This is a genomic window from Ruminococcoides bili (assembly GCF_040093295.1).
Classification (GTDB): domain Bacteria; phylum Bacillota; class Clostridia; order Oscillospirales; family Acutalibacteraceae; genus Ruminococcoides; species Ruminococcoides intestinale_A.
In genome coordinates, this window is record NZ_JBBNJY010000014.1 from 1 (window position 1) to 48,955 (window position 48,955).

Genomic DNA, 48,955 nt, shown 5'->3' on the forward strand with positions numbered 1-48,955 from the left:
ATTTATAAACTTACAATAGTAAATAGTTATTATAAAAAGTCTTGCAAATAGAAGATAATTGTAAGTTATCCTTTATTCATTATTTTCAGGTAAGGTCAATAATACATTTCTGTTAACAAAATACGCTACACATCTTACATTCAACTGGTGTATGTCTATGTAGTACTTAATCTCATTCTAAGAAAAAAGTATTAAGCCTTAACTAAATCTATATTTCGGGTATGTAATATAAAAACATTTATAATTACCCTTTATGGTATTAATTATAACATAATTTGACAAATATTTAAATAACTTTTACGCAAATCAGTTATAAAATTTCACATAGTGTTTTTATGCATTTTGTATAATACAATTTTGTTTATTGCTCAATAAATAAAATTTTTAGGCAAAATAAATATAGATATTTGAATAGACTTTCTTTATTTTCTATTGCATAATAATTTTATTAAATATAAGGAGCTATATGCGATGGAAATAAAAAATGTACAAGCAAATAATCTAACAACTGATTATCTAAACTTTTGCCTTTCAAGAAAAAATCTTGATCAGAAAACGATAAAATCATACACTATTGATTTAAGGCAGTATTTTGAATTCACTATGGAATCTGCTATTGAATGGACAAACAAAAAATCCATTGAGCAATATATAAATTTACTGCACTGTAAGTACAAACCTAAGAGTGTTAAGCGTAAAATTGCTTCGCTAAAAGCATTTTTTCACTATCTTGAAATTGAGGAACTTATTGATATTAACCCTTTTCATAAGATACAAATCAAGTATAAAGAACCCTTTATTCTCCCAAAAACTATTCCCATAAATAATATTGAGCAAATTATTAGGTTTGCTTATCTACAACTTACCAAAGCGAAAACTGAGTATGCTAAAAAAGTTGCTCTGCGGAATGCACTCATACTTGAGTTACTGTTTGCCACCGGAATGAGGATTTCAGAATTATGCACACTCACGACTGAACAAATTGATTTTAATGATTACATAATCAAAATTTACGGAAAGGGCTCAAAAGAACGCCTGATTCAAATCTGCAATCAAAATGTTCAGGAGTTGCTCAAAAAGTATAATCAATCATTTAAATTTGAAATAGCAAACAACAAATTTTTCTTTATAAACAGGCTTGGCAACCGTCTATCTGAACAATCTGTTCGTAATATGATTACCAACTATGCAATCGGTGCAGAAGTGCCGCTGCACATTACTCCGCATATGTTTCGTCACTCTTTTGCAACTCTACTGCTTGAAGAAGATGTTGACATACGCTATATTCAACAAATGCTGGGTCACAGCTCCATTACCACAACGCAGATTTACACGCATACGAGTATCAACAAACAGAAGAATATTCTGTCTTCCAAACATCCGAGGAATAAACTTGAAATTGGGATATAATAAAAGCCTTGCGGGATTTTTTAACTCACAAGGCAATCAGAATACTTTATTCACTTTTATCAAAATCATTTTCTATTACATCGGAAATGAGATTTGAAAAATCGACGGCATTTTTTGAAGTAATCACAGGTTTTCCTGTTCTTTCCTCGATATCTTTTCGTGCATTTCCGGCGACTTCACCACCCTCTTTTGCTACTTTTCTGTTGTCAGCAAAAGTTTGTGGATTTTTCTCTTTAGAAATTTCTGTTGTAGTTGCTTCAGCCAACATATTGAGAACCAGCTCAAGTGTACTCATATTATCTCTCAGGTTTTCCTTTTTCAATCCTTTGAGATTTTTATACTGGCGGGTTGTCATTCCTGACCATGCTTTTGTGATTTCATCAGTCAGAATTGCATATTCTACACCCTGCTTTACACCACGAGAATCCCATTCATCAGTAAGCTCTTTTCTTACCTGTATAGCCTGAAGTCTTTGATTTATCCACTCTCTGCTATATCCTTTTTTCAGGTATGTTTCAAGAGCTCGCTCTATGGTAAGTTCAGGGTCTATGGTTTCATCAATTCTCTCTCGACCAACTTCTGCAAGCCACATTTTAAAAGGTTCAGCTTTTGGCGACGGGATTGACTGTATTATTCTCAAAAGCTGCTCTGTATTTGCAACATCGGTTTTGTAATTCTTACCATCCTTAGGAGATGACATTTTCAGTTGTACGATATTTTCGTACAACTGGTTTGCTCCTTCAGCTTTAAGCTTTCGCTTAAGATCGCTCCAGTAACGACGAGGTTCATTACTGTCAGTCAGAACTGAAATTACATCCACAATAGAAAAATACCATTCTTCCTCTGACTCATTCCACGCAGTACGTATCTTTTTATCTTCAAAAATTTGTATTTTATTTTCTTCACTCATATATATTCACCCACTTCTAAGCTAAAAATATTATAGCAGACTGAATTTGTAAATTCAATCAATTAGGCTTTATAGAGATAAGAATTGTTCATAATTAAGGTCGAATATAATCTCTAATTCATAACCTCGTGATACTTTCACTTCTCTTATGAGCTGACAGGCTATCATTTTCTTCTGCTCCATTGTTGAATTGTCAAATTCGTCTGCCCAAGTTCTGAATTGTGAATAATAAAAATCAAGCCTGCCCATCGCATTTTGCTGATTGGCAAGCTTGTACTTTATATCACTTAATTCAATTTCTTTTTTATGTAGTAAATCGTTTGTATTATCAATAGACGTTGACAGCATATCGGGTGTGAAACGGCTTTCACCGAGGAGTGATCGTCCTATTTCGGCAGATAATTCCACTACCTGTCTTTTAAGCTTTTCAATTTCTTTTTCAAGCTTTGTCTGTTTTCTCCTATACTCCGATATTTCGGATTTGTAGCGTTTTTCAAGTGCTATATCTTTTGGCGTTGATTTGATTTTGGCGAGATAATCTCTCAATGTTGCAAGTACAGCACCGTCAATTCTGTGTGCTACATAAGCCGACTGTCCGTCACATGCACCTCTTTTCATCGCTTTATTGGTACATATATACCTCTGTCTGCGAACTCTGTACTGACTGCCGTCTGCCCTGTCGTATCGGTCGATATAGCTTGTTGATACCATCTTCTGACCACAGTGGGCACAGTATATATTTCCCGACAGCAATGTACTGCCTTTTGTTGTTCTTGCTATCTGTTGCTTTTCCTCATTCTTTGATGAGCGTTGTTTCAGTTTAAACTGTGCTTGGTCAAAGATATTTTCATCAATGATATGCAGTCTTTCGATATACGGTGATTTAACACCGCCTGACACAAGATAATCGCAGTACAGCCTGTTCTTTAGAATACGATTAACCGTATTACATTGAAACTTGCTGTTATTATGGGTTCTGATTCCGTGACTGTTCAGATAATCAGCCATTCGATATGAGCCGTAACCCTCTTTAACTGTCATCTCAAATATCTTCTTGACTATCGGAGCTTCATCATCGTCAACGACTATGTCCATAAGCTCTTTTCCCTTTTTGTTGATTTCACCGCTTTTTATAAGTTTGTAACCGAATGGTGCAACACCTCCGGTAAATTTGCCGTCTAACGTCATTTGGTTAAGGCGAGTTTTAACACGTGCTGACGTTTTCTGACTCTCACCGTTGGCTTGCCAAAATCGTATGTAATTCATAAGCTTATCCACATGATTATCCATACGCTGTTCGCCCTCATTAACGCTCCACACCTCTATGCCGTGTTTGATGAACCATTCGACGACAAACGGGGTTTCGTCATCAATTCTGCCTATTCTGTCAAACATAAAGACAAGGAGTACATCAAATTCTTTCTTTTCTGCGGCGGCTTTCAAATCCTGAATAGCATCTCGATTGCGTGCCGAAACCTTGAATCCCGACACGCCCTTTTCCTGAAATTCTTTCAGAATTGTCCAGCCATTGTGCTCTGCGAATTCTCTGCACGAGGTTTTCTGCATTGGAATATCATCTTTATCAACCTGACCTTTGGTTGATACTCTGTACAAGCAATATACTCTTTTCATTTTATCACCCTTTCGTACGATTTTTGCAAACCAACAATACTACATAATTCCTATAATATCCAGCGAAATCCAAAAAATAAATTGAAATAAATTCAGCATCCAATCTGAGTTTTCATTCTGTTCTCAAATGTATCCAAAAGATTTTCAAGAACATTTCTTTCGACCTGTAAATTTCTGTTTTTGGAAAAGCAGATAGTAACCTTGCAGTCGTTTATAACAGATTCTATTCTGTGTTCTGAATCAATGTTATTTTCATTTATATAGTTTTCGTTCAAATTATCACCTGTTCCTTATTTTTTGTTTTTCTTATTTTTATAATCTTTCATCTGCTCATCAGCTTTTGCCGCTGCATTGCACAGGCACATAACGCAAACGCCGATAAAAGCACCGACAAAAAGACCAATCATAAATCCTAACATTTTAACACCTTCTTTCAGTAATTTTCTTCTAAATACCCCGACAGCAGAAAACAAAAAATCTTCTGCTGTCGGGATAAAATCAATCGTTTTGGATAGTTCTAATTTTCACGCTATCCTATTGTCGCTATTTATCCTCGATGCCCTGCGACAAGGAACACATCAGACGGCATTGCATTATAGCCTCATTGGAATTTCACCACCGTGGGGATCTCCCACAGCCGCCATCTTTGGTTGCGACGGTTCTATCACGCTCGACTTTTGACTTAACGGAAGTATCATTATCCCATCTGCCTGTCATCGCCGTCATTGAATTTGCCTTTCAATGTCTGAATCTTGAAGTTCTGTATAGAAGTTCGCTCATGTGGCTTGTCCGTTCCGAACAGAAGAAGGAAAGTATCTGATGTGCTGATATTAAATTTTCAAAGAGCAACGCCTGTTCTCTGAAAAAAGAAAACAGGCAAAAGAGAAATAATCCCTTTCACCTGTTTCCTCACTTAAAAGCTAAAACACACCCCTAATTTATAATTTTTTTAAAATATTTTTGATTTTTTCTACTGCACGATACACCGATCTTTGCACACATGGATAAGTACAGCCTTCTTCAAGTGCTATTTCGTCAAAAGTTTTTTCTTCAAAATAATACTTGTTCAGTCTGCGTTTCTGCACCTCGGGTAATTTGCTTATTGCCATATGCAAATTTTCTGTAATCTGAACATTTTCAAAGTATTCTTCTAACGACCATTCCCTTGAATCTTTCTTTTTATGCAAAGTATGTTCATATACTTCGGAGTGTTCCAAATGTCTGTCGTACTCATTCATTTGGGAAATATCTTCAAGTTCAAATATATTGAAAGTTTCAAATACGCTCTTTGAAACTTCAACCATTTGAATGCGGTTATTAACATCAACGAAATAAACATAGTATCTTCCTTTTTCTGAGCATAAAGTATAAGGATTATACTTGTCTTTTCTTCTCTTAGGACGTTTGTCCATTAATTTTTCCTCCAATCAATCTGAATCTTTTAGTAATTCAGGTTGTTTGGAGGACCTCTGTTTCTATATTTCATCATGCCCTTCCATTTTCATGTAAAAGGGCATAAAAATACCGACAAGTATAGAAAGCTATTACTTGTCGGTATTCTATCACACGCTATTAAATGTCTTTATTCTTCTTGCTATCACAAAATTCATTAATTATATAGTTATTAACATAAAACTTGCCTTTGACCCCTATTTCTTTTCTTATATTACGGAAGCACTTCTCAGTTTTCACTCGTATATTATCATAAGCAGTTACAGAATTTGAACATTTATATTCCGAACAAGTGCAAGCACTGCGGTAAATTCCTTTTTATTCGTGGTGGCAAATATTTCAGCTACTGTGATAATCCGTTAAAGGACGAGCCTGACAAGACCTGTCGAGATGTCGGCTCAAGACGGCACTATGACGACAAGTGCAAAAACGATCCCATCTGGCAAACTTACAACAGGGCATACAAAGCACACTATGCAAGGTATATGAAAAAGAAAATGACCATTTCCGAATTTGAGAAATGGTCACGGTTTGCGTCAAGTTTGAGGGATAAGGCGGTTGCAGGAAAGGTTGATTTTGCACAGTATTATGCCGATATACGGAAATAGCTTTTCTTTGTTTACTGCTATGCAGATTTTAGATATGTATAATCAGGTATTATATAATTATAAAAATATTACAAACGTTTGAAACAAGAATTTGATAACACAAAAACAAATATACTACTTATCAATATAAAAATATATGGACATATTATGTCCATGGTGCTGCTTGGAATATCAGATGAAAGCATATTAATAAACTTAAGAAAGTCAATATTGGCAGTCATGCAAAATATTTCGTAACACACACTGATAATAAAAGGAATTGCTATATTTTTTAAAATTATAGATATTGAAAAACTAATACTAAAAAAAGCAAATGCCTGAACAAAAAATATAAAAATATAATTGAAATAATTAAAATTTAGTATTATACAATATAAACCAAGCAATACACATATATGCAAGAAATAAAAAACAAACACAAGAAAAAGTTCAACTATAAGACTTTTTTTATAAACAAGCAATAGTTCTCTGATCCTGCCCTCTACATACTCTCTGAAACCAAATAAAGTCCACCATACAGCAAAAAATGGGCAAAAAATTTGTAACATTATGTATGTTGAAAAATAACATTGTTCGGGTGAATATCCTTTAGCAAAATCCAAATATGTTAAAAAAGGAAGTACAAGAAATAAAAAAACAACAGGTACAATATAGAGAATTCCCATTCCTTTAAGTGTTAATTGTATTAATGAAAGGCGGTTTATATATCTTTTAAGGCACATAAATATCCATCCTCTATATCAGCGTTAATACTCACTCCCTGCTCAATAAAATTACTTGAGAGAACGATTATATAATTTTTATTATCCTTACTGATTCTGTCTTTAACATAATAATTTCCCTCTAAATTATTTTCATATTCTTCGTCTAAAAGAAAAACTTTTTCATTTCCGATAGAAGTAATATCGCTGCAAGTTCCCTGAACAACATTTCTTCCCTCATTAATTATAACAATCTCATCACATATTGATTTTACGTCCGAAACAATGTGAGTAGAAATAATAATAGTTTTATCATTTTTTATTTTCCTTAAAAGAGATTTAAATCTTACTCTCTCCTCAGGATCAAGACCTGCAGTCGGTTCATCAAACAAAACAATTTCAGGATTTCCCATTATAGCTTGGGCTATTCCCAATCGTCGAACCATACCTCCTGACAGCGAACCCACTTTGTTTTTAATTTTATCACTTAGGTTGACCAAATCAATGCAATATCTGATTTCATTGTCTTGATTTGACTTAGGTATTTTCTTTAATGTGGCAAAATATCTCATAGTTTCATATACAGTCAATGACTTCATAGCACCAAACTGCTGAGGCAAATATCCTATATTTTCACAATCGCACTCAATGCTTCCCTTTTCGGGAGAAAGCAAACCGCATATACATCTCATCATAGTAGTTTTGCCGGAACCGTTTGGCCCAAGCAAGCCATAAATACCGTGCTTAAATTCGCAGGAAAAATCATTTAAAGCTTTTGTTTTCTTAAAAGACTTGGTGCAGTTCTTCAAAATCAGCACAATTATACCTTCTTCCTTGTTAATTATCATTTATACTTTCGGAGTCAACCACGGCTTTTTCTACATATTTAGAATAGCCCATATCTCTTTGAGCAAGAAGTATTTCAGCAACTTGCTTCTTTGTTTCCTCATCAGTTGCTTTATTAATAAAAACTGTATCATCTCCTAAAAATATTCCATCATAAATACAATTAGAAGAAAGCATTTCATTTATCTGAATAATAGTATATTCTTTGAGATTTAATTTATTGCTGCTATTGTTATCCAACTCATTAATGTATTTCTGAATTTCGTCTATATATTCTTCATCTATTTCGCTCAATCCCCACCCCTTTACAGTAATTGCATAAATCTTATAAATATCAGACGAATTTGATTTATAAAATCCACTAAAAAGCGTAGGATAGCTTGTAACCCCGACAAAACAATTTTTCTCATTCTTTACCTCATCAAGATTTGAATAAAACTGCCTTGCTGAATCAACTCGAATATTAAATTCTGTTTTGGATTTTATCTCAATCGGATTATATGTGGTATAATCACCCGTAATTTTGTAAAATCCGGGAATAGGGTAATATGCAAAAAAGCCGGGCAGAGAACACGCCTGATAATTACTGTATAATATAGGTGAATAACCGCTGTACTTTATGTTTATAAGCTGCAGGTTTCCGTTCCCTATTACAGTAACATAATCTCCTTCACGATTATATTTTAAAGCATTTCCTTCAATATCAGTTATCTTTAAAACATTGTATCCATGGTACAATGTAAAATTGTAATACTCTAAACCTGTATCAGATAAAGTCATTGATACTTCGGCGTCTAATTGTCTGTAAATGCTTAAATCCATATCGTATGATGTAACTTCAAAATCCGGATCTTGGTTCTTTTGCTCATTTTCAGTATAAAACAAATAATCTGACATTGAAATACTGTCAAGCTGAGCTCCCTTTTCAATATGGCTTCCGCCATAAAAGTAGCCAACCAGATTAAATGTTGAAATTAATAGTGTTAATGACAGTAAAACAGCTTTTAATGCGGTTTTCTTTATTTGACAAAGTTTGAAAAACAAAAATGACAGTAGAGAAATCCAGAAAATAATTAAATTCCATCTATAAATTTCAGCATACATACCGTAATCATGGTTTATGTACCACTCTAAATCATTTGGCAGAATATATGCAAGAAAATATTTTGCTTCCCAAAAATTAATTTTGGTAACCTGGCTTAACCCCCCCGGAATAAAGTCAGATGTACTTGACACAAGGAAAATTATAAGCGCCATAAGAGCATATGAAACAATCCTTTTCGTCTTTTGAGCAAAAAAAACGCCAAGTAAAATCGGGATTATTCCACCCAGAAAAACATATAAAAATAAAACTGAAAATATATGATACAAATAACTGTAGTCATTCATTCCGGATGACAAAAATATAACAAAATTAAATACAAATGCGCTAAAGAATTCTAAGGCCGGAATAAACAACAAAACTGTTACAGTACTTGTTAAAATCCTAGTCTTACCATTTTTGTGTGAATACAATGCTTCATCTATATAACAACGCTTATATAGGTAAAAGAATTCATATGATGTAAAACATAATATTACAAATGATAGTAAGCATAATTTTATAGAATTCTTTAAATATATTAATACATCACTATTGAGTGAAAAGCTATAACAACTATATACAAGATTCCCCAAAAAACATACTAACAGTATGATAACCGGAATAAATATTATTTTAGTTTTAAAAAACAATTTTAAATTTTGTTTTATCATTTTTACTCACCCTATTTCTTGTAAGTACGGGTCTTACAAGGAAATAATAAATACTAAATTAGATTGCTGTAATTTTACCTGTGGCTGAACAATTCTTACCGCCCCACCACCATGAATTCATTTTACCTCTCCATGATGCTTTGGAATTATTTATGACGGTGTATACACCTGATGATGCATTATATCCCGGTTCAGCAAAAACATGTTGTGCCTGTACCCAACCTTCTCCGGGAATTGAATATTCAAGATAAAGATTAACACCGTCATCAGAACTGGTAGAATTACTTAAATTACTAATTGTACCTTTTTTATACAGTCCTAATGAAGTTGAAATTGCTTCGGTTTTATCTTTAGTTAGCGTCCATGTGGTACTAGCTGCAGAAGCACTAATAGTAAAAACCGAAGAAAACATCAATATCGCCATTAAGAAGGTTACGAATTTAAACATTTTTCTTGATTTTGAATTTGTCATATAAACCTCCTAAAAATGATTTAAAAATAATACGAAAATAATACGAATCACTTTAAACCCGTAACAGGTTATAAAACCTTTTAAAGTGAAAAAAAGCTTAAATAATATTTTAAAATTTATTAAAATAGTTTTATAGTTTTATTTTCGCAGATTTTGCAAAAGTTGCACTTTTCTAACTATGAGGAGTACTGTACTTGTGAAAATACTAAAACTCAGCGAAACACATATATTATAGACTCCTATTACTATTAAAAAAGTTGAGAATAAAGATATAGCAATAGAAGTAACGCATGATACTATTTTATAAATTGTTCTCTCTTTGCCATTTAATAGTTTGTTTTCTGTATCTAAAGGTGATAAAAAGCAAAGAATTAATACGCATACAAGTTCAGAAAAAAACAATGAGTAATAAATTGAAAGATAATTAATTATCAAAATCCATTTTATTATACATAACATCAAAACAATTGTTATAATAGAAATAATATAACATCTTGTTGGCGTTTTAGCATGGTAGCCGCCTGCAAACTTACGAATAACTATAAAAGACAAGTAAAACACTAAACTTTCAACTAATAAATTAAAGCACAATCCTAAAGCAATAATAGTAATAATATGGAATGCTGATGCTAAAATAATATATACAGCATATTCATATAAATCAAAATTATCTTTTTGTCCTTCATCTTTGCATAAAAAGCAAGCAAATTTATCAGAAATTAACTTTATCATTTGAACTTCTTAAATTTCTCTAAATTCTTCGGTACTTTCGGCTGATAAATTACATAACATCCTGAAGAATTTGCATTCGATTTTAACGCAACAAACAATACTTTTTTGATTCCGTTTTTCATCTTGTTTGATAATCTTTTTTCGTTTTTCATTGTAATCAACCTCCTTATTATAAATTAAATTTATCAAAAAAATGCTTGTAAATGTTGAATTTTACAAAAATGGTAATAAATTCGACAAAAAATGCACTTTTAATCTATTATAGCCCTTCATCTTACAACTATATAAAAACTTTTAAATATTACAATCATATAAAAATATTATCTTTTTTTAAATTTATTAACAATATTGCCGATGATTGATAGTATTTTATTAGTTGATATTAATGTATGTAGACTACAAAAATAGGAATTTGTATAGCACAACATAGAAAAGAAATAAAAATGAAGAAAAATGCTTTAGCCAAAAAAACATGTTTTTCAAATTATCACATATCAAATATTGAAAATGGTTACTCTGTACCAAGTATCGAAACATTTGCGAAAATTTGCAATGCATTAAATATCACACCTGACTATCTCTTATTAAGTAGTTTAAAAAAGTAATAACATTCCTAAAAATATTGTTGATAAACAAATTTTTGCAATGATAAATCATTGAGCCTGATATCAAAAATAATATATAGAGTTTTAACTGAACAGGAATAAAACAGATGACAAATTCTTTTTTTTGAGTTATAATCCTAATTAAGGAGGTATAGCTCTATGAATGTACTGATATGTGATGATGATTTGAAAATCGTTCAGCAAATCAAAAATTTTCTCCTTAAATTATCAAAACAGTCAACCTATAATTTTGATATTACCTGCTTTTCAAATGGGGATTCTATATTGGATAAACAAATTAAAACTGATTTTGCGTTTATTGATATAGAAATGCCCGGTGTTAACGGACTCACAGTTACAAAACATCTCCAAAAAATAAATCCTAATATTATTATTTTTATAGTTACTTCTTTTCAAGGATACCTAGATGATGCAATGGATCTCAATGTTTTTAGGTTTTTGTCTAAACCCATTGACGAAAATAGATTTTTTAGGAGCATGAAGATTGCTTTAAATCTGTATAAACAAAGCACAGAAAAAATTATCTTAGACTATTTTGATGAATATCACAATATATTTACAATTGACATCTTGTATTTAACTATAGAAAATCGCAAAACTAAACTAGTTACAAAAACGCAAGAGTTCATTTCAAATAAAAAGTTTGATTATTGGAAAAAGCAGTTATCCAAATACGAGTATTTTGCCCAATCACACTATAGTTACATAGTTAATTTAAAGAATGTAACAGACTTTAATAAAAATGAAATCACATTATCATTTAATTCTAAAAAAGCAACAGTACCTATATCCCGTAGTTTCTATGTATCATTCAAAAAAGCCTTTTATGAATATATGGGAGGGACAACATGATTTCTAATATCTGTTACGCTGTAGTCTTTCTGATTGAGTCACTCATATCTTTTTATTATTTTGATTTTAAATTTAAACGAAAAATTGCTAAAAAATTCATATTTTTATTTGCACTAGGAAATTTTATTATTTTATACATACTTCATTTTTGTGAAATCCCCATTATAAATCTTTTGGGATTCTTTTTCTGTAATTTTCTAATTTCTATATTATGTTATAATACAAAATTAAAATCCGCTTTATTTAATAACCTAATTCTTTTATTTCTTATGATCGTCACTGAATTAATAGTATTTTATTTTTCTTCAATCATTTTCAGGATAGATTTATTGGAAAGCTATAATGATGATTTTGTATTAATTATTCAAGCTACAATTTGTAAATTGCTTTATTTCTTATCAATACATTTAATTATAAAAATATCACAAAAAGAAAGCATGGAAACGAATTCTAAATTTGCTCTTATTCTTTGCATTCTACCAATCGCTTCTATTATTTTAATGTACACTACTGTATATCTTTGTATTATCTATTCAGTAAATGATAATTTTAAATTATCTTTAGTTATAGGAAACTTACTTCTATTGTTTTCAAATATTATTGTTTTCTATATAAACGAACTAACAATAAAAGTTAATCATAAATACACACAAATACTTTTAGATAAGCAGCAAGAAAAGGATACGATAGATTACTATAAGCTGTTAAGCGAACAGAATGAAAATTCAAAAGTGTTGATTCACGACATAACTAAGCACTTAAATACAATTAAGCAGTTGTCGGAAGATAAAGATTCAAATATAGCTCAATATATTTCTGAAATTGTTAATGATTTTAGTATTATGAATCCAATTGACTACTGTAATAACCCTACAGTCAATTTAATTACTCATAGGTATTATGAGATATGCAAGAAAAATAACATCAACTTTACAATCAGTATAAAAAACGCAAATATTGATTTTATTAAAGAACATGATATAACTGCCTTACTTGACAACCTTTTAGAAAATGCGGTTGAGTCAGCGTTAATGACAAATGAAAAATTTATTGATTTTTCTATTAGTACAAGAAATTCCAATTTTGTAATCATTAAAATTTCAAATTCTTGCAATAAAAAACCTAAATACATTGATGGAACTCTCGTATCTTCTAAAAGCACATCCGGTATGCACGGAATCGGAACCAGAAGTATTAAACGAGTAGTTGAAAAATACAATGGAAATTTAGAAATGAAATTTGATAGCAATACAAATACATTCACTTCTACTATTGGAATAAACTCTAATATACAAAATAGCAATCAAACATAATCTCTTATATTTACATATATTATTATTCGTTATTTACTTATTGAAACAGTGTTACCGCCCTTGTTCACGGTAACACTGTTCAGTTACGATTTATCTAGGCTTTTTCGAGTTTTATAATAATCATGTAAGTGCTTAAGTATCGCTCTTTAGAAATAAATTATATTTTCTTAGACTTATATAATCTATCTGCATTGATACTATTGTCTGTTTCAACAATTATTTATGTAATTTTGATGTTAAAAATCAAATTATAGTATCAGGAAAAGGAATATCTAATGAAATGTTTTAAAAATCGCTATAACAATTTATCATATATAATTTTCACAATACTATCTTTGTTTTCAATAAGTCTGATTTTTAACAATAATGTATGGTTTGATGAAGCTTATACACTGTCGCTAATTCAGCACAATTATTCCGAAGTAATTGAAATATTAAAATCGGATATGCATCCTCCTCTATACTTTATATCTCTGAAATTCTTCTGTGAGATTTTCGGTTATTCGATTTTAATAACTAAAATTTTTTCGGTACTCGGTTACATTGCAACGCTTTTGCTTGGCTGTACCGTGGTTAAGAAGCATTTCGGTTCGGATACATCAATGGTATATATGCTTACTATAGGGGCAATTCCTATGTCGCTTTATTTCAGCGTTCAGCAGAGATCGTATCAATGGTCCATATTTTTTGTTACACTTTGCTTTACGGAAGCTTTGCTGTTTCTTGAAAATCACGGGACGCGGCATTGCGTTATATTTGTTATCACCGCTTTGTTTGCCGCGTACAACCACATTTACGCTTTGCTTGCGGTCGGCGTGATTTTCATTTTCGTGAATATCTATGCTTTTGTAAAAGACGGAAAGCTGATAAAAGCAATCATAATATCTGATATAGCTATGACGGTGGGATATTCTCCGTGGATTATCCCGCTGTTATATCAAACCGAGGCGGCTGCCGGTAGCTTTTGGCTAAAAGGAGTAGAACCGCTTTCGGTGGTTGTGTTTGCATCGGGAATTGTTATTTCGATGCTGATACTCGCCAAAAAGGAAAACCGCAGGTTATCTGTAATATTTGCGATAACCTGCGTATTAAGCGTTCAGGCGATAGGTCTGCTTGTGACAATTTTCATTCGCCCCTTTTACATAGCGAGGTACAGCGTTGTTATATCGGGAATTTTCGCGCTGCTTGTCGCTTTCGGCACACAACATATAAAAGAAAAAGTTAAAAATATTATTTGCGTATTGCTTTGCGCACTTAACGTAGCCTGTCTTATCGGCACGGGAATATTTGAATACAACCCGTCAATGAATAATTTTTTCAACCGCTTTGATGAAATAGCTTCTTCAACAGATACATTTTTATATTGCGACAGCTCATTCGGAATTTTGTCATATTATTATCCCGAAAACACGCATATCTGCACCTACAGTGAGCCTTGGTTTGTGGCATTTGATAATATAGAATGCATAAATAAAAACGAACTTTCCAATAAAATTCCGCCCAACGATACCGTTTGGTTTGTAAAGAATGAATTAACTAAAACACCCGAATATATACAAAGTAATTTTGATTTAGAGTTGGTTGATTCATTCAAATGTGATTTTAATACCTTTAATGTGTATTTGGCTAAAAAATAATATGTATTATATGTTCTTACCATCATACTTTTATAATGTTTTATTTTTTATTCTATATAGCAAACTGCTCTTACCACCCTGTTCACGATAACGCTGTTCGGTTTCGATTAATCCGGCTTTTTTCAAATCTTTAATAGCTCTGCGGACGGTAGCAGGCGACAGCTTTATGTCGCCTGCTATTGTTTTTACAGAGGGGAAGCATTCACCGTTTTTATCGGCTCGGTCCTGGAGATAGGTATATACGGCAACGGCTCGGTGAGGCAAGTCCATTTGATACAGAAAAGTTAATCTACTCATTGCTGTTATCCCCCTGTGGTGGTCGCTCGGTTCTGACGACTACTTTTCCCTGCTTATTTTTGTTCTGTTCAACGCTTGAATTTTTGGGTTCTTCTGTTGGCTCATATTTCTGTTCAGAATCGATAGTATTTCCACTGTCGGCTTGTTCCGCATTTGGCGAGGTTTTAAGATTTTCATTTTTCTTCTTTTTTTCACCGCTTGCTTCATCAAAATCCGAATCAGTAACAGTCTGTTCAAGATAGTGAGGGCAGTAAGTTTGAATTATGTTATTGAACAGTTCGGAACGGTTGGCATAGTGGATTTCACGGTTACCATTTTCCGCTACTTCATACTTTTCTTCAAATTCTATACCCCATTTAAAAAACAATTTAAGTTTTACTTTCATCGGATAAAATCCTGTTTTCATAACAACAAATGTGCCTTTCGGAAGTGACTTCAACTCATCGGGGGTCATCAAAGGTCTTTCTATCATCTGCAAGGATTGCGACGGATCGTTTTTGCTCCTGCTTACAGAACCACTCATAACAGTTTTTGAACCGAGTGCTTTTGATAGGACTTCCGCACTTGTGCTGTTTGGAGCAAAACCGCCGAAGATGGTCAGCTGTGAACAGTCCATGTGAGCCGAATTTCTCGGCACGTGGACGGGTAGCAATATAGTCGGCATATGCTCTTCTTCCCGAAATTTCATAGGCATAGTCCTCCATAACACGGGAAATAAAATCGGAAGCCGAGCCTACATTCTGCTTTTCAAGGTAATCGGAATACTCAAACATATCCTTGCTGTCGGGAAAATCCTTTATGATTTTTTCAATTAAATTTTTCTGCTTTGCTGTAGCAGGAGCAAACTTTTTAGTGTCGTCTATCTTTTCCACTCCCTCACGAGTGGCAATATATTTTGCATAACCGCCTGCACTGACTTTTCGATTCGGCTTGAGATATTTAAACTTTGTAACTAACTTTGCCACAAATAATTATCCTTTCTGCCAATCGTATGCGTCATCAAAGGAAAATGAACCGTTAAGCCGCTTGACTTCCTTGACGCACTCGCCACGAAGTTTTGTAAGAGTCATCTTGTCTATGTCCTGTGACGAGGCAATAATATTCATTGTCATTGCAAGTTCAACAGCTAATTTAAAAATCAGCCTGCTCATTCGGTTGTCGCTTTCCGCAACAATTGATTTCAAAGTTGAAGTAACTACATTTGGAAGATACTGACTGTTATCGTTTGAGGAAAGGTAACCCACATAAAAAATGATTGCCTTTTCAATAAACTCGCTTCGGCTGGAACAGTTATCTTCCTTGTATATATTCTGAACCATGTCAAGCGTGGATTCCTTTATCCATAGTGCAAACTTCCGCTTTACTTCTTTTCTGTTATCCGTTTCATTCAAGTGTAAAACCTCCTTTTTGTTACAACCCATAGTTGCAACTCCTTGAATTTTGGCATTTTATTCGGCAATTCGGGCAGTTAAACCCACAAGTACAACCCCAAGGCTGAAAATTAACCCCTATGGATTTTTGAGACTGAAAAATGCGAAAAACTGCATAGCAGTCGGCGTTGCCGTCTGCCGTAAACCGACACGAGGGAGCGACTGCAACCCCGTGTCTTTCTCCTGCTTATTTTTCAGCCCTTGAAATACCGCCCGATTTACCATATCATCGATTTTTCACACCTTGCCACAAACCGCCCGATTTCGGCTTTTATTCGATTTCGGATACTTTTCCGACTTTTCCTTTAAAAGCCGACACGAGGCGAATGTGGCGAGAATACCGATGTTATTCTGCTTTTATTGATTTACCGTTTATCACTTCAAAATTACACTCGGTATACGACAGTCCGTACTCCTTAACCTCACGGTTCAAAACATCAAACATAGCCTGTTCAATACTGCGAGGGGATAACTTGACTTCATCACTCAAAGTGTCATAGCAGATCCATTCCTCGCTGTCGGGTGTGTCCTTTACAAGAATATCAAAGCCGAGGAGCATTTTATCGGGTGTGGGAAATACAACAGCGTTGATTTTTACACAGCCGACTGTGAGTGAAGCAAACAGAGTGTCGTGCTTGTCTTTTGAATTTTCGGAAAGTAATTTCTTAACCTCGTTCACAGACAAATACATTTTGAAAATATATTTATCGCCGAGATGCTTTTTCAATTTCTTTCTCTCGTTCATAAACTCATGCCACCTATTCCCATATCTTCATCTTCATCAGGTGAATCAAACAGATTGTTCTGTTCAAGGTTATCGTAGAATTTCTCTGCACTGTCATTTACGGCTTCGTTTAAAACATTTAAGTCAAAACCGCAGTCCTTGTACCCCTGCAATACAATATCATAATAGCTTGCGCTGGGCAATCCGAAATTCTGCTTAAGATTCATAATGTAAACCATCGCTGTCGTTTCCGATCCATTACTCATCCGAACAGGCAAGTCATGCTTGAAGTAGTGGGAGGGATAACCCTCGTAGCGGTCAAGCAGTTTTTCATCTCTCGGCTGAAGTTCCCACAGTGCAACGGCAACGGACTTACCGACGCAAGGTGCGATTGTTGCATAGGAGCAGTGAGGCATACCCTTGAATTGTAATTCGTAATTTTCGACTACACCCTTTCCGACAAGCTTTGCTGTCGGACAACGGTATTTCATCTGTTTAAGATTGAGATTACTGCCATAGGCAATGTATAATTTTTTACTCATAATAGATTTCTCTCCTTACATACTCATAACAAAACCCGAATCCTCATTCTGCTCAGTTGCAGTTTCAGATTCGGGTTCGTTGATATTTATATTTTCGTTTGTATTCTGAACTGTATCGTTCAACTGTGCGGCTCGCTGTTGCGCAAGTCTTTCCTTTTGCTTTTCAGCCTGAGCAGGGTCTTTCCACGCAATGTTGCCATCAAGATTTTTCAGCAGATGATGACGAGCTGTCTTGAACTCGTCACCTATCAAACCTAATCTCAAAAGCCAAGTTCTGAAAGTGTACTTTTCATTATCCGATACAGTTTTAGCGTGTCTTGCAGACTTCTGAATTAAAGCCTGATGACTGATTGCAAGGCACAGCTGAATCGCTGACTTTACTTCTCCTGCGTGTAAAGTGGAATTGAATAGACGAAATTCAATCGTACCCTTGTAGAACACGCTGTGAAGATTCAGTGCGTGGTAGCGAGTATCATCATAATGTCTGTAACTGTAATCCTCGCCGTCATACCACATTGATTTTATTTGCTCCATAGACATAGGAGGGCGGTTATTGATTTCATCAAGAAAGCGTGTGTCCATCTTTTGACAGTAATGTTCCCTTGACACATTCACTTTTAATGCCTTGTAGAGCAAATCCTCTTTAGCCGCCATAATGTTTACAATATTGCGAAGTGTTTTCGGGGTATGCGGAGCCGCATTAATATGGCAATGCAAACCACAGCTTGAGTTGACTCTCGCTCCTGCGCCACGAAGCTTTCTGACAAGCTCCTGTATAGTTTCTATATCGTCATAGTTGCAAATCGGAGTGACAAATTCAACCGAGTACAGAGAGCTTGCATTCTGTCCCGAACGGTTTTCACATCTAACGCTTGCGTCACGCATAATCTTCCACATCCTGCCATCATTATCACGAACAGAATAAGCATCATAACAACCGCCGACATGAGTTGCATCTGTATGAAAATAACCGGCAATCACTTTCGCCGCCGTACTGCGAGTGATGCCGGTCATTTCTATTTCTATGCCAAAATTTTGCGACCTCAAGTCTTTTCCTCACTTTCAATCTTTGGTTTTTTAGGCTTTGGTGGTTTCACCTGTGAACCTTTCATATCAATGAACTCCCTGACATTTGCAGGGACATATTTTGCGTACAGAGCGTCCACAGATTTTTCAAGTTCTTCCTTGAAATCCAAATCACGCTGTGACATATACAACTTGATTGCAGACAACTTTTCATCGTCATACATAATGCTGATACTTGATTTTTTCAATTCAATCACTCCTCACTTTTTGTTTTTATCAATATATTTGATGTTTGGAATCTTCAGCCACTTAGTCCAACCTCGACCGTTAAGCTCTGTTTTGACAACTCCGTAGGCTGTGCCTTGTGCTTCAATGACTTCACCGTTGCCGATGTACACTCCGATATGTCCGTCCATCCAGACAGCAAGTCCAGGTGTATCGGGCATATTAGAAATCGGTCCGCTTTCTGTAACATTGTTCCAAATAGAATTTGCACCGCAATCCGTAAACCCGTTTGAACCTGCTACAATTTCTCCGCTGTCAGAGTTGTACCAAGCGTAGGATTTTATCAAGCCTATGCAGTCGCATACTCTCTTGCCGAGCCACTTTTCAGCGACCTGTCGCATTTCACCGCCTGCCTCGTTATTTCCGGGAAACAACGACGCCTGTTGGTCGAGATACTGCTTTGTACAGACCTGACCGTAACCGCCGTAAACATAACCCCAGCCGTTTTTGTATGCGTTCTCGCACCACTTGACAAGGTCAAGATTATTTTTCGTGATCTTATCGGTAAAGCCTGCGGTGCTGATTTCCGCACCCTTGATTGACTGCATCATCTTTTTAAACTCGTCATACTTTATCTCCGTTCCTAATTTCTGATTGACGGTTTTTATCAAATCCTCATCAGACTGATTCTTCTTGAAACAGGATACAAAGTTTTTTACAAAGTCCTCATCCTCTGATTTATCGGACAGAGAAAACAGATAGATAACCTCTGCCTGTGCGTTATAGTCGGACAGCTTTTTGCTTTTGAGTTGATTTTCAACCTCTGTCATTGTGTCGTTGATAAGCTGTAGATTTTCCATCTGCTCTGCTGAAATGTTTTCTTGTATGGACTGATAGAGCTTGTCGGTATCAATATCCATACTTCCGTTGAAAACGGAAACAACAGCAACAATCGGCATAACCACAATTATGATTATGCCGATTACTATACCGCCTATTGTTTTTATTACTTTTTTATCTGTTAGCAGAGCAACTGCTATTTTCTTCAGTGCCGCACCTATGGTTGCACTCACAAAATCACCTCCGTATAAAAGCCAGCTAACTCATAATCATAAAAACTAATGAGCAACTGGCTTGGTACCATATTCAATTGAAATCAAAATACAATAAAACATTAAATTTCCCGTTAATATTCAGCTCATCTTTTCACAACGAATAATTTGATTAGCTGGAATATAAGCATCATCTCTGATATAGATAAAACATTCTCTACAAGGTTCAAAAGCTCGATCAACAGCATTTATTAGCATCCATTTTTTAATAACATTTTGCTCATATTCAGTATATGGCAGACTGTTTCTATTTAACTCTCCAAAAGTAAATTTGTGTATTTGTTCTGCTGTTGCATAAAACACCACTTTATAGGGTTTACTTTTTGCTTTCCAATACGCATCCAATTTTTGAGCTTCATCGGACAGATCAATCAAAGTTCTAATAAACTCTGGGCGCTTATGAATATCAGTTCCATAGCTTTCAATGTAATCATTATACATAAATCCATCAACACAAAAATCATAGAATACACGGTGTGCAACTGATTTTAATTTTTCATCAAACGATGATTTGATTCTACAATTGCAGTAATAATCAAAATCAATATTATATATAGTATTGCCAATGCTCATAGTGCGTTTCTCAATATTAAAAGATATACCACATTCTTGTAGTAAACAAGATAATTTTGTGTTGTGGCTAAGTACATATTGCAAATTCCTAACGCCAAAGGTGTTTATTTCACAACAATCATCAAGACTTCCAGTAACATGAAAAGCCACAAAACGAACTTGATTAATATCAATATTTTCAATATGATGTTTATTTCTTTCCCAAAATAGTTCAATATCATTATTACAATTGACATAGAACTCCATAATTAAGTCTTCGCTACAAAAACCAAGTTCATCAAGTAAAAATTCAAACGCTTTGTTAGATGTTGTAATATCATAATAAATGCACATAATTCCTCCTACTATTTTATCATCCTTTTACTAACTATAATTCAATCATAAAATACCAAAATGGTTTTTCGGTTACAAAAAATTTCGTGTATTCTATTTTATATTCTTTTATGAAATAAAACCCATTTGGATATTTAGTAGTTCTTTCTTTTGCTGATCTACCACTAACCATATAATGAGTATTCTTTTTTATGACTGCACCATCATACATTGGAAGTTCTACACGAGTACCGCGTATTGGAATATTTGGATAGGTCTGCAAATCAGTTAAAAAAATAAAAAATGCACCATCAATCATATTTTCATTATTACCATATAATTGTGTGCTTAATGTATATATATCAATATATGAATCAATGTTACCATTGTCAGAAGCACTGTCTGTGATTTTTTTATTTTTTAACTCAATTAAAACAGTTTTTGTCTCAGTTTCATTTTTATATGTAACTGAGATATCAATCTTATCATTTTGACCTTGAATCGGATAGTTTTTTTCAAGCATAACAGTAAAAGACTCGTTAGTACTATTAGTATTTAGCTCAAGTAATCTATCTAAAATGCTTGAGAAATGGAGTTGAAAAGATGCTTCTGTTCCAAATTCATAATATCCCTCTATAAGTCTATTTACATATATCTGCATAGATTGTTGTATTGCCTGCCTTATTCTCTCTATAGGATCAATATGATTTAATTCGAATATTTTCATTATATCACTCTTTCGTAATTCCTAATATTTAATTAAATTATATCAGGCAATTCTTTGCTTGTCTACAAAAAATCATCTTCCACCAGCACCGCCAAAAATCTCAGCTTTGTATTCGGGAGCCTGAACAAGAAGTAGATACCTTTCATTTCCACAACGGTAAAGACAAGTGCCTCGCTCTGCAAACTTTATTAAGTCATACTCGTTTGGTTCTACCATTAGGGCATCTTCAAAGTCTTTTGGATTGATATTTCCGGGGAAGAACAGGAAGTGATGAGTAGGAATTGAGAACAAGGGCTTTGTGTATTCCTTAACGCTCGGGATCAGAAAGTCATCGATATTTTGCGAAGCAAGTATAACGGCTGAGTCCTTCTTGCGGACACGCTTCATTGCGTTGCGGATATATTCAATCGCCGTTAGATTGGACAAAAATAAATAAAGCTCGTCTATTGATGCAACGGTATCTCCCTCTCCGAGAAGTTTGTTGCTCATATAAGAGAGAATATTAAAAAGCATTGCGTCTGCGTAATATCATTATTGTCAGAAAATATTTCTTTTACAACCGAGGGAAAATTTCGCCCCTCGGCATCTTGATTTATGCGGTTTTAATCTCTTTATGCCATACATTAAGCTGTTCCTTGCGCTCAACGGTGAAGTAAATCACAATATCATTTCCGCATTCTGTTGAATGCCATTTTGCCTTTTCGTGCACCTCAATTCTGCTGATGAATGCTCTGAGAATTTCAAGCGTCAGTTCCTGAATGTCAATGTACTTCTTTGCATTTTCAATAAAGTCCTGAATCAACTGCTCTCGCTTTTCGTTCTCATCAAGAAAGGCGTTCATCTCATTAAGCTTAGTTTTCAGTTCTGACTGCTCGGTTTCATATCCTGATGACAATGATTCGTAGCGTTCAACAGAAATTCGTCCGAGCACTCGGTCTTCGTACAGACAACGGATGATACTTTCAAGCTCTGCTATTCTTTGTTCTGCCGCTTCTTTTTCCCTCAGATAAGTTTTCATTTCACGCTCGGCTTCGGCTCTTGCATTACGGCTTGCTATTTCATAAAATTCTTCGGGATTCTCACGTACATATGCCGTTACCTCTCTCAGTTTTTGAAGTATCACAGCGTGTAAATCCTGTTCGCTGATTCTGTGTGCCGTACAGTGATTATTACCGTATCGCTGATAGGTTTTGCAAAGGTAGTTGTTTTCTTTAGGATACTTAAGCACTCGGCGAAGATACATTCTGCTTTTGCAATCGGCACAATAAACTAACCCGGCAAACACATCTGTCTTACCTGATTTATTCGGTTTTCTTCTTCCTGCAAACCACTTCTGCACCATTTCAAAGGTGGATTTATCAATGATAGCCTCGTGGGTATTTTCAAATATTAGCCAATCCTTGCGGTCGTTGTGAATTTGCTTTTTCAGCTTATTTGATTTGGTGGTGGTTTTGTAGTTCGCCGTTGTGCCGATATATACCTCGTTTACAAGCATTCCTCTAAGTGTAACATCACTCCACAGATAGGGATTATTCAGCTTCAAGCCATTTTCTTTTCTGCCGTATTTGTAGTAGGCATATGCGCTTGGCGACATAATTTTATCTCTTTCAAGAGTCATTGCAATCGTACGGGTTCCCACTCCGTTGACATACATATCAAAGATTCGTTTTACCACGGGAGCAGTGTCGGGATCGGGTACTAACCTGTTATCTTCGGATTTCATATATCCGTAAGGAAGCTTAGAGCCTATCCTTTCACCACGCTCTGCCTTTGCTCTTTGGACTGCCCTGATTTTTTTGGATGTGTCAGCAGCAAAGAAATCATTGAAGTAATTACGGATTCCGATAAATTCATTACAGCCTTTTTCGGAATCAACACCGTCATTTACGGCAATATATCTCACATCGTTCTGAGGGAATATAATTTCAATATATGTACCGGTTTTAAGGTAATCTCTGCCGAGTCGGGAAAGGTCTTTTGTGATAACAGTTCCAATTTCTCCTTTTTCCATATCGGCAATCATACGCTTGAAGTCAGGGCGTTCAAAGGATACTCCGCTGTAACCGTCATCAATATAGAACCGACAGTTGCCAAAGCCGTTATCGGCGGCATATTTTTCGAGCATACTTTTTTGATTTTTAATGCTGTTTGATTCACCCTCTAACTCGTCCTCCTGAGAAAGACGGCAGTAGAGTGCGGTAATCTTTTGTTGGTTTGATTTCATAATTTTTTCATCCTTTCCGAGCCGTTCAGGCTCTGTTGAATCAAACCGAATAGGATTGCAAGTCAACAATACTCCTACTCGGTTTGAATGTCCAGTAAAATATTTATCCCGTTTTTCGTTCAAGTAAATTTTTAATTTTTTCATCGGCACTTGGGTTGTCACCGTTCTCGGTTCCGATAGGAAATACCGATGTGACTAAAAATGTCTTTTTGCCGATTTTAACCTTATCGCTTTCGTACAGATGACGGCGGTTAAACGCAATATCGTTTCTTGTGATTGGTGTTATTCTATTTTCAGTTTCGTTCATGGCAATCCTTTCTTTACATCTTCATACCAAATCCGCCTTGTGGATTTTCTTGTATGTTCTTTCTCTCTTTACGAGGTTTTTTCATTGTAGTGCAGTCCTCTACAGGGTGGTTGCTGTCTAAAATATTTGTGAGATTTGCGACCAGATATGCAATATCATTTCCGTTATTGCTGTAATAGCTGTCGGTATCAAAGCCAGGAAAAACAGTATCCTCACATGATGATTCAGTTTCTCCTCCGCCTGACTGATACTGTATGAATACTTCTCGCTCGTACTCCCAACCTGTTGTGATGCATTCTTTGCTGCATCGTTTATCTGACTGACATAATTGTTCGTCATATCCTGAAACTCCGCCTTGAAGGTCTGTGTCATCGCATTGGAATTGTCGATAGACTTCTGCAAGGAATTCATCTGGCGGTTGAGGTATATTCGTATTTCCTCTTTCGTAGTTAGTTCTGAAACTCCGTCCAGTATTGATTTCAGCATATCTATCTGTGCAGTCTGAGTTGAAATTAACGCTTTCCAATTCTGCTCCGTAACCGCTACGCAAGGTTCTGCTTTTGATGCGATTTGCATTTGCTTCCTGGCTTGTTCCTTTAATTCCTGCGGTGATTTCTTCCCGTATTCTGAATTCATTTTCCATACTCTCCTTAAGATATTTTTCTTCGTGTAATTTATTATCCCTGCACTTCATTCCATTTGGTGTAGTGTAGGTAATGCTTTTTCTTTCTGCCGTCCACTTAACTTCGTAGCCTTCATTCTCCATCAGGCTTATGAAGTGTTCCTTTGAGGCTGCATATTTCATAGTTTCATCAATAGCTATTGCAAGCTGAAGTTTCCAGCTTTGACCTTTGTCTGCTGAACGATATTCTCTTGCCGACATCTGTTTAACTTTTTGTGGCTTAGGCATTACAACTGATAAGCCGTATGCTCTGCATAGCTTGTCCGAGTAATCTCTCAACCGTTGTATTTCATTTTTGTCGGGATGATATTTCAATCCTGTTTCAGCACTGACTGAATTTACAATGAAGTGTGAATGTATGTGCTCCCTGTCAATATGAGTAGCAACTAAAACTTCATAGCCTTTGAACTGCTCTTGTGCAAACTTCAAAGCAATCTCGTGAGCAGTTTCGGGTGTTATAGGTTCATCAGGATGGAATGACTGGAACAGATGATAGTACATTCTGCCATCTGTTTTTCTGTATTGAATTTTAGTATTCATCATTTCATTGAATGCTGAATTAGGAACACAATTAACTCCGCTTACAAGTTTTCTACCATTGTACAAGGTTTTCTTATCCTGCTTGCAGTAGGTAAGGATTGAGGCTAACCCTTGCCGTGACTGCATTCGTTTGCTTGCGATAAATTTTACTGTTGCTATTATGACCACCTCTTCCTGTCAAGCAAATCGGTAAGTAGTTTATTCATCTCTGCATACTGATTTGTAATCTCAGCAAGATTAAAGCAATTGACTTTCCCCATATTGCAAAGTGTTGCAATTTGATTTATGTTTTTTCCTATAGCCTTTTGCTGACGGATAATTTCATCAAGTCCGTTAATAACAAAGATTTGTTTTCCAAGGCAAACCTTTGTTACATACTCAGTAAGAGAAAGATTTGCCTTATCTGCTTTATGGTGAATCTTCTGTAAATCGGATTCCGATATTCTTATGCTCATTTTTCTGTCTTTCATTTAGGTTTCCTCCTTTGCCAATAAAGTGGGTTCGGGCTTCTGCCCGTATATTGCATTCGGCAGGTCAGCGACCAGCCGAATGCGTTGCTTGCCACAGCTTCAAAGCTGTGAAAATGTGAACCCCAACTTTACGCTGAATTCATAATCCGTTATATAGAATTACTTTCGCTCACAAACCGCCCAAATTTTGATTTTTGCTTGAAGTCGGGTACTTTATCCGTTTTCTCTTGAAAGTCGGACAAACCGCCAAATTCTGCTCAACATCTGCATTAAGGACGATAAGGACGATAAAAACGATAAATCAAACGGCTATATTTTCATCGTACTTATCGTACCTAACGTACTCGCTATCTGAATTATCAATCTCAAAATCATATTTGATTTCAACCTTTCTGATGTTATTTTCCTTATACGATTTGAAATAAACGTGATTATCATTCAAGTCATACTTCCACTTGTTCATCATCCTTTTCAGAATACGAGCAGAAAGATTTTTGCCTGAATAAGCATTATATCGTTCAAGAAATTCCGCATTGCTTCCGTTGAAATATTTTTCTGCTTTCATCATCTCAATGAGCAAGTTCATTTCATCAGGCAAAAGCATATTCGGATTCTCTGCGCTGTCTGCAGTCATTTTCCAAGTGCAATCCTCTTTTGAAAATGCAAGCTCAATTTCTCTGTCCTCAATATCTCTTCCCGTGCAAAATAAAGTTGCGTTGCCCTGCGTGCGATTGCTTTTTTTCAAAACAAATAGAGCATCGGCACAGCCAGCTATACCATTTGTACCTGAAATCTCATTGATTGGGTCAGAGTCGCCTTGCTTTCTTAAATGATGAACCAGAAGAATAGCAATTTTCAACTCATCAGCAAGTTTTTTGAGTTTCTGTACCTCAAGATAATCATTTGAATAGCTCGAGTCATTTTTTGCAGAACGGATAAGTTGAAACGTGTCAATGATTATCAAGACAGTATCCATATGCTCATCAACAAAAGTTTGAATCTGTTCTTCCAACCTTTCATCAAGTTTTGAACAATCCGTAACAAAATGAACATCACTCGGCACTTCATCGGTTATCGCTGTCAGCCTGTCCTGCAATCTGCTTTCATCATCTTCAAGTGACAGATACAGAGTTGTACCGCTGTCGGTATGCAGATTCCATACATCTTTGCCTTTTGCAATCCGAACGCACCAGTCAAGAACAAGCCACGACTTACCTACCTTTGGTGAGCCGGCTATAATCGAAAGACCGCTTGCAAGAAGTGAATTGATTATAAACTTCTTTCTCGGCAAATCTTTTTCAACAAGACTTGCACCGTCGATTGAATCAAATCTTGCCTTACTGCTCAACTCCAAATTTAAATTCTTAATCATTTTTCTCCTTTCCCTGTTACTCATACCTCATATGATTTCAAAATATTTTAGCTTTGGTATGGTTATTCAGTTGTAATCCAAAAGCTGTTGGAATTTTTTCACCAGTGTGATACAATAATCTCATACTTTTCAAGAAAAATATATGACAAAATGAATTGAAGTGATTTTTATAATTTTCACTTCAGGACAGAGGTGTATATGGCAAAGCACGAAGGTTTATTATTAAAAATTGATTCCAAAGGAAATATTTCCGGCTATATGCAGGAAAATAACAATAAGATTCCAATTGAAAATACTACTATCAAAAATGAGTTGATTAGTTTCTCAGAAGAAGATTTTGAAGAGTATTCTGAACTGCAAAATGAAATAAGAAAAGTTTACAGAACATATCCTGATGAAAGTGAAGAAAGATTTGCACTGATTAAAAAGTTAACTGCAAAAGCAGAAAAGGCATTGGCGGAATATAGAACTTTTTACGGTCTTTTGAACAGACTTATGATTGAGGATTTTTTAGGAGAGAACGACGGAACTGAACATTATCTGCGTGAATATGCAAGCTATCTTGACCAGATAAAAACCGTGCAGTTTTTTGTTTTGCACTTTTTCAGCGATTTATCAAATCAAATAGAAATTGATGTTAACGAAGATTTCAATTACAACAGCGTACAGATTTCCACCGTATTTTATTTTGAGGATAACAAATCCAGACAGATGTACCATATCCGTAACCTGACAGAGTATTATTTTCTGCTGTTACATTTATTTGTTGAGAACGGATACCGCCTCTGCCGCTGTCAGCTTTGTGGCAGATACTTTGTGCCAAAGACAAAAAAGAAAACCCTGTACTGCGACAGAGTTCTGAATAATGGTAAAACTTGCAAGGAATTTGCGCCGAAATTAAAGCACCGAATCTTGGCAAACAGAAATGAGGTGCTGAAAACTTTTGACACACAGCGAGGCAAAATGTATAAGCGTTATGAAAGAACACTGAACACACCTGATACTGTGGAAAAGCCTTTGAGTTTTGAGGAATATTATGATTGGCTTGAAAAATCGAGAACAGCAAGGGACAATTATCTTGAGGATAAAATTCCCAAGGAGGAAGCATTGAACATAATTTGTATTGAGTAAAATTTGTAAAAAGTAATCGGATAGGCAATCAATGGGAAAAATTAACTGCCTATCCGTTTTCTTAATTATTTACTACATCAATGATAATCCTTGCACCCAGTCGAAATCCGTTCAGAAATATTTCTCGTTCGCTGATTTCAGAAATTTCACGATTACAATCCTTGTATTTTTCAAAGGTTTCTTTCTGCGCCTCAGTCAGGGCTGCCGCAAGCTTTTCTTCATTCCTGTTGAGCAGTTTCAATAGCTCCTTGACCTCATCATCAAGCTTTGCACATTTTTCGTGAGGGAATAAGTTTCCGTAATATAAATCTTCAAGTATATCCATATCTTATGCCACCTTTCGTAGAACAAACATATCCCACATAACTTTGCATAAGTCCTGATATACTTACATTTATTACTTTAATTAAGTTTGAAATTTATTTTTATTATTACTTTACAAAAAGCAATACAAGAAGTATAATAAATATCACAATTTAGTAATATTAAATGCATAAAATCAAAAAATCTCAAATAATTTCCAGTTAAAATATATAATAGGAATAGGAGCATACAAATGAAATACAAAATCTTATCAGCAATAATATCCATCGTACTTATGATTTTGCTTGTAGGCTGTCAGCAGAACAATACAATTATTAAGCCTGATATAGAAACAAAAACTGTGACGGAAAACAGCGAAGGTGATTATATAACTTTTTCACTTGATATTCCTTCAAACTGGAAATTATACGCTCAGAATTATACATCTATTGCTTGTTTTAGTCCTGATGCAAACAAAACAAATGCCAGCGAAAATATTTCTCCCTACAAATTAAGTATAGATAACTATATCATTCCATCACTAATGCCAATAGATGACAAATATAAACAAGCTTATAAAGATTTATTTAGTGGCAAATATGATGGTATTAAAGATTTAATTTGCGATAACATTGAATATATAAATATAGGGAAGGTAATAGACAGTTTCCCGGACGTTACTTTTGAAACTCCTGAAAGCATTATGGATTACTTTAATATACTTGTTGACGGTATAAGTACACCGGATGTTACAATGCCAGAGTCATGGAATGATAAAAAATGGGCAACTGATTTTACTTTCAGTGAATATAACGGTAAGAACGGAAAGATTATTGCGGTAGAATATTCCTATGTAATTATAGATAAAACCTACAAAGCTATTAATTGCTACCGTGATGACGACTTTTCCGTATGCGGAGCTTTTGATGACGATGCAGATCTTTCTTCGGGCGATTTAGCACTATGGGTTGCCGATAATATGGAAATTACCAAACACTATAAAATTGAAGATAATATGATAAAGCAAGAGGGAGTAGATTATTAAATTTTATGTTTTTAAAATCTATATATTGTAATTACAGCCGAAGTATTTTCTACTTCGGCTGTTGTGAATATATTTATGCTTTTACAAATTCAAAAAATGCTGCTTTATCTTGAGGTAATTCACTTACAGGATTAATTTGAGGCAAAATATTTATACGATCAATTTCTGTACCCCAAAAATCTTTAACAACAATTTCAATTTTTTCACTATCATATATAGTCGCATATTCATACATTTTTCCATCTTTGCCACAGAAAATTTGAGATACATATTTATCCTCTTTTCGTCTTTCATCAAATGTAAACTCAATATCATATTTATATGAATCATTTGGTATTATTCCCTTAAATTTCGCATACTGCCCTTTTGCAAAATCATTAACAGTACTTTCCCATACTTGTGCAGAATACATATTAGCTCCTGACCAGCGGCCATAAAGAGCTCTCATAGATTGATTTTTAAGTGATATTAAATTATTAAAGAAATTGCAATATTTAGATTCGCCACAACGAATTACCGCTTGCTTTTGACCCGTAGAAGAAACTTTATAATATTCAACATCCATATAGAGTGTCTCCCAGCTATTTGCAAAAGAGGTAATTCCACCTATAAGTATTGCTGAAAAATTGCCTATTGCTGGATGGTTTTGTGCTTCAACCATACTATCGTCAAATTCTAATCCAGAAATAAACTTTGCAACATCAAAGGTATTTTTTTGCAGTCTTGTTGGTTTTTTCTCATCCGGTTTATTTTCATACTGATAAGCAGGTTGAATATAGGTTTTTCCATTTTCATACAGCATAATGGGATATATTTCTTTTGTTTCGGGATTTTTAACAGCACCGTATTTATATACAGGGGCAGGCGTTGGTGTAGGCGTACTATTATCCTTTTTTTCAAGAACAATAGCCTGATAATTTAACCCTTTATATGCCGTTTCAACAGAAGATTTGCTATAGTATGTCTGTGGCTGAGAAGTCAGAGGGTCATTAAAAATATAATGGCTACTATCGTATCCCACTAACAGCAAACAATGTTCGGGTGCTATCCAGTTAATGGTTTTTCCGTTGTAGGTCCACGTAGAACTTATGTATGGAGTATTCATATACATAGTTGCCCACAGAATTACCGGTATACCTTTGTCTATGTAGTTAGAACATAAATTTTTCAGAGAAACACCATACAATTGTTTTGCAGTATATTTTTGTCCGGATAAAACTTTATCTAATGCCTTCTTTATTACCGGTGCATAACATCCATACCCGCTCGTAGATCTGGGGTTTCCTCCAAATGAAATACTGGGATCAAAAGGAACTCCGGTTTTAGTTAAGTATGAATCAATAAATTTGTCTACAGATACATCTATACCAATATGATTCAATGCCATAACTGTAGTAACACTTTCGCAACCTGTCGGATATTTGCCTAACTGGGAAATAAACGGAGCTTGAATTATTTTACTATTACCTATAGGTGTTTGCGGCTTAGTATAAATTTCATTTTCCTCATAGATATGGATTTCTACGCCGTTTATATTTTTGCCATCTATACCCGCATAGGAAGAACCTGTGTCCAAAGTACCATCTAAATTATACTTTGACTGTACACTGCGCATCCATTTTGGATCAGCATTACTTACCCAAGGCAGCCAATTACCTTGTACATGCACTCTGTACATAACAACTACACCTGATGTTAGTTTTACATCTTCTTTACTATATACTTGAATATTCAATAACTGCACAGTGCCACCCGGATATCCTGCATAGTCATTTTCATTGCTTTTAACAAAAGGATAATAGTATGATTTTCCTTCATTCCAAGTCCTGTATAAAAGGTAATATGGCTTAGACTTGTCGGTTTTAATTTTTATACCATTAATATGAACGGAGCTTGCCATTGAAGTAAAGCTATGCCAATTTGAATCTTCGTCAATATAGCTAAGTGTTGAAGCTACTTTGCCTCCGGATAAATTACCGATTGATGATGAGATGGATTTGCCATTAAACACATAGATTTCAACACCGCTTATATTTTTACCGATAATTCCGGCATATGATGAACTGACATCCAATGTTCCACCTAAATTATAGTTTTCTTGAACATCCTGCATCCACTCCGGATCAGCATTACTAACCCATGGCAACCATCTTCCATCAACATAAGCACGATACATTACAACAACACTGGCAGTTAGCTTTGTTCCATCCTTACTATATGCACTTATACTCAGTCCCTGAATTGGTTTATTTGGATAACCTGCGTAATCATTTTCTAAACTTGTTACTTCAGGATAATAGTATGATTGTCCTTCGTTCCATGTTTTGTAACGCAAATAAAAATCCGAATTTGAATTGGTCTGAATTTTAATACCGTCAATAGGAGAAGCCATTACTTTATGATTGAAACTTTTCCAATTAGATGTACTATTTGCCATATACTGGGTTGTTATTAATTCTTCAGAACCAACGAAACTACCTGAACCCGCATTTAACGAATCTTCTTCAAAAATACGAATTTCAACGCCACCAATATTTTTACCGTCTATGCCGGCATAAGATGAACCTGTATCTAAAGTACCATTCAAACTATATTTAGTTTTTACATTTCTCATCCATTCAGGATCAGCGTTACTTACCCATGGCAACCACCTTGAATCAGTATATACTCTATACATAACAATAATTCCGGAAGTAAGTTTTGTGCCATTATTTCTATATACATTGATACTTAACCTCTGAATAGCTTTTCCAGGGGAGCCTGCATAATCATTTTCTGTACTATTTACGGCAGGATAATAAGATGACTGTCCTTCATTCCATGTTCGATAAGTTAAATAATAATCCTTGTTACTGCCTGTCTGTATTTTTATTCCATCTATTCTGGATGACAAAGTGCTTTTTGAAAAAGACTTCCAATTAGATTCATTTCCAACCATATAGCTTAGCGAAGGATTTGATTCACCACCAGAGTAGTTTCCTAACGATGATTCTTTATAAACACGAATTTCTATTCCGCTAATATTCTTTCCGGAGATACCGGCATACGAGCTGCTGGTATCTAAAGTGCCACCCAGATTATATTTACTCTGTACACTATCCATCCATTCAGGGTCAGCATTACTTACCCATGGTAGCCATTTATTTTCTACAAAGGCTCTATACATAACAACAATACCTGATACTAACTTCGTACCATCATTCCTGTATGCTTGAATCTGAAGTTGTTGAATTGGCTTACCTGAAGAACCTGCATAATCGTTTTCAGTACTTTTTACATATGGATAATATCCATTCATTCCCTTATTCCAAGTTCTATATTGTAAATAAAAAGATTCATTTGAACTTGTTTTAATCTTTAAGCAGTCCATAGTAGATTTGTCTGATCACTAAAACCTATCCACTTTCCACCGTATAAATATGAAAGAGAAATTGCTTGCTTACTCAATAATTTTTTCCTCCTAAATAAATAATTAATATTTTTGATCGATCGCATAGAACATATGTTCTATATATAATTTTAGCGTATAAATTCAAAGTTGTCAAGAAAATCAATAATACTTTTTTTGCAAACAAGTTAATAAAATAGTTTTTGAAATATAAACATATTTTTCACTAAATAAAAACGAGATAAACAATAAAGGTCATCTCGTTTAATTACATCCTATTCGGTTTCGAACAATAATTATATTTAACATCTATTAATCTGCGGTTAGTGTCAAGCAAACCCTTAACTCCGAAGCACAGGAATCTGTCATCGGTGATGTTTGTATGACCGTTGAAATACTTTGATTCTGAACCGACGCACATACTGTGAATACCCAGACAAACCTCCTGCAGGATTTCTTCGGTGTAGAGATATTTCCGTTTGTGATCGTAGGTCATATATTCTTCCTCACACAAGTCATAGAAATCGCTCATAACCGGAAAATCAATAGGCTTTTTTGTGCTGTAATCGGTTGTATCTGTAATGCCGAATCGTGCGTACAGCTTCATAAGCAGAATTTCAATTGTATCAAGCTGTGCGTCCGTGAAATCCTTGTAAGTTCTGAAAAAGTCCTTTAGAAATGCAATGTGCTGTGATAATCGGGTAACACGCTTGAACGGTTCGGATGTTTTGGAGTCAACTTCTTCATTTGCATTACCCCAATCCTTTGGTTCTAACGGATTGATTTTGTATTTGCCCGACATAAAATCAATGTAACAACCGCCGAGGGCATTTGTCAAATCCTCATACTCCGCTTCGGGATCAAGGCATAAGATTTTCTTTCCGCTTTCACGAATATTTGTAAGGATAAGTTTCAATAAATACGATTTACCCTGACCTGAGTTTCCGAGAATAAGAATGTTACTCGTTGTCTTGTCCTCAGTTCTGCGGTCAAAATCAACGAGAATATTCGTGCCGTACTTATCTCGACCGATATACAAGCCGTTAGGGTCTGTCTTACCACTGAAATTAAACGGAAACAGATTTGCAACAGATGAAGCAGGCAACACTCTTTCATACAAAAGTCCGAATTGATTTGAACCTATGGGGTTCACCGACAAGAAGCCTTCTTTCTGCCTTAGCGTTAATCTATCCACTTCAATCTTGGAGCGTGTCAGCTCCATTGCAATATCGGTTTGCAACTCCTTCAATTTCTGTTTGCTCTTGGCTTTAAGCTCTATGAACACAGAACAATGCAATAACGGTTCTTTGTTTTTTCGTAAGTTCGCCATCAGCGTGACAACATCCTGCAAGTTGCCCTGTGCTTCAATGGTTTCATTTACATCGTTACCGCTTGATTTGAGCTTATTTTTGCGTGTTGCGTTCTGTATGATTTTTCTCTGTTCCATACTCTCCACAAGTCTGTGATAGATGCGGAGAGTTACTCCGTTTCTGTCTGCAAGCTGTGAAAGAATCGCCTGTTCTTCAGTTGACGGCGGATATTCACGAACCGCCCATACACTGCGGTATGAGTCGCCGACAATGTAGTGATCTGTCAAGAATTTTATTGTTGACGGCAGAATTATATCAAAGAAATCTTTTGTGTAAATTTCCTCTGCCTGTTCTGGTGTGAGCACCTTTGGTTTTCTATTGAATAGTCCCATAATTTTTACCCCCTTTAATTTCGAACTGCCAACACAAGTATGCGGTCATCTTGATTGTATCCGTAACAGGTTGAAAGCGTTAGAATCTGCTGACCGTAAACAGGTGTAATTCCTGTGTCGTATATGGATTTCTCTTTTGCATATTCAATTCTTGAGTTATAGCTTTTTTCCGTTCCAACTGTTGTGAATCTGTACCAATCATCATCGGATTTTACTTTCATAACAGAAAAGACGGAGTAAGCAAATGCCCCGTCTTTCGTTTCGAGCATAACTGTCGGATGTTCCGTAAAATAAGAATAATCGGTATAGTTGCAAAGGTCTGCAAACATTGTGCCGTTGTTCATATGGTGTCCGTAAATTATGAGATTGGTACTGTCGGCTGAACACCTTGCATCAAGAAATGGTGTACCGCTATAGCTGTACTCGCCGTAAAAGTTTTTGTTCAGATACTTCTGCGGATTACTGGGTGTATGCATGACAGGATAATTGATATTTGTTCCTGCTATGCTTATCCAGCCGAAGCATTCACTATTTACCGACAGCAAATTGGAAACAGAGTGTGGCTGATAGTAAGTTGTGTAATACACAGGCTGTCCAGTTTGAACTTCATTATCTGAATCACTGACTTTTAATAAATGTAGCTTTTTAATGGTTTCTTCAATGGTTGAATCTGTTGTTTCCTCGGTAACGATTTCTGCAAGCTGTCTGAATTCTTCCGTTTCCTTGTTTTCGGCATAGAGCCTTGAAAATATTGATATCAGACAAGCAATTATAATTACAGAAAATATGCCTATCACAATTTCCATTTGGATTTTCCCTTTATGCTTCTTCATAGGTCTGCTCCTTTTCAAAATACTGCTCGCCGTCATAATCGGGCATCAAATCGCCGTTCATACTTGCGTCAAAATATATTGCAAGAAAACGCTTGATGTCGGCTTTCTTCATTCTGGTTACTTCAAAGCCTTGGTCTGAAATAATCTTCTCAACCCTGTTTGCTTTCTGCAAAACATTTTCGGATTTTGAAGATTTACACCTTGCAATGAACAGGAACTGTCTTGCGGTTGAGGTTTCGGTCTGAATACTGTCGAGAAAGTCAAGATCTTTAGCAAGAATTTTTCTGACCTTATCATTCTGTTCAGCTTCAATCCTGCCTTTGATATAGCTTTTGTTCGTATCAAAGCACTCGCACGAGTCTGTACAGGTAATCTCAATATCCGGCACAGCAGAAAGTACCATCATCAGGTGCCGCACCTTGATTTCGATATTCGTGTGAGAAAGTACGGAAATATTTGTCGGCTGAACCATATAAAAAATCAGTTCTCCCTTGCCAACCTTCAAGCCGTTTTTCGTAAAGGTTTTTATGCCCAGCAAGTCCTGAACCGATTTGCCTTTTCGTTTTTGCTTTTTCACTTTTTCTCCCTCCAATAAAAAATTTGTTGAGTTGAAATAAAATACTTTACAGCATAGCGGATAAAATCAAGAATTGTTGTATCTTCAAGCCTTATTGACAAAAACCCGAAGCAAAGTGTCACTGCAAGCGGTACTATTATCCTCGTCTGTGCAAGTATCAGTATTGATAACAAAAGCGCTATGCTCATAATTGCAAAATCCCGTAAGCTCCACAGCCACAGATTGGCGGTAGATTTTAGATTTTGCGGATATAAATAAGTGGTCATAATCTTTAAATTCCTTTCGTCTTAAATCGGAGCAAAGTTCTAACAAGCTTGTTTGATTAGAACTTTGCGATAGATTGCAACTTGTGCCAAGGAGCATTGCGCCTCTGCTTTTTAGCGGAAATTTTACGCTAAAAAGCAGTAAGGTTCTACGCAACATAAGTGGAGTAGAACATTGGCACTAAGTTATTTAGCCGCTTTCGCAACACTTCTCGTCAGGTTCACGGCAGTAGTGGTTGCGTGAACAATGCTCGTCATATTCACCTTAACTGATGAATCAAGTCCGAACTGCTGTGCAATTCTCGGAACTTCGTTTGATGCAAGCATTATTCCCAGTCCTAAAATCATATTGCCGGGAAAGGTCAGCAACCCGAGGAACAGCAGAGTTGTCTGCATAAATGCTGTCAGGCATAGTGCCGCTATCTGTTTCATCCACTGATTAAAGCCGTCCTGATATCCTCTCGGAACGCTGAACATATACAACGCACCTACCGCCATCTGAATGAGCAGAATTCCTCCACGCTTGATGTTCGCAAAAAATATTTTTATTACGCAGTAGGCAAAAGCTATCATACATAACAGATTCAGCAAACCAAAATTCACTTGAACAGAAACTGCAAAACTGCCCTCTAAAACACTTGTGCTTTGTCCGGCTAAATCAAGGCTTTGCTGTCCTGCCATTATGGACGACAAATCCTTTGAAAATGTGTTTTGCAGGCTGATGCAGAACTTATACAACTCCACAGGTACTACGCCAAACAGCGAACAGGCAAAGAACCCTTTTAATACATTTATAGCGGTTGTTTTGATATTTGCTCTGCCGTTCTGATACTCTATTGCAACATCAAACACGGCAACGACCGTGCCTGCGACGAACAATGCCCAGCCAAAAAGAGTAAACAGATTTATTGTCGCCTGCACCCATTCAAGGTCAAACACATCTGCACCCATATTTCCCATCATAGTAAAAAAGTCTGCGACAGCGTTGTAAATCGTTTCATAGAACCACTGTAACATCGTGTTCCATATTGCGTTTGAGATTTGCTCACCGAGGAAGTCAAACACCTCGCCTATGGCACTTCCGATTCCGCCGATGAAATCTCCTAACCAGTCAAAAATATAAATCACCTCCACAAAAGGCTGTTATGACTTAACACAACAGCCTTATTTTTATTGTTATCAAAGTACCGTCCAGATGTATAGCGGTGCAGTCAGCGAGAACACAAGACAGCCGAAAAGTATTGCCGGTGCGGTGAATTCAAACTGTCCGTGCTTGCGGTAATCGAGATAAGCCGTAGCCAGTTTAACAAAGAAAAGTATAGCAAGAATCATATCCACCGCAGGAAAAACAACATTATTTACAACGCTTTTTATCTGTGTTTGTGCCGATGTCCATGTGCTTTCGATTGCTGATGATACATCTCCTGCGGCAAAGACTGTTACTGCCGATATTCCGAGCATTAACAGTATTACTGATATTCCTGCCAACCACTTCAACAACTTAATTTTTCTTGACTTTATCATTTTTTACCTCCGATTTTCTTAAATCATTCTCCGATATATATCTGACTTTGATGTTCAGCTTTTCGGCAAAGCGAATCTCTGTTTTCATGCCATCGGTTATTTCATCACCGAAAACCCAGACCGCATCGCAAACCCAAAGCATAGAAAGTCCGGCAAGCATTCCGAGATTTCTCTCTTCTTCATTGTCATCATTCAAAATCAGGGCGTAAAAATGCGGTATGAACGGAGCCATACCGCACTCTAACGCATATCGTGCATATCGTTTTGCGTTTTCAATGTTTACAGATACATTACCGCCCAAAGGCGAACAGATATATGCCCTGTGCATTATTCATCGTCCTCATCTTTCCTTTTAAATTTTATGATAAGAAATGCAATCAAACCGCCGACAGCAACAGAACCCAAGCCGATATAAAAGCCGAGATTTGAGTTATCACCAGTCTGCGGTTTTTCGGGTTCAGGCTGTGGATGAATTGTTACTGTCTGATCTGTGTCATCAATGTCGGCGTGTACGGCGATTTCAACACCATCATAATAAAGACTTTCAAACACAACGACATCAGTATCTTTTGTAATTATCGAGCCGTCAAAGGTAAAGGAGACTGTCACTTCGCTGTTTGCTTTTTCTGCTGTAAAGGTTACTTCTGAGGTGATTTCCTTACCGTCTACAAGAAATGGTTTGCCTGTTGCTTTATCCATCAAAATACCTTTAACCGTGTATTCTTTGCCGGGTACAAGGTGCTTGTATGACACGACATCATCAATAGTTACATCGCCGTTTACCGTAAATTCCTTTTTGCCGTCAATAGTTGCAGTTGTTCCGAGTTCGGGTATTTTATCGTTCTCGACTGTGATTTCGATAATTTCCTTGTTCTCAGAAATTGTTACGGTATAGTTTTCTTCATTAGGGAGATAACCCTCGGCAGGCTTTAATTCACTGACAATGTATTCGCCGTATGGAACATTTTCAAAAGTGAATATTCCTTCCTCATTTGATTCGGATGTCAGAATTGCAGTTTCTTCTATAAATTTGGTTTCAGTAATACTGAACAATCCAAATAATGCGCCTGCGATATTTTCGCCTGTTTCACGGTCAATCTTCAAGCCTTTGATTGTGCCATAGATGATTTCATTTTCAATCGGTTCACCGTCATTTACAGAAATACGAACAGTTGCTGTATCCTGTCCTGCATATTCAAATACAACGGGGTATTTTTTATCGGAAAGAATATAGTGGCTGTCAGTGCTGTTTTCCTTAACATAATATTTTCCGATTGGAAGGTCTGTTGTGAAAGTCGCTTTGCCTTTTTCATCACAAGAGATTATTTCAAGAAGCCCGTTCGTTGGAATGACCGTACCGTTTGAAGCCTTTAAATCTTCATCAGCGTAAAGTCCGAATGAAACATTGAGGATTTCGTCATTACTGCCGATGTTGAATTTCTCGTCCTGTTCAAGAATTTTTGTAAGGTCGATTTCAACCTTTTGCCTGTCGTTTGTAAATGATGTTGAGGTGTTGGTTACCTTTTCGTTCTGTCCTGAGTAGGTAAGTTCAACCGTATGAGGTTCGGGATTGATAACTGTTCCATACGGTGCAACGGTTTCAACAACACGGTATTTGCCAATGTAAAGCTGTTTGCTTGTTGCTGTGCCTTTTGTGTTTGTTTTCAGTGTTGCGACAAGCTCGTCTTTCTTTGCTCTTACTGTTCCGTCAGGTGTTGTAATGTCCTCATCTGCATAAATTTCAAACACTGCACCCGACAAACCGCTTACAGAATATTCAGGCTGATATACGGTCGTAAGTGCAACATCATTTCCGCTTTCATCAGTATATCCGCCGCCGACTGCAGTTACATTCGAGAAAATCTCGCCTGTTTTTTCTACGGTAATTGTACCTTTCTGCGGAGTATTTTTCTTCTCGGCTTTTACGATTGTAACGCCGTTTTCTTCACTTGTGTTTTCTGCCGTAATATCAAAATGTACAGGTGTGCTGTCGAGGATATATCCGTAAGGAGCCTGCACTTCAACGACTGAATAGCCTTTGCCGTAGGGCAGAGATTCGGGTGTAATCAGATAACCCTCGCTGTTCGTGTAGAAGGTGTCAATCTCTGTAACAATCGGATAGGTGTACTTCATTGTTACAAGCTCTCCCTTTGGACTGTAAATTTGAAATCCGGCACCGGAGTATGGAATCTGTTTGCCTGTTTCGCTGTCAACCTTTACCATCTTTACATAGCTTTCAAGGCTTGCGTTATTGATGAGGTATTTGTAAGTCTTATTATTTTCAGAAATGAATACATCAAAATCGGCAATGGACTCTGTGCCGTTCCAGCCTTTGGTCTGATGAACAGTGTATGTGCCGTAAGGCAAATCCTTTGTTTCCGCAAAGCCGTATTCATCACAAACAAGAGTATCTCTTTCGGATTCTGTTGCTTTTGCATAGCTTCCCGATGATTTCAGATACACCTGAAATTCTGCACCTTTTTCGGGTGTTTCAATTTTCGTACTGCCGTCATCAGTGTGCTTGATAATGGAGATTTTGCCCTTTAAAATATCCTCTGTAACGCCCATTGAAATGCTGTTGTTTTCAATGGTGTATTTCTTTGCTTCTGCGCCGATATGATACTCGGTTTCGTCAAGCAGATAACCCTCGCTTGGCTCAATTTCTTTTAAAGTCCACTTATCTCCGCAAACATAATAGGAGGTTGTAAAACTGCCGTTTTTATCGGTGGTGTACTTGTCAACCACCTCGCCGTTATCGTAGATACCGTAAACTGCTCCTGCGAGTGTTGCATCACCCTGTGCAGACTTTGTTTCAGCGTCCGTTTTAGTAACAGTAAGATTCCACTTTTTAAGAACATTACTGAAAGATACAGTTACCGTTTTCCCACTTTCAACATTTACGGTCTTTGATTTTTGTTCGGCATACTCTGTCGGAGTATGCTCGGTAACCGTGTATTTTCCGGGAACAAGGTCGGTTAATTCAAATTCGCCTTTTGAATTGGTTTTTGCAGTTTTGCTGTAACCATCGCCGTTGACAGTAAACTCAATATTTGCAACATTGCCGTCCTCGGAGGTTTTGACAAGCTTTAGGTTGCCCGAGCTTGTCTTGACCTTGAAATATGCCCTTATCGGGTCAGCGTCATTTTCAACTCCTGTGATTACATCCTGAAGGCTTGCGTCACCGTAGGGAACAAGAGTAGTACCGCTAACGCTTGGCATTGACTTTGCAGAGTTGAATGTTACTGCATTATTGACTGGCGAAGTTGAAGTTAATGTCAGCTTATTACCGGATTTTAAAACGGAAATTCCGCTTGTGGTTTTGAAGCTGAAATCCGAAAGAATACTGTTGCTGTCGGTAAGGGTTAATGTGTACTTTCCGTCCGAGTATTTCATTTCATAGGTTTCAGCCTTCGAAGCGATTGCACTTGCGAAGCTCGGAACAGTTGAGTAATTTGCAAGACTTTTTGAGATTGCATTGTAAACTGACTTAACTCCGGGGTTTGCGCCGCCTGCACAAATGCCGTCAATGAACTTTGTATTTGTACACTTGTAACCGTCGGCAGTATTTCTGCATCCTGAAACAAATTCCCATACAATCAGCTGTGTTGCCACCCATTTCTGATCCTCTGTTCCGCTTAAGCTTTTTCCTGAACCGGGTTTGCCGTAGAGCAGAGCAAGGTTAATTGCTTTCTGCTTTGCCGAGCCTAAATTTTTCCAAACGGTTGAGGCACTTTCTGTCAGCGTATTGCCCGAGTAGAGCGTGTGACCGGGTTCAATACAGTAGGCTTCTTTGCCGTCTGCAAAAATCTTGCACAACTCTTCGCCCACTGTACCTACAGTATAACCGTCGTTGACTGTTGTCTGCTGAAATTTGATTATGTTTCCTGTACTGTCATAACAGTAATCAAAGGTGATTGTCACCTTATCACCGCTTGCCGCACTTACAGGGAGCGAGAACATTGTTCCGAATATTACGGCAACCACGAGTAAAAGTGCAGTTATTCTTGTGAATTTCTTATTTCTGATTAACTTAGTCATTTTAAAAATCCTTTCATAAAAAATATTGGGCAAGATTTTACCCTTGCCCCGATTGACGTCTTATTCTGTTTAAATACAATCATAATTTCATCGCCTGCCCTTCATTGAAATCTTCATCTATATCATCGGACTGCTCACTGCCGTCCGTTATATTTACATATTCGCCGATAATGTTCAGCGCTTCGCAGTAACTGCCAGAACTCGTAACACGACTGCACATTTCTTTTGCTTCGTAAGCCATACTGTTTTGCTTTAATGTACGGCTTGCAATTCCTAACAGATTGAATATATTGCCATCCTGACCTATCAATGCACAGTCGGGTTTGACCTTTTCTGCTTTGCTCTGTTCATCGATAATAAAACCACCGAGCTTGTTATCTACATAATCGGAAAGCCAAGTTCCGGCAAATGCTGTGTATGACTGTAATCTCCACATTGCAAGGTTGCCGATGTCAAGGTGGACATCTTCAAATGGATAAAGTATACAGGTAACGCCGTCATTTTGAAACACAGAAACATGCTCAAACTTTGTATTGTTAAGAAGTATTCCCTTATCCGTGAGCATTTTATTGATGCCGTCCACCCATTCCTGTGTTTCACCTCCGCAGCCCTGCAAGATGAGTCCTTCCTTGCCGTTCATACGGCGGAGATCCGAGAGTGTAATATTATTGATTTTCATTGTCATTTTCCTTTCATAAAAAACACCCGAACTTTGACATTCGGGTGTTTAGATTTCATAGCCTTATTTAGCAATAGACTACATATATTTTGTTATTGTCTGCGATTACATTGAATGATAAGTCGCTTGGAGTAATGCCACTGCTTTGGTAGTAGTAGGCTACATACTCAACATCACCATAGCAATCTGCAGTCAGGCTTTGCGTATCATCATAATATGATGCGTTTGTGGGCGAGAACCAGCTTGCGTTGCCTGTATTCAGTGAGGAATCGTATTTCATTCCAAGCTGTTGACCGTAGGCTATACAGGTACTCACCGCATACTGAACATCAACCGTTTTTGCTTTAGTAGGCGGTTGCGTAGGTTTTTGCGTAGGTTTCTGTGTTGGCTTTTCCGTAGGCTTCTGCACAGGCTTTTGAGTAGAATTTTCAGTTTCTTTTTTAGCAGTCGATTCTGATTTTTGCTTATTACTGTTCGCTGTATTCTTGCTGATATTCTGAACCTCGGATTGTGTTTTCTGAATCGGATTCGTTGCCGAAACAACCGCCGAATTTTGCCCACTGTCGGCTTTTTCTTCGGTTTTGGTATTCTGTTCCGAAGGCTCTGTTTCTTTTGAAACGGTGGTTTTTTCGGTGGTGGTTGTTTCAGTTGCTTTTTCTGTTGTTGCCATTTCAGAACTTTCCCCAGATACAGAAACATCCGCAGCCTTTGAAACTACGGATGTCTTAACATCGTTATTCACTTTTTCTTCTGCAGTACAAGCTGTGAATGTTCCTGCCATTAATATTATGCTTAACATTATAGCGATTTTCTTTTTCATACTATCGCCGTCCTTTCAAGCACTAAGTATATCCAAAGAATTTCAAATGTCCAGAGTTTTTTTATGACAAACCAGAAGTTATTTAATTGTCATCTTCAAGACCTTTAACATAATAGAACTGACTTGTCATTCTTGATTCTAAAATATTGCCACAATATGGGCAAATAGCTTCTTCTCTATCCTTGCCACCAGGATAAACAGTTCCCACTAATTCATACTCAACTTTTTTTCCACAGTTTTTACACCTTTCTATCATTGTTTTTACCTCCAAAAATCCGATTTATAATACAGATATTATACATTACTAAAAAACAACGGTCAACTGAATTTACATACTCTGTGTAAAGCTCTCCGTTTCATCCTCTGACATATTCTCGGATTCATCTTCGCTCTGCTGTTCATCAAGTGCCTGATGATACGCTTCCATAACCTTGCTGTTGAGTAAATCTCTGACTTCTTTGGAAATCGGGTGAGCAATCTCGCTGAACTTCGTTTCGCCGTTTTCATCAACATAGTTACTTGCAGGCATTGCAACAAATAAGCCTTTTCTAGAATTCATCACTCTGATTCCGTGAATAGCCACCGCACCGCTGACAGTAACGCTTGCAAACGCCTTTGTGTTGCAATCATCTACATCAACGAGCTTATCAATCCTTACCTTGATATACGGCAGTTTCCTTTTCTGATTGTTGTTTTTGTTTCCTTTGAAATTTGTATTCTGTGCCATATGAATTTACCTCCGATTTAGTGTTTCAGCTTTTCTGCCCACAACAGAGAAAGATGCAAAAGTGCGTTTCTCTGTTCTTCCTCTGACAGGCTGTCGAGGAAATCTTCAAGGGTGAAATTTTCCTCATATTCTTCTGCTAACTCCTTGCAGTTGTCGCATATTTTTTCTCGCCTGACAAGTACCGAGCCGTCATCCTGCTGGTTGAATGATAAAACATCGTTGTATCTGAATCCGATTTGCTGACGGATTTCATAGGGAATTGTAATTCTTCCTTTTTTACCGAGAACTCTGTAAATTTTAAGCACTACTCGTCCTCGCTTTCCGCAAGCTCTGCTCTGCACTCATCACAGATACAGTCGCAACAATTACACTCGTCATCAAAATTTACGCAATCGCCATCGCACCTCTCAATCAGAATTGCTCCGTCCACAGCTGAAATCTGCACAGCACAGTCGGATGTAATTCCTGATACAATAAGTGCGTCAAGCGGTATGCTTACATAAATTCTATTTTCCATTGTTAATAATACACTCCTTCAAAATTTGTTCTAAATCAATTTGTTGTTCGGTTGTCAAGTCAAGCAGACTTAACTGCAACGGCTTGTTTCTCTGCCTTTCATACATATCGTAGTTGCTGATTAGCAGTTCGGGGAACTGCTCGCCTGCATTAATTCGCTGTTTCATATTATGAAGCCTTGTGAAATCAAAGAATGAATATCCGTCATATAAATTACGGATTTCCTCACAATCGTTGTATGAAACAAGCCATTTACCCTTTGAATTTGCAAGTGCGTTTTTCAGCCTCAGATGGTCAACCCAAGTGAAACCACACTGATAAACATATTCACTTGAAAAATACGGCGGATCGCAGTAGAAAAAGGCATTATCTCGGTCATAATGCTTGATTAATACCTCGAAATCCTGATTTTCAATCACAGTATTTTCAAGCCGTTTTCCAACTTGCTCTATCAGTTGAAAAAGGCTCACTACTGAAAATGGCTGACAGGCAAATGATTTTCCGCCGCTTGAATAGCTGTATCGCAAAAGTTTCAGAAACATTACTGCTCTGCGCAAGTCGTAGTCCTGTTTCATTTTTATATACAATTCTATGATTTCTTCTGCTTTCAAGTCGGGAAGAATAATCTTCGTCAGTTCCAATTCCTCATCAAGGTACTTATCGTCAAACTTTTCCTGTTTAAAAAAGTTCTTTATTGCATTGAAATTATCCCTTGAATTAAGCGGATAAAATCCGAGTTCTTTTATGAACGCCATAGGTCTGTCACGCATACAGCGAAAAAGGTTTACAAGATTATGATTGAAATCGTTGTAAACCTCCATTTTATCAGGCTTTTTCTTGCCTAAAAGTACCGCTCCCGAACCTCCGAAGGGTTCAATATACCTTTCGTAATTCAGAGGAAACAGGGCGTACAAAATATGAAGGATGGAGGTTTTGTTACCCATCCAACTTACAGGGGTTTTGATTACTTTTCACTCCTCTCGGAATATCAATCGCCCCTGAAACGACAAAAAGCCGTTGATTAAGTATTTAACTCAACCAACGGCTTATATATAAAAACCAATATCACTCGTTAGGAACGATTGATATTAGTTGTTGTTATTTAATTTTTATCGTTTACTTTCTTGATAATCTTACCGATTTCAGAAATTACATTCACTGTCACCGCATTTCCTGCCATTTTGTATAGCCTGCTGTCGGATAGTCCTGTCGCTTTTGCTTTGTCGAATTGATCGTCCGTGAAACCTTGTAATTTCCAGCACTCCATCGGAGTAAGCTTTCGTATTCTGCCGATGTGAACTTCGCCGTTCGGCTCAATAAAGGCTACTGCAAACTTTTCATCATCTGTAAAATCCGTGCTTTCAACGAAAACGCCCGAATGTTCAGCCTTTCGGTTACTGATTCCCGAATCGTGCCTTGCTGTTATGCACCTTGCAATTTCTGTCAGCTTTGGATCGGGGTTCAGGTCTATAAAATAATACGCCTGCGTTGCAGAAGTTGTCAGAGTATGTGCTATCTGATTGCCGACTCGACCACGTCTTGAGTTCTGTCCAGAAAAAGCAGTATCAATGCTGTCGCCGGGATATGCAACCTGATAACCGTCTTTGGTCTTAGCTTTTATCAGCAATCCGAAATTTTTGATGTTAAGTACCTGCCAGCACACATTATACCCCAAACCATCCAATGTACGGAGGATTGTTTCAAATGTCCTGCCTTTGTCGTGGTTAAGCATACCGGGAACATTCTCGAGGAAGATATACTTAGGTTTTTTAACGGAAGCAATTCGAGCAATCTCAAAAAACAGCGTTCCTCTTGTATCGTCAAATCCTTTTCTTGCTCCGGCGATTGAGAAAGACTGACAGGGAAATCCTCCAACCAGAAGGTCGAAATCGGGTAACTGTTCGGATACAATTTTTCTTGCGTCATCAAAGTAAAGTTCACCTCTCGTATCGTACATTGCTTCATATGCCTGCTTTGCATACTTATCGATTTCGCAGTATCCGACGCACTCAAAACCACCTATGGCTTCAAGGCCTGAACGAAAAACGCCGAGCCTGCAAACATATCAAAGAATTTGATGGACATAAATCTTCAGCTCACCGAAGATTTATAGATTAAAAAACACCTCACATTCCCATTGTCATTCCGCTATCCTCATCAGGAGTTTCATCTTCAACTTCTGATTCAGATTGGTTTTCTGCTTCGATTTCTTCCTGTGTGAGCTTTCTGAATGAGTCCTCACCGGGAACGATACCAATGGTTCGATTGTTATCCCACTCAGGGAATATCGTTCCCATTGAATCAACAAATTTAACTGTTCCTCTTGTGCCTGCCGGAACAGGTGCGTGTGGGTCATTCATATGGATAAGCTCAATTCTTGTTCCCGGCGGATACAATTTCTTTGTGCTTTCAGCTATTCTGCGCTGTCTTTCATATTCGTTCAAGTTATACATCTCCTATTTTTTTAGTTTTGACTCAAGCAATATCCATTAGTAGGACTCATGATTTTTATAGTCATAAAATCAACCCATGTCTTTCTTGTTTCTGTTTGTATTAAGTTTTTTGTTGTCAGAGAAATGTGCAATCTCGCTTTCATTGTTATCATCATTACGCCTGTCAAAATTAGGTTTCTGACGCATCTCTCTTTCAAACTTTCTGAGTTCGGGTGTGTCGGTAAAATACATTTAAAATCATTCCTTTCAAATTTTTTGCAAATAAAAAAGGCAACCGTTCTAATCAAAAAAATTAAAACGATAGCCAAATAAAAAAAGAGCCAATTACTATATCTCTAAAATAAGAAATATGATAATTGACTCATATATTTGATAATATTAAATTAAGCAGATTAGCGAAAGTAATCAGTTTTCTTTACCTTTAACTAAATTTTGTAGCTTTTCAACAGCTTCATCTTTAGTTTCAGAATCCTTCACTATTTGGATAATTGAGTTCATAAGAACATCAAATTGTTTGTCTGTCATATTTTCGAACTCCATATCTATTCCTTTCCGATAAAACAATTATCACTTCTACCGGAAATAAATTTTATATATAAGTAATTGAGGCTCATAGAAAAACTATGAGCCTCTTTTGGCTCCCCCAACTGGGCTCGAACCAGTGACATCATGATTAACAGTCATGCGCTCTACCGACTGAGCTATGGAGGAATATACAATTTTCTTTGATTTTGCTCAAAGATTTTTGTCAAGACTGCACAAAGAGCAATCTTTTTTGTTATTTAAGCCTCCGGTAGTGAACTTAAACAACATATTTGGGTGTTTCCTCAAACTAATCAATAGTTTTCGGTACATTTCTGTACACTCGCACTACCAACTGAGCTATGGAGGAATATAGTGCAAAACACCTGATTAGGTGTTTCGCCTGTGTTGGCATCTCCCTATCTTTCCAGGCCGTCACCAGCCAAGTATTTTCGGCACCACTGAGCTTAACTTCTGTGTTCGGTATGGGAACAGGTGGACCCTCAGCGTCATCAACACCAACTATTCTCTTGTATTTATTCTTCCCTTATTTGAGAAGTTTATACCATCTTCATGGTGACTCGTGCGGGAATCGAACCCGCGTTGCCGGCGTGAGAGGCCGGAGTCTTAACCGCTTGACCAACGAGCCATCTGTTTGTAACAAAGGCTAATGGTCTTCTTTTCATTAGCCCCTGTTACCTTTTTGGTGCACCATCAGGGGCTCGAACCCGGGACACCCTGATTAAGAGTCAGGTGCTCTACCAACTGAGCTAATGGTGCATTTCACAGTCGCTTTGACAGCGCCCTGAAAACTGAATAAAGATTAAGCAAAGTGAGAAGCAATATTGTAAATACTTTAATAAGCTGACCAAAAGACTCTTGTGGTCAAGCCCTCGACCTATTAGTACTGCCAAGCTAAATGCCT

53 protein-coding genes, 3 tRNA genes, 1 rRNA gene and 2 pseudogenes are annotated in these 48,955 nt (G+C 36.6%); 8 read left to right on the forward strand and 51 right to left on the reverse strand.

What is annotated here, in order from left to right:
- The first annotated feature begins 471 nt into the window (after nucleotides 1–471).
- The gene (locus AAAY30_RS06045) at nucleotides 472–1,410 is read left to right on the forward strand and encodes a tyrosine-type recombinase/integrase (RefSeq protein WP_252559322.1); all 939 of its coding nucleotides are present in this window, start codon (nucleotides 472–474) and stop codon (nucleotides 1,408–1,410) included.
- A gap of 46 nt (nucleotides 1,411–1,456) precedes the next feature.
- Here the strand turns inward: AAAY30_RS06045 and AAAY30_RS06050 are convergent, their stop codons facing one another.
- The 5 genes from AAAY30_RS06050 to AAAY30_RS06070 all read right to left on the reverse strand — a co-directional run bounded on the left by AAAY30_RS06050 (nucleotide 1,457) and on the right by AAAY30_RS06070 (nucleotide 5,364).
- Complete coding sequence (locus AAAY30_RS06050) at nucleotides 1,457–2,320, reverse strand: BRO-N domain-containing protein (protein WP_499215916.1); 864 nt, start codon at nucleotides 2,318–2,320, stop codon at nucleotides 1,457–1,459.
- A 69-nt stretch (nucleotides 2,321–2,389) separates the two neighbouring features.
- Nucleotides 2,390–3,952 (reverse strand): recombinase family protein, encoded by a 1,563-nt coding sequence (locus AAAY30_RS06055; protein WP_499215915.1) that lies wholly within the window; start codon nucleotides 3,950–3,952, stop codon nucleotides 2,390–2,392.
- A 92-nt stretch (nucleotides 3,953–4,044) separates the two neighbouring features.
- A complete protein-coding gene (locus AAAY30_RS06060) occupies nucleotides 4,045–4,227 on the reverse strand; it encodes a hypothetical protein (RefSeq protein WP_295058540.1) in 183 nt (60 codons plus the stop codon).
- Nucleotides 4,228–4,242: 15 nt separating this feature from the next.
- A complete protein-coding gene (locus tag AAAY30_RS06065; RefSeq protein ID WP_484310105.1) occupies nucleotides 4,243–4,371 on the reverse strand; it encodes a DUF3789 domain-containing protein in 129 nt (42 codons plus the stop codon).
- 519 nt (nucleotides 4,372–4,890) lie between these two features.
- The gene (locus tag AAAY30_RS06070) at nucleotides 4,891–5,364 is read right to left on the reverse strand and encodes a sigma factor-like helix-turn-helix DNA-binding protein (RefSeq protein WP_499215914.1); all 474 of its coding nucleotides are present in this window, start codon (nucleotides 5,362–5,364) and stop codon (nucleotides 4,891–4,893) included.
- Nucleotides 5,365–5,673: 309 nt separating this feature from the next.
- On the opposite strand from AAAY30_RS06070, the gene AAAY30_RS06075 reads away from it, so the two are divergent.
- On the forward strand, nucleotides 5,674–6,012 hold the full coding sequence (locus AAAY30_RS06075; RefSeq protein WP_301965613.1) for a DUF6076 domain-containing protein: 339 nt from the start codon (nucleotides 5,674–5,676) through the stop codon (nucleotides 6,010–6,012).
- Nucleotides 6,013–6,080: 68 nt separating this feature from the next.
- On the opposite strand, the gene AAAY30_RS06080 is transcribed toward AAAY30_RS06075, so the two are convergent.
- The 6 genes from AAAY30_RS06080 to AAAY30_RS06105 all read right to left on the reverse strand — a co-directional run bounded on the left by AAAY30_RS06080 (nucleotide 6,081) and on the right by AAAY30_RS06105 (nucleotide 10,670).
- Nucleotides 6,081–6,734, reverse strand: coding sequence for a hypothetical protein (locus tag AAAY30_RS06080; protein WP_499215913.1), 654 nt, complete (start codon nucleotides 6,732–6,734; stop codon nucleotides 6,081–6,083).
- Complete coding sequence (locus AAAY30_RS06085) at nucleotides 6,713–7,561, reverse strand: ATP-binding cassette domain-containing protein (RefSeq protein WP_207722738.1); 849 nt, start codon at nucleotides 7,559–7,561, stop codon at nucleotides 6,713–6,715. Before AAAY30_RS06085 ends, AAAY30_RS06080 begins: the two co-directional genes overlap by 22 nt.
- Nucleotides 7,551–9,314, reverse strand: a complete 1,764-nt coding sequence (locus AAAY30_RS06090; protein ID WP_499215912.1) for a hypothetical protein — start codon at nucleotides 9,312–9,314, stop codon at nucleotides 7,551–7,553. The genes AAAY30_RS06085 and AAAY30_RS06090 overlap by 11 nt, the downstream gene beginning before the upstream one ends.
- 58 nt (nucleotides 9,315–9,372) lie before the next feature.
- The gene (locus tag AAAY30_RS06095; RefSeq protein WP_295051818.1) at nucleotides 9,373–9,786 is read right to left on the reverse strand and encodes a hypothetical protein; all 414 of its coding nucleotides are present in this window, start codon (nucleotides 9,784–9,786) and stop codon (nucleotides 9,373–9,375) included.
- A gap of 138 nt (nucleotides 9,787–9,924) precedes the next feature.
- Nucleotides 9,925–10,518 (reverse strand): accessory gene regulator ArgB-like protein, encoded by a 594-nt coding sequence (locus AAAY30_RS06100; protein ID WP_302197245.1) that lies wholly within the window; start codon nucleotides 10,516–10,518, stop codon nucleotides 9,925–9,927.
- Complete coding sequence (locus tag AAAY30_RS06105; protein ID WP_301965616.1) at nucleotides 10,515–10,670, reverse strand: cyclic lactone autoinducer peptide; 156 nt, start codon at nucleotides 10,668–10,670, stop codon at nucleotides 10,515–10,517. The genes AAAY30_RS06100 and AAAY30_RS06105 overlap by 4 nt, the downstream gene beginning before the upstream one ends.
- 264 nt (nucleotides 10,671–10,934) lie before the next feature.
- Here AAAY30_RS06105 and AAAY30_RS06110 point away from each other — a divergent pair, with 264 nt between their 5' ends.
- The 4 genes from AAAY30_RS06110 to AAAY30_RS06125 all read left to right on the forward strand — a co-directional run bounded on the left by AAAY30_RS06110 (nucleotide 10,935) and on the right by AAAY30_RS06125 (nucleotide 14,946).
- On the forward strand, nucleotides 10,935–11,123 hold the full coding sequence (locus tag AAAY30_RS06110; protein ID WP_499222352.1) for a helix-turn-helix domain-containing protein: 189 nt from the start codon (nucleotides 10,935–10,937) through the stop codon (nucleotides 11,121–11,123).
- A gap of 159 nt (nucleotides 11,124–11,282) precedes the next feature.
- On the forward strand, nucleotides 11,283–11,996 hold the full coding sequence (locus AAAY30_RS06115; protein WP_302197244.1) for a LytR/AlgR family response regulator transcription factor: 714 nt from the start codon (nucleotides 11,283–11,285) through the stop codon (nucleotides 11,994–11,996).
- Entirely contained in the window at nucleotides 11,993–13,309 is a 1,317-nt protein-coding gene (locus AAAY30_RS06120; RefSeq protein WP_302197243.1) for a sensor histidine kinase, read from the forward strand. Before AAAY30_RS06115 ends, AAAY30_RS06120 begins: the two co-directional genes overlap by 4 nt.
- A gap of 275 nt (nucleotides 13,310–13,584) precedes the next feature.
- Complete coding sequence (locus tag AAAY30_RS06125) at nucleotides 13,585–14,946, forward strand: glycosyltransferase family 39 protein (RefSeq protein ID WP_499215911.1); 1,362 nt, start codon at nucleotides 13,585–13,587, stop codon at nucleotides 14,944–14,946.
- A gap of 30 nt (nucleotides 14,947–14,976) precedes the next feature.
- On the opposite strand, the gene AAAY30_RS06130 is transcribed toward AAAY30_RS06125, so the two are convergent.
- The 16 genes and pseudogenes from AAAY30_RS06130 to AAAY30_RS06205 all read right to left on the reverse strand — a co-directional run bounded on the left by AAAY30_RS06130 (nucleotide 14,977) and on the right by AAAY30_RS06205 (nucleotide 27,509).
- A complete protein-coding gene (locus AAAY30_RS06130) occupies nucleotides 14,977–15,243 on the reverse strand; it encodes a helix-turn-helix domain-containing protein (RefSeq protein ID WP_302196954.1) in 267 nt (88 codons plus the stop codon).
- Nucleotides 15,236–15,859, reverse strand: a pseudogene (locus AAAY30_RS06135) (type IV secretory system conjugative DNA transfer family protein); the annotation flags it as partial. The gene AAAY30_RS06130 and the pseudogene AAAY30_RS06135, both read right to left, overlap by 8 nt.
- Nucleotides 15,860–16,214: 355 nt before the next feature.
- Nucleotides 16,215–16,634 (reverse strand): hypothetical protein, encoded by a 420-nt coding sequence (locus tag AAAY30_RS06140; RefSeq protein WP_294039104.1) that lies wholly within the window; start codon nucleotides 16,632–16,634, stop codon nucleotides 16,215–16,217.
- Nucleotides 16,635–17,019: 385 nt separating this feature from the next.
- Nucleotides 17,020–17,418, reverse strand: coding sequence for a hypothetical protein (locus tag AAAY30_RS06145; protein WP_499215910.1), 399 nt, complete (start codon nucleotides 17,416–17,418; stop codon nucleotides 17,020–17,022).
- Entirely contained in the window at nucleotides 17,415–17,939 is a 525-nt protein-coding gene (locus tag AAAY30_RS06150) for a gamma-glutamylcyclotransferase family protein (RefSeq protein ID WP_499215909.1), read from the reverse strand. The genes AAAY30_RS06145 and AAAY30_RS06150 overlap by 4 nt, the downstream gene beginning before the upstream one ends.
- Before the next feature lie 15 nt (nucleotides 17,940–17,954).
- Nucleotides 17,955–18,986: an amidoligase family protein gene (locus AAAY30_RS06155; protein ID WP_337380849.1), complete on the reverse strand. Its 1,032-nt coding sequence runs from the start codon at nucleotides 18,984–18,986 to the stop codon at nucleotides 17,955–17,957.
- Nucleotides 18,983–19,213 (reverse strand): DUF6103 family protein, encoded by a 231-nt coding sequence (locus tag AAAY30_RS06160; protein WP_302703928.1) that lies wholly within the window; start codon nucleotides 19,211–19,213, stop codon nucleotides 18,983–18,985. The genes AAAY30_RS06155 and AAAY30_RS06160 overlap by 4 nt, the downstream gene beginning before the upstream one ends.
- A 12-nt stretch (nucleotides 19,214–19,225) precedes the next feature.
- Nucleotides 19,226–20,263: an NlpC/P60 family protein gene (locus AAAY30_RS06165; RefSeq protein ID WP_499215908.1), complete on the reverse strand. Its 1,038-nt coding sequence runs from the start codon at nucleotides 20,261–20,263 to the stop codon at nucleotides 19,226–19,228.
- Between the two features lie 120 nt (nucleotides 20,264–20,383).
- Nucleotides 20,384–21,208: a hypothetical protein gene (locus AAAY30_RS06170; RefSeq protein ID WP_302191313.1), complete on the reverse strand. Its 825-nt coding sequence runs from the start codon at nucleotides 21,206–21,208 to the stop codon at nucleotides 20,384–20,386.
- Between the two features lie 34 nt (nucleotides 21,209–21,242).
- Nucleotides 21,243–21,914 carry a hypothetical protein gene (locus AAAY30_RS06175; protein ID WP_302191312.1) on the reverse strand — a complete coding sequence of 224 codons (672 nt, stop codon included), beginning with the start codon at nucleotides 21,912–21,914 and terminating at the stop codon, nucleotides 21,243–21,245.
- Between the two features lie 72 nt (nucleotides 21,915–21,986).
- Nucleotides 21,987–22,433 (reverse strand): annotated as a pseudogene (locus AAAY30_RS06180) (type VI secretion protein); the annotation flags it as partial.
- A 73-nt stretch (nucleotides 22,434–22,506) separates the two neighbouring features.
- Nucleotides 22,507–24,138: a recombinase family protein gene (locus tag AAAY30_RS06185; protein WP_302191311.1), complete on the reverse strand. Its 1,632-nt coding sequence runs from the start codon at nucleotides 24,136–24,138 to the stop codon at nucleotides 22,507–22,509.
- A 103-nt stretch (nucleotides 24,139–24,241) separates the two neighbouring features.
- Nucleotides 24,242–24,445, reverse strand: a complete 204-nt coding sequence (locus AAAY30_RS06190; RefSeq protein WP_117705830.1) for a hypothetical protein — start codon at nucleotides 24,443–24,445, stop codon at nucleotides 24,242–24,244.
- Between the two features lie 13 nt (nucleotides 24,446–24,458).
- Nucleotides 24,459–25,793, reverse strand: a complete 1,335-nt coding sequence (locus AAAY30_RS06195) for a relaxase/mobilization nuclease domain-containing protein (protein ID WP_294675143.1) — start codon at nucleotides 25,791–25,793, stop codon at nucleotides 24,459–24,461.
- Between the two features lie 32 nt (nucleotides 25,794–25,825).
- Nucleotides 25,826–26,137: a plasmid mobilization protein gene (locus tag AAAY30_RS06200; RefSeq protein WP_294675141.1), complete on the reverse strand. Its 312-nt coding sequence runs from the start codon at nucleotides 26,135–26,137 to the stop codon at nucleotides 25,826–25,828.
- Nucleotides 26,138–26,438: 301 nt separating this feature from the next.
- A complete protein-coding gene (locus AAAY30_RS06205; RefSeq protein WP_117705871.1) occupies nucleotides 26,439–27,509 on the reverse strand; it encodes an AAA family ATPase in 1,071 nt (356 codons plus the stop codon).
- A 198-nt stretch (nucleotides 27,510–27,707) separates the two neighbouring features.
- Here AAAY30_RS06205 and AAAY30_RS06210 point away from each other — a divergent pair, with 198 nt between their 5' ends.
- On the forward strand, nucleotides 27,708–28,640 hold the full coding sequence (locus AAAY30_RS06210) for a DUF6076 domain-containing protein (protein WP_186934437.1): 933 nt from the start codon (nucleotides 27,708–27,710) through the stop codon (nucleotides 28,638–28,640).
- A 61-nt stretch (nucleotides 28,641–28,701) separates the two neighbouring features.
- Here the strand turns inward: AAAY30_RS06210 and AAAY30_RS06215 are convergent, their stop codons facing one another.
- Nucleotides 28,702–28,965: a DUF6809 family protein gene (locus tag AAAY30_RS06215; protein WP_117705835.1), complete on the reverse strand. Its 264-nt coding sequence runs from the start codon at nucleotides 28,963–28,965 to the stop codon at nucleotides 28,702–28,704.
- 231 nt (nucleotides 28,966–29,196) lie between these two features.
- On the opposite strand from AAAY30_RS06215, the gene AAAY30_RS06220 reads away from it, so the two are divergent.
- The gene (locus AAAY30_RS06220) at nucleotides 29,197–29,988 is read left to right on the forward strand and encodes a hypothetical protein (RefSeq protein ID WP_117705836.1); all 792 of its coding nucleotides are present in this window, start codon (nucleotides 29,197–29,199) and stop codon (nucleotides 29,986–29,988) included.
- Between the two features lie 73 nt (nucleotides 29,989–30,061).
- Here AAAY30_RS06220 and AAAY30_RS06225 read toward each other — a convergent pair whose 3' ends face one another.
- From AAAY30_RS06225 to AAAY30_RS06335, 23 genes are all read right to left on the reverse strand, one after another.
- Nucleotides 30,062–33,358, reverse strand: a complete 3,297-nt coding sequence (locus AAAY30_RS06225) for a C39 family peptidase (protein ID WP_499215905.1) — start codon at nucleotides 33,356–33,358, stop codon at nucleotides 30,062–30,064.
- 286 nt (nucleotides 33,359–33,644) lie between these two features.
- Nucleotides 33,645–35,078, reverse strand: a complete 1,434-nt coding sequence (locus AAAY30_RS06230; protein ID WP_443711563.1) for a VirB4 family type IV secretion system protein — start codon at nucleotides 35,076–35,078, stop codon at nucleotides 33,645–33,647.
- A 14-nt stretch (nucleotides 35,079–35,092) separates the two neighbouring features.
- On the reverse strand, nucleotides 35,093–35,911 hold the full coding sequence (gene srtB / locus AAAY30_RS06235; RefSeq protein ID WP_499215904.1) for a class B sortase: 819 nt from the start codon (nucleotides 35,909–35,911) through the stop codon (nucleotides 35,093–35,095).
- Nucleotides 35,898–36,488, reverse strand: coding sequence for a hypothetical protein (locus AAAY30_RS06240; RefSeq protein ID WP_443711565.1), 591 nt, complete (start codon nucleotides 36,486–36,488; stop codon nucleotides 35,898–35,900). The genes srtB and AAAY30_RS06240 overlap by 14 nt, the downstream gene beginning before the upstream one ends.
- On the reverse strand, nucleotides 36,485–36,754 hold the full coding sequence (locus AAAY30_RS06245) for a hypothetical protein (RefSeq protein ID WP_302488143.1): 270 nt from the start codon (nucleotides 36,752–36,754) through the stop codon (nucleotides 36,485–36,487). The genes AAAY30_RS06240 and AAAY30_RS06245 overlap by 4 nt, the downstream gene beginning before the upstream one ends.
- Before the next feature lie 183 nt (nucleotides 36,755–36,937).
- Entirely contained in the window at nucleotides 36,938–37,885 is a 948-nt protein-coding gene (locus tag AAAY30_RS06250) for a conjugal transfer protein TrbL family protein (protein WP_499215903.1), read from the reverse strand.
- Nucleotides 37,886–37,930: 45 nt separating this feature from the next.
- Entirely contained in the window at nucleotides 37,931–38,275 is a 345-nt protein-coding gene (locus tag AAAY30_RS06255; RefSeq protein WP_480934943.1) for a DUF3852 domain-containing protein, read from the reverse strand.
- The gene (locus AAAY30_RS06260) at nucleotides 38,253–38,603 is read right to left on the reverse strand and encodes a DUF7768 domain-containing protein (RefSeq protein WP_480934942.1); all 351 of its coding nucleotides are present in this window, start codon (nucleotides 38,601–38,603) and stop codon (nucleotides 38,253–38,255) included. Before AAAY30_RS06260 ends, AAAY30_RS06255 begins: the two co-directional genes overlap by 23 nt.
- A complete protein-coding gene (locus AAAY30_RS06265; protein ID WP_499215902.1) occupies nucleotides 38,603–42,313 on the reverse strand; it encodes a SpaA isopeptide-forming pilin-related protein in 3,711 nt (1,236 codons plus the stop codon). The genes AAAY30_RS06260 and AAAY30_RS06265 overlap by 1 nt, the downstream gene beginning before the upstream one ends.
- Before the next feature lie 79 nt (nucleotides 42,314–42,392).
- Entirely contained in the window at nucleotides 42,393–42,992 is a 600-nt protein-coding gene (locus AAAY30_RS06270; protein WP_412122705.1) for a hypothetical protein, read from the reverse strand.
- A 67-nt stretch (nucleotides 42,993–43,059) separates the two neighbouring features.
- Complete coding sequence (locus AAAY30_RS06275; protein WP_499215901.1) at nucleotides 43,060–43,812, reverse strand: hypothetical protein; 753 nt, start codon at nucleotides 43,810–43,812, stop codon at nucleotides 43,060–43,062.
- A gap of 82 nt (nucleotides 43,813–43,894) precedes the next feature.
- Nucleotides 43,895–44,068 (reverse strand): hypothetical protein, encoded by a 174-nt coding sequence (locus AAAY30_RS06280; RefSeq protein WP_302191454.1) that lies wholly within the window; start codon nucleotides 44,066–44,068, stop codon nucleotides 43,895–43,897.
- A gap of 72 nt (nucleotides 44,069–44,140) precedes the next feature.
- Complete coding sequence (locus AAAY30_RS06285) at nucleotides 44,141–44,539, reverse strand: SpoVG family protein (protein WP_302191455.1); 399 nt, start codon at nucleotides 44,537–44,539, stop codon at nucleotides 44,141–44,143.
- Nucleotides 44,540–44,556: 17 nt separating this feature from the next.
- Nucleotides 44,557–44,844, reverse strand: coding sequence for an AbrB/MazE/SpoVT family DNA-binding domain-containing protein (locus AAAY30_RS06290; RefSeq protein ID WP_302191456.1), 288 nt, complete (start codon nucleotides 44,842–44,844; stop codon nucleotides 44,557–44,559).
- Nucleotides 44,844–45,056 (reverse strand): hypothetical protein, encoded by a 213-nt coding sequence (locus tag AAAY30_RS06295; protein WP_337381492.1) that lies wholly within the window; start codon nucleotides 45,054–45,056, stop codon nucleotides 44,844–44,846. The genes AAAY30_RS06290 and AAAY30_RS06295 overlap by 1 nt, the downstream gene beginning before the upstream one ends.
- A complete protein-coding gene (locus tag AAAY30_RS06300; RefSeq protein WP_499215900.1) occupies nucleotides 45,046–45,999 on the reverse strand; it encodes a DNA adenine methylase in 954 nt (317 codons plus the stop codon). Before AAAY30_RS06300 ends, AAAY30_RS06295 begins: the two co-directional genes overlap by 11 nt.
- 158 nt (nucleotides 46,000–46,157) lie before the next feature.
- Nucleotides 46,158–47,078: a DNA (cytosine-5-)-methyltransferase gene (dcm, locus tag AAAY30_RS06305; RefSeq protein ID WP_337381496.1), complete on the reverse strand. Its 921-nt coding sequence runs from the start codon at nucleotides 47,076–47,078 to the stop codon at nucleotides 46,158–46,160.
- Between the two features lie 103 nt (nucleotides 47,079–47,181).
- Complete coding sequence (locus AAAY30_RS06310; protein WP_295026664.1) at nucleotides 47,182–47,499, reverse strand: DUF4314 domain-containing protein; 318 nt, start codon at nucleotides 47,497–47,499, stop codon at nucleotides 47,182–47,184.
- A 78-nt stretch (nucleotides 47,500–47,577) separates the two neighbouring features.
- The gene (locus AAAY30_RS06315) at nucleotides 47,578–47,739 is read right to left on the reverse strand and encodes a hypothetical protein (RefSeq protein ID WP_295026665.1); all 162 of its coding nucleotides are present in this window, start codon (nucleotides 47,737–47,739) and stop codon (nucleotides 47,578–47,580) included.
- Between the two features lie 404 nt (nucleotides 47,740–48,143).
- A tRNA-Asn gene (locus AAAY30_RS06320) sits at nucleotides 48,144–48,219 on the reverse strand.
- Between the two features lie 217 nt (nucleotides 48,220–48,436).
- A 5S ribosomal RNA gene (gene rrf, locus AAAY30_RS06325) occupies nucleotides 48,437–48,553 on the reverse strand.
- A gap of 51 nt (nucleotides 48,554–48,604) precedes the next feature.
- Nucleotides 48,605–48,679 (reverse strand) — tRNA-Glu (locus AAAY30_RS06330).
- A 55-nt stretch (nucleotides 48,680–48,734) separates the two neighbouring features.
- A tRNA-Lys gene (locus tag AAAY30_RS06335) sits at nucleotides 48,735–48,810 on the reverse strand.
- Nucleotides 48,811–48,955: the final 145 nt, after the last annotated feature.

Bases quoted from the DNA above. Each gene is read 5' to 3' on its own strand.
- AAAY30_RS06190 (WP_117705830.1), bottom strand. From the start codon at position 24,445: ATGAACGAAACTGAAAATAGAATAACACCAATCACAAGAAACGATATT.
- AAAY30_RS06065 (WP_484310105.1), bottom strand. From the start codon at position 4,371: ATGTTAGGATTTATGATTGGTCTTTTTGTCGGTGCTTTTATCGGCGTT.
- AAAY30_RS06105 (WP_301965616.1), bottom strand. From the start codon at position 10,670: ATGAAAAACGAAAAAAGATTATCAAACAAGATGAAAAACGGAATCAAA.
- AAAY30_RS06230 (WP_443711563.1), bottom strand. From the start codon at position 35,078: ATGGGACTATTCAATAGAAAACCAAAGGTGCTCACACCAGAACAGGCA.
- AAAY30_RS06215 (WP_117705835.1), bottom strand. From the start codon at position 28,965: ATGGATATACTTGAAGATTTATATTACGGAAACTTATTCCCTCACGAA.
- AAAY30_RS06120 (WP_302197243.1), top strand. From the start codon at position 11,993: ATGATTTCTAATATCTGTTACGCTGTAGTCTTTCTGATTGAGTCACTC.
- AAAY30_RS06210 (WP_186934437.1), top strand. From the start codon at position 27,708: ATGGCAAAGCACGAAGGTTTATTATTAAAAATTGATTCCAAAGGAAAT.
- AAAY30_RS06260 (WP_480934942.1), bottom strand. From the start codon at position 38,603: ATGCACAGGGCATATATCTGTTCGCCTTTGGGCGGTAATGTATCTGTA.
- AAAY30_RS06315 (WP_295026665.1), bottom strand. From the start codon at position 47,739: ATGTATTTTACCGACACACCCGAACTCAGAAAGTTTGAAAGAGAGATG.
- AAAY30_RS06050 (WP_499215916.1), bottom strand. From the start codon at position 2,320: ATGAGTGAAGAAAATAAAATACAAATTTTTGAAGATAAAAAGATACGT.
- AAAY30_RS06070 (WP_499215914.1), bottom strand. From the start codon at position 5,364: ATGGACAAACGTCCTAAGAGAAGAAAAGACAAGTATAATCCTTATACT.
- AAAY30_RS06295 (WP_337381492.1), bottom strand. From the start codon at position 45,056: ATGGAAAATAGAATTTATGTAAGCATACCGCTTGACGCACTTATTGTA.
- AAAY30_RS06275 (WP_499215901.1), bottom strand. From the start codon at position 43,812: ATGAAAAAGAAAATCGCTATAATGTTAAGCATAATATTAATGGCAGGA.
- AAAY30_RS06220 (WP_117705836.1), top strand. From the start codon at position 29,197: ATGAAATACAAAATCTTATCAGCAATAATATCCATCGTACTTATGATT.
- AAAY30_RS06100 (WP_302197245.1), bottom strand. From the start codon at position 10,518: ATGATAAAGTTAATTTCTGATAAATTTGCTTGCTTTTTATGCAAAGAT.
- AAAY30_RS06225 (WP_499215905.1), bottom strand. From the start codon at position 33,358: ATGGACTGCTTAAAGATTAAAACAAGTTCAAATGAATCTTTTTATTTA.
- AAAY30_RS06045 (WP_252559322.1), top strand. From the start codon at position 472: ATGGAAATAAAAAATGTACAAGCAAATAATCTAACAACTGATTATCTA.
- AAAY30_RS06085 (WP_207722738.1), bottom strand. From the start codon at position 7,561: ATGATAATTAACAAGGAAGAAGGTATAATTGTGCTGATTTTGAAGAAC.
- AAAY30_RS06170 (WP_302191313.1), bottom strand. From the start codon at position 21,208: ATGTGCATTTATTATGATATTACAACATCTAACAAAGCGTTTGAATTT.
- AAAY30_RS06255 (WP_480934943.1), bottom strand. From the start codon at position 38,275: ATGATAAAGTCAAGAAAAATTAAGTTGTTGAAGTGGTTGGCAGGAATA.
- srtB (WP_499215904.1), bottom strand. From the start codon at position 35,911: ATGAAGAAGCATAAAGGGAAAATCCAAATGGAAATTGTGATAGGCATA.
- AAAY30_RS06200 (WP_294675141.1), bottom strand. From the start codon at position 26,137: ATGAAAGACAGAAAAATGAGCATAAGAATATCGGAATCCGATTTACAG.
- AAAY30_RS06115 (WP_302197244.1), top strand. From the start codon at position 11,283: ATGAATGTACTGATATGTGATGATGATTTGAAAATCGTTCAGCAAATC.
- AAAY30_RS06150 (WP_499215909.1), bottom strand. From the start codon at position 17,939: ATGAGTAAAAAATTATACATTGCCTATGGCAGTAATCTCAATCTTAAA.
- AAAY30_RS06145 (WP_499215910.1), bottom strand. From the start codon at position 17,418: ATGAACGAGAGAAAGAAATTGAAAAAGCATCTCGGCGATAAATATATT.
- AAAY30_RS06245 (WP_302488143.1), bottom strand. From the start codon at position 36,754: ATGACCACTTATTTATATCCGCAAAATCTAAAATCTACCGCCAATCTG.
- AAAY30_RS06175 (WP_302191312.1), bottom strand. From the start codon at position 21,914: ATGAAAATATTCGAATTAAATCATATTGATCCTATAGAGAGAATAAGG.
- AAAY30_RS06090 (WP_499215912.1), bottom strand. From the start codon at position 9,314: ATGATAAAACAAAATTTAAAATTGTTTTTTAAAACTAAAATAATATTT.
- AAAY30_RS06280 (WP_302191454.1), bottom strand. From the start codon at position 44,068: ATGATAGAAAGGTGTAAAAACTGTGGAAAAAAAGTTGAGTATGAATTA.
- AAAY30_RS06300 (WP_499215900.1), bottom strand. From the start codon at position 45,999: ATGGGTAACAAAACCTCCATCCTTCATATTTTGTACGCCCTGTTTCCT.
- AAAY30_RS06125 (WP_499215911.1), top strand. From the start codon at position 13,585: ATGAAATGTTTTAAAAATCGCTATAACAATTTATCATATATAATTTTC.
- AAAY30_RS06130 (WP_302196954.1), bottom strand. From the start codon at position 15,243: ATGAGTAGATTAACTTTTCTGTATCAAATGGACTTGCCTCACCGAGCC.
- AAAY30_RS06265 (WP_499215902.1), bottom strand. From the start codon at position 42,313: ATGACTAAGTTAATCAGAAATAAGAAATTCACAAGAATAACTGCACTT.
- AAAY30_RS06185 (WP_302191311.1), bottom strand. From the start codon at position 24,138: ATGAAATCAAACCAACAAAAGATTACCGCACTCTACTGCCGTCTTTCT.
- AAAY30_RS06095 (WP_295051818.1), bottom strand. From the start codon at position 9,786: ATGACAAATTCAAAATCAAGAAAAATGTTTAAATTCGTAACCTTCTTA.
- AAAY30_RS06055 (WP_499215915.1), bottom strand. From the start codon at position 3,952: ATGAAAAGAGTATATTGCTTGTACAGAGTATCAACCAAAGGTCAGGTT.
- AAAY30_RS06195 (WP_294675143.1), bottom strand. From the start codon at position 25,793: ATGCAGTCACGGCAAGGGTTAGCCTCAATCCTTACCTACTGCAAGCAG.
- AAAY30_RS06270 (WP_412122705.1), bottom strand. From the start codon at position 42,992: ATGAAAATCAATAATATTACACTCTCGGATCTCCGCCGTATGAACGGC.
- AAAY30_RS06205 (WP_117705871.1), bottom strand. From the start codon at position 27,509: ATGATTAAGAATTTAAATTTGGAGTTGAGCAGTAAGGCAAGATTTGAT.
- AAAY30_RS06080 (WP_499215913.1), bottom strand. From the start codon at position 6,734: ATGTGCCTTAAAAGATATATAAACCGCCTTTCATTAATACAATTAACA.
- AAAY30_RS06285 (WP_302191455.1), bottom strand. From the start codon at position 44,539: ATGGCACAGAATACAAATTTCAAAGGAAACAAAAACAACAATCAGAAA.